Below are 57671 nucleotides of genomic sequence, written 5' to 3' on the forward strand. Positions count from 1 at the left end.
AACCATTCAGACGGAAGAATGAACAATCACCGACGAAAAATACTCACACCCCGAACATCAGAACCGAAACCCGAAGGCCCGGAACATCATTCGACATGTGAAGTACCAAATAATTTTGGCACTGACATTCATCGACACACTGTTGAGTTCTCAAAGAACACGCGCACACCATCACCGCGACCTTCAGGCCACTCGCTCCGGGGCAACTTTTCCAGCCTATCCGATTCTCCGCACCGGCGCAAACCGGGCTGATCTTCATCAACTAACTGGAGTGTTCGCCAGGCACTTCGTACAACCTCGTGTCACTCACCCTCGCAGGTGGGAGTCGGTGTCCGTGTCGCTCTGACCTGGAATAAGTTACGCGAAGATCAACACAACACCAAATCGCCTGGTCACAGCGCTGCGCTTTGTAAACTTCAGGGAACCCAGTACCTCTGCGCCAGTTCTTCGATGATCGGATCTCCCTCTTGCGCCAATTCGAGGGCTTCGAGGTCGTCCGACACCGACAACAATCGGGAATCGTCACCTTCTGCATCGTGAATCGGGCGTCGGCCATCCTCGGAGAGTTGGCGCAACAACTTCTCGCGCACGCGGGCCTTCAACGAATCAGCCATACCGCCAGCATGTGCCTCAGACCAGACGATGTCGAGTACTTACTCGTCATCCTTCTTGCCGAAGACCCGTCTGGCTGTCGGGATCAAGACGATCAGTGCACCGAGAAGCACGATCAGTGAGAAAACCTGCATTGCCATTTCGACCTCACTCAAATTCAGGCCGGCGCTAGCCAGCTACCCCAAGGGGTGTTCCGCACAACCGTAAAGGCAACAAGCGTTCCGAGCACCGCGATTGTCATTGCCGGCGCAAGCACGATCATCCGATCGGTCAACCCGTTCCATCTGCGCACAACCCACCGCCCCCACGCGACAACCAGTACCGCGATCAACGGAACGATCAACACATTGCTCGACAACGACGCACCGATATCGAGATGCGTCAGGTCGTTGACTGCTCGAAGGCCACCACACGCCGGGCACCACAGACCTGTCACCGCATACATGGGACAGACCCCGTAGCTTCCGGAATTGTGCGGATCTCGGACGTGCAAAAGCACAAAAGCCGAGACCCCCACTGCAGCGACGCCGGCCGGAGCGCTCAGCGCCCGCCAGCCCCGCACTGCGGAGGTCTCGGTCTTCATACGATCCACTGTAGAAGCTGGTGGCCACCGACAGCTGCGGCCACGCGAACCCGTTCTATCTCGCTCGAATAACGACTGAGCGAACAATCATGTCGTGCCAGCACTGGCTCTTCGAATCCCAGAGCGGCCACAAGTAGTTGAGGAAGCACGCTCCGCCGAGGATCGCTTCCAGTATCCATCGCAGGAGAGCCATGGGTGGTCCCAGCGGAACACCGTCGGACTCTCGAACCACGGAGATGCCCAGCCACTTCTTCCCCAATGACTGGCCGGTATTGCCCTGACGGAAGACGTAGTTCCAGACCTCGATCAGGAGGGTCAGAACAATCCCGATCCCGATGACCAAGAGGCCGACCGAATTTGCACCTTCCGTAGTGACGGTTCCGTCGTCATACGTGGTGACCTCCGCTCCCGAGAACGCGATCACCGCGCCGATGATCGCGACGATCACGCCAGGTAGCGGCACGATGAGGTAATCGAGCAAATACGCGCCGACACGCGAAATCCAGGAGGCGTACGGGTAGGCAGGTTGCGGAGGCCCATATCCCTGCGACGACACGGGAGGCATCTGCCCGTACTGAGGTGGCTGTCCGTACTGCGGTTGCTGCCCGTACTGCGGTGGCTGGTTCGGCTGCTCGCCAGATCCCCAGTTCTGCTCCGACATGGCGATTCTCCCCTGCTCAGGCGCGTGTACGCAGGATCAGGATAAACGGGGCATCGAGTATTTACCGGTAAACGACAAGAGCCCCGCACCAGAATTTCCTGGGACGGGGCTCTTGGCCGAGCTGCCTGAGAGAATCGAACTCTCGACCTTTTCATTACGAGTGAAATGCTCTACCGACTGAGCTAAGGCAGCGTGCCTTTCGGCGATGGCGAGTCTAACTGGTCAACCCCCGGAACGCGAAAACGGGGGTCGGAAGGCTTCGCCGATACTCGCAACCATCGCGTCGAGAGCCCACTGCAACTTGACGTTGAAATCGACGGCTTCGCGACATGCAAGCACGGCTTCGATGCACTTCAGTAGACCTTCCGGTGACGTCCGCGATGCCAGATCGGAAGCCCGCTCGGCCATATCGGGATGAGTGGACGTGGACGACGACCCCAACGCGTACGACAAGGCGTCGCGGTACATGCCGGCAAGATCGATCAGCGTCCGGTCGAGAAGATCACGCTTGGCCCGCGTATCCCTCGATTTCTGCCGCGCTTCGAGTTCCTTGATCAATCCGGCAGACCCTCGGAGCGTGCCGGCTGTGCCCTTACCGGTTCCGCCGCCGCCGAGCGAGACCTTCAGTTCTTCGAGTTCACGTTCCTTGACGTCGGTGAAGAGTGTCTTGGTTTCGGACTCGATCGACTTCACCAGATTTTCGGCTGCTTTGTACGCCGTCGATGCGGACGCGGCATCAAAGGCAAGCCGGAGCGACCGCGCACGTTCGTCCCGCGCGACATCGTCGGTAGCCAAGCGTCGCGCTCGACCGACGTGACCACCGCTGATCGATGCGGCAAATCTTGCCTGGTCGGGAGCCAATCCGTCACGCCCGATCAACACCTGGGCGATCGACTCGACAGACGGCGTCACGAGAGCCAAGTGCCGACATCGCGAACGGAGTGTGACCGACATGTCCTCTGGGTCCGTGGTGGGAGCGCAGAGCAGGATCACCGTGCGGTCCGGCGGCTCCTCGACAACTTTCAGAAGCGCATTGGCCGCGCCCTCGGTCAATCGATCCGCGTCCTCGACGACGATGACCTGCCAACGACCGGTCGTTGGCCTGCGCGACGCGATATTGACGATCTCGCGCATGCCTTTGACGCTGATGCTCAATCCGTCGGGAATGATCCGTCGTACGTCACCATGGGTTCCCGCCATCGTGGTTGTGCACGCATGGCACTGCCCGCATCCCGGTTCGCCGTCGGACGTGCACTGCAGGGCTGCGGCAAAGCACAGCGCCGCCACGGACCGCCCGGATCCGGGAGGCCCCGTGAAGAGCCACGCATGGGTCATATCGGATCCGCTGGAGTCGCCTCTGGCGGACAGCGCGGCGGCTCGCAAACTCTGCTCGACGTCGTGTTGACCTACCAGCCGACCGAACACACCACGTTCGGTCACATCACTACTCATGCAAAAACCTTAACCGTCGGCACCGACGAGTCCGGCTCAGTCCTTCTTCGCCGGAGCCTTCTTGGCAGCCGCTTTCTTGGCCGGGGCCTTCTTGGCGGCGGTCTTCTTCGCAGCGGCCTTCTTCGCCGGGGCTTTCTTCGCAGCGGCCTTCTTCTTCACCGGTCCGCGGGCACGACGGTCAGCGAGCAACTCCGACGCACGAGCATCCGAGATGGATTCGACGGCATCGTCCTTGCGCAGGCTGGCGTTGGTCTCACCGTCGGTGACGTACGGACCGAAACGACCGTCCTTGATCACCATCGGCTTCTCACTGACCGGGTCGACACCCAGCTCACGCAGCGGCGGAGTAGCCGACGCCTGACGTCCACGTCGCTTGGGCTCTGCGTAGATCTTGAGCGCGTCGTCGAGGGTGACCGTGAACATCTGCTCTTCGTCGGCCAGGGAACGCGAGTCGGTGCCCTTCTTCAGATACGGACCGTATCGGCCGTTCTGAGCGGTGATCTCTTCCTTGCTCTCGGGATCGACACCCACGACGCGCGGAAGGGACAGCAACCGAAGTGCATCCTCCAAGGTGACCGTCGCCAAGTCCATGGACTTGAGCAGCGATCCGGTGCGCGGCTTGGGGCCCGCAACCTTCTTGGCAGCCTTCTTCGCGGGAGCCTTCTTGGCTGCGGCCTTCTTCACCGCAGTCTTGGTGGTTCCCGCGCTGACCTCTTCCGGTTCCGGAACCGGCACGATGTCCGGCTCCGGCTCGGCCGGCGGTTCGGGGAGAATCTCGGTCACGTAAGGACCGAAGCGGCCCTCCTTCGCGACAATCTCGTTTCCGGTCAGAGGATCGACGCCCAGCTTGCGACCTTCTTGAGGCGTCGCGAACAGCTTCTCGGCGTACTCGGGGGTGAGCTCGTCCGGCGGCAGGTCATCGGGAAGATTGGCCCGCTGCGAGATCAGATCGCCTTCGGGATCGTCCGGATTCTGAACCATGCGCTCGAGGTACGGACCGAATCGGCCGACACGTACGTGAACCTCACGACCCTCGGCGTCGTCGAACAGCCGGATGGAGTTGACCTCGCGGGCGTCGATCTCCTCGAGATTGACGCCGACCATCTTCTTGAGGCCGCCTTCGCGGGCGACCGAACCTTCGGCACCGTGCTCGCCACCGAAGTAGAAGCTGCTCAGCCAGTTACCGCGCTGCTCACGTCCACCGGCAATAGCGTCGAGGTCGTCTTCCATGCCTGCGGTGAAATCGAAGTCGACCAACCGGCCGAAGTGCGCCTCGAGCAGACCGACCACGGCGAAGGCAACCCACGCCGGAACCAGTGCGCTGCCCCGCTTGTAGACGTATCCGCGGTCGAGGATGGTCTTGATGATCGACGAATACGTCGACGGTCGGCCGATACCGAGCTCTTCCAGAGTCTTGATCAGGCTGGCTTCGGTGTACCGCGCCGGCGGGTTGGTGCTGTGACCGTCGGGATCGAGCTTGGTTGCCGTGACTTCCTGGCCCTTGACCAGTATCGGAAGCCTGGATTCGGCATCGTCGGACTGACCGCCTGCCTCTTCGTCGACGCTCTCGACGTAAGCCTTGAGGAAGCCCGCAAATACGATGGTGCGACCGGACGCGGAGAACGTGCAGTCCTCACCCGTGCCGGCCGTGCCGGAAATGCGAAGCGTCAGCGTGTTGCCCCGAGCGTCGGCCATCTGCGAAGCCACGGTGCGCTGCCAGATGAGTTCGTACAACTTGAACTCGTCGGCGTCGAGCTTGGAGTGCAACTGCCCCGGCGTCTGGAACACATCGCCGGCCGGACGGATTGCCTCGTGCGCTTCCTGCGCGTTCTTGACCTTGCGGGTGTACTGACGCGGCGTCGGATGGACGTACTCCGGGCCGTACAACTCGGTGGCCTGCGCACGAGCAGCAGCGATCGCCGACTCGGACAGCGTCGTCGAGTCGGTACGCATGTAGGTGATGTAGCCGTTTTCGTACAGACGCTGCGCGATACGCATGGCCCGCTCGGACGTGAAGCGAAGCTTGCGACCGGCCTCCTGCTGCAGCGTCGACGTCATGAACGGCGGATACGGCTTACGGGTGTACGGCTTGTCTTCTGCAGACGAAACCGTGAGGTCGACGCCGTGCAAAGCCTCGGCCAGTCGACGCGCGTACGCCTCGTCCAGCACAGTGACCGCACTGCCCTTGAGCTTTCCGTCCGGTCCGAAATCGCGACCGGAAGCAACGCGGGAACCGTCGACCGAGACAAGACGCGCACCGAAACTGCGGGGGCTGGCGTCGGCGCCGGCATCAAGCGTGGCGGAGATGTCCCAGTACGAAGCCGACTTGAACGCCATGCGCTCACGCTCACGCTGGACGATGACACGGGTAGCAACCGACTGGACGCGGCCCGCCGAGAGCCTCGGCATGACCTTCTTCCAGAGCACCGGGCTGACCTCGTAACCATAGAGACGGTCGAGGATACGGCGGGTTTCCTGAGCGTCGACGAGGTCGATGTCGAGCTCGCGGGTGTCTTCGGCAGCAGCACGAATTGCCGGTTCGGTGATCTCGTGGAAGACCATTCGACGAACCGGAATCTTGGGCTTCAGGGTCTCGAGGAGATGCCACGCAATGGCCTCACCCTCGCGGTCGGGGTCAGTTGCGAGGAAGAGTTCGTCAGCGTCCTTCAAGAGTGACTTGAGTTCGGCGACCTTGCCCTTCTTCTCCGGGCTGACGACGTAGAGCGGCTCGAAGTCGTGATCGACGTTGACGCCGAGACGGGCCCACGGCTCGCCCTTGTACTTGGCCGGAACATCCGCTGCGCCGCGCGGCAGGTCGCGAATGTGACCGACCGATGCCTCGACTACGTAGTCCTTACCGAGGTAAGGAGCGATTTTGCGCGCCTTGGTCGGTGACTCGACGATCACGAGGCGACGAGGGTTACCGGACGCTCCCTGACCGCTGCCGTTGTCCGCTTTAGCCACCTGCTGCCCGAACCTTCCTTTGGACGATCACTGCCGTCGGCAGTTCTTCAGAACTAGACGTGTGGAGCAAGTTATACCCCGTGTCTCTCTTTACAGAGTGACATACCCGCACGACATTCGTGCAGATCAGTACAGTATGGACACGGTCAGATCTGTGGCCAGGCCGCTTCGAGGTCCACGTGACGGGGTGCCTCGCCCAGGTATTCGACGAGCTTGGTCAGTCGCTTCTTGCCGGCGATACGAAGCCCTGGACCGGGCGTCCGGTTGCCCAGCTGAGTAGGTGCGATACCCACTCGCATCAAGGCTTGCGCCAACGGCGCGTGAGTCTGAGTCGCGTGCGGATCGAGGCCGAAAACGAAGCGTTCGCCGTCCTCTTCCATCCTGCCGGACGAGACTGCCCAGACCCGGAGCTGGCGGGGATTCGGAACCCATCCAGCCGGGACGGACTTCACGGCACCTTTGGTCCACTGCACGGACAGGGGCAGCAGGGCCGGCGTCGCCTGAGTTCGGACGAGCGGGCTTCCTTCATCACTACGCGTCACTTCCGCGCCGAGTCCGCATTGCGCAATCAGCTCGGCAATGGCCTGGGCCCGCCAGTCTCGATCTACGACGATCGAGATCCGAGCACGATCTTCGTTTGTCACCACCTGACCGTGTCCAGCCAGCATGCCGGCCAGGTCTGTCACGGCAGGGGGAATCGACTCGGCGGAGAAAAAGGACAGTTGGCTCACAGAGTGCAACGTAGGGCACGAGGACCGTTGCGGCATAAATAATGGGACCTATTACGAAAAGGTCTGTCCCCCATTGCGGCGAGGCAACGAGGGACAGACCGTGTCCAGCTCGGAAGAATCAGACCGCGCGAACGCCTGTCGCCTGGGGCCCCTTGTTGCCCTGCCCTACCTCGAACTCCACACGCTGGTTCTCCTCGAGGGTACGGAAACCGTTGCCCTGAATCTCGGAGTAATGAACGAAGACGTCTGCGGAACCGTCTTCGGGAGCGATGAAGCCGAAGCCCTTTTCAGCGTTGAACCACTTCACAGTGCCCTGTGCCATGCTTTTCCTTCTCTTTCTAACACCGGATTCGATGAACTGCGCTTATTCAATCCATCGGGCCCGTTCCGGCCGCAGTACCAGCTGATTTCCCCCCAGGCTTGCATCCTCGCAGGAAAGGGCAAGAGCACCACGTCCGCAACAAAAGATCCTGCGAGCGTGCACTTTCTCAAGCCTACGAACACAGAAGCTGCGACCGGTTGTCAGTCAACCATGTTCTGCGCGTGCACAACAGTCGAAATACGTTAAGAATTTGCTACCGAATATCACCGGCTTCGACCCGCCGCAGTCGGCCGCCACCCCGTGCCGCCACTTCCGCCAGCCGATGCGTATCATCAAAACTGCAGGTAACGGCAGTTTCGAACTGTCGGGACACCCGAACGCCGATCCCGGAGAGTCACGTGAACGCAGCCTCCCGCATTCCTGATCCCGACGCGGCGCCGAGCGAAACCTACGGACAGATGCTCCTCGGTCGCGTCGTCGCCGGCGTGAGCGGGAACGAAGATCCACTGACGTTCACCGCTCAACTACCCGCTCGCAGCGCCCGGTTCACCGAATGGCCGGAGTGGTTGCACCCCAGCCTGGTCCGTTCCCTGAACGAGCACAGTGTGACCGCTCCGTGGATCCACCAGCGCACAGCCGCAGACCTTGCACACAGCGGAAACCATGTTGTGGTCGCCACCGGCACCGCCTCGGGAAAGTCACTGGCATACCAACTCCCCGTCCTGACCGCGATGGCTTCGGACCCTCTTGCCACCGCGCTCTACCTCTCCCCCACCAAAGCTCTCGGCAGCGACCAACTACGGGCAGTGCTGTCCCTCACCGACTTCGACGCCGAACTGCGGGGAACCAATCCGAGCGCGTACGACGGGGACACGTCACAGGAACTGCGCACATGGGCGCGCGAAAACTCCCGTTGGCTGTTCACGAACCCCGACATGCTGCACATCTCACTGCTCCGCACCCATCAACGCTGGGCGCATTTCTTCCGCAATCTGAAATACGTGATCGTCGACGAATGTCACTCCTACCGTGGTGTCTTCGGATCGAATGTCGCCCTCATCATTCGCCGACTCCGACGCATCGCGGCCCGATACGGCGCCGAGCCCACGTTCATCCTGGCCAGCGCCACCACCGCAGACCCCGGAACAGCGGCTTCCCGGTTGATCGGGGCGCATTGCACCGAGGTCACCGACGACGGATCACCCCACGGGCCGCGAACCGTCGCACTCTGGGAGCCTCCACTCGTGCCGGCACTCACCGGCGAGAACGGCAGTCCAGTCCGTCGCCCCGCCGGCGCCGAGGCCGCCCGGATCATGGCGGATCTGATGATCGAAGGCGCACGCACCCTCACCTTCGTACGCTCACGCCGCGGCGCGGAACTGACCGCCATGACCACCAAACGGCTACTCGCAGAAGTCGACACCGATCTGGCCGAACGAGTCGCCTCGTACCGCGCGGGATACCTCGCCGAAGACCGCCGCGAACTGGAAGCAGCACTTGCGGACGGCACTCTGCTTGGTGCGGCAACAACCAACGCGCTCGAACTGGGCGTGGACATTGCAGGGCTCGATGCCGTTGTCGTAGCTGGTTTCCCGGGGACCGTTGCCTCGTTCTGGCAACAGGCCGGACGCTCCGGTCGACGCGGCGAGGGGTCGCTGGTGGTCCTGATCGCCCGAGACGATCCCCTCGACACCTACCTTGTTCACCATCCTTCGGCCATCCTCGAGAAACCCGTCGAGGCAACCGTGACGGACCCCGGAAATCCCTACATCCTGGGACCACAATTGCTCTGCGCAGCAATGGAACTCCCGCTCTCCGACGCCGAGGTCGACTCGTTCGGAGCCATCGACGTCCTCACCAAGCTCGCCGAAGAAGGCAAGATCCGGCGGCGCACCCACGGTTGGTTCATCACGGCAGACGCCAACCCCCACGGCTCACTGGACATCCGCGGCGGCATCGGCACCCAGGTAGCAATTGTCGACGGCGAATCCGGGCGGATGCTGGGAACCGTCGACACCGGACGGGCACCCGCCACCGTCCACCCCGGTGCGGTCCACATTCACCAGGGCGATGCGTACGTGGTGGACGAACTCGACCTCGAAGTCGGTCTGGCACTGGTCCATGCGGAAAATCCGGACTGGACCACCTCGGCGCGCGAAACCACCGAGATCATCATCACCGAACAACTCGAACACAAGAATTACGGCGACATCACCGTCGCACTCGTGCGCGTCGAAGTGACCCATCAGGTTGTGGGGTACCTCCGACGCCTCAACTCCGGCGAAGTCCTCGATTCCATCGAATTGGATATGCCCGCACATACGCTCGAGACCAGGGCCGTGATGTACACGGTCACACCGGAACTGCTCGAATCCGTCGGCGTCTCGCCCGAGCGGTTCCCCGGGGCGCTGCATGCGGCAGAGCATGCAGCGATCGGCCTCCTGCCACTGGTCGCCATCTGCGACCGAGGCGACATCGGCGGAGTGTCGACGGCAATCCACGCCGACACCGGTCTGCCCACCGTGTTCGTCTACGACGGCCACGCCGGTGGCGCGGGATTTGCCGACCGGGGGCACAGTGAACTCTCACGCTGGCTTTCCGCAACCCGCGACGCAATTACCTCGTGCGAGTGCGCACACGGTTGCCCATCGTGCGTCTACTCCCCCAAGTGCGGCAACGGAAACGATCCACTCGACAAGGACGGCGCCGTGAAGATCCTGACGGCCGTCATCGACACCATCAGCTGACTAGTCGACAGGGCCAGCGCGCGCCGATGCCTCCGCATCGCCGATACCGAAGCGGGACAACAATACCGGCGCCCGCACCTGAACAATGACATCCCAGTCCTCGACAGTGCACTCCGCAAGTACTGTTCGCATCCGCGTCGCAACGTCGATTGCCGCGGCGCAGCCTGCCTCCGCGCCGCGCTCGAGCGCTCCGGCCCCCGCCAAGGCCGAGAGATCCGCAGACGACTGGGCGGTGTGACGAGCGGTGACCGCCGAACCCACGTGCAGCAGCCCACCCGTCACCGCGACGATCCCGGCCAGCGCAATACACGAAAACACTGTTGCGATACCGTCGTCCGCCTGCAGAGTCATCAGTCCGCTCCGGGTTCCACAGCTGCGACTGCTTCTGCGGTGATGTCCAACATCGGTAGCAAAACGCTGTCGGCGCTCACCACCGCCACGGCAAATCCGTCCACGATCTGCACGGAAATCCGGGCGTCGGAGGGTGCGATTCGGCGCGACGTGGTGACCGCGTTGTCCCCATCACCGCGGGCAGTCAATCTCGCAGCCTCACGAGCAGCATCCACACACCGAACCTGCATCGTCACCGCCAGTACCGCGCCGACGCACAGCACCACCACAGTGATCATCGAGGCGAGTGCAATTGCTGCCTCGACCGTGACTGCACCGTCATCAGCCTCGCGGATGCTCCTCGTGGACAACATCACACAGCTGTCTTGAGCGCTTTGTCGATGATCCCGGTGAGCGCCGTGACAATGGAATCGCCGGTGACCACCGAATAGAGAACCGCTCCGAATGCCGCGGCGGCAATGGTCCCGATTGCATATTCTGCCGTGGACATTCCGTCATCCTCGGCGACGAGCAACGTCAACCTCGCTGACAACTTTCCCATCATTCCGAACATCGTTTTCCCCCTCCTGTAAGACCACGACAGTTGTTCTGCCGCGGAAGAATCGCGGTTCTACTCAGATAAGCCCGTCGCCGAGTACCGACGACGCCAATCCGATCACCACCGGCACTATCCCCAGCGCGAGAAACGCAGGCAGGAAACAGAGTCCGAGCGGACCACTGATCAGCACGCCCGCGCGTTCGGCGGACGCGGCAGCAACATCCTCCGCGTCATCTCGACGGCGTTCTGCAAGTTCCGTCATCGAGACGGACAGCGACGTCCCCGACCGTGACGACCGGCGCGCCAGTCGGGCAAGTGATTCGGTGTCGGGATCCAACGCAGCTTCACCCCAGGCCACATCCGGATCGGCGCCAAGGGTGAGCAGATCCGATACACGCCGCAAAGCGGCGTCCATCGGCGCCGGCGCCGTAGCGGCAACAGCCCCCACTGCTTCCGCAACCGGTAAACCGCCACGAAGGCATGCAGCTAGAAGGTCGAAACTTGCTGCGACTGCCAGAGGATCGCCGACCGGTGGCTCGTCCGGCCGAATTGGGTCCACAGAACCTCGGTGGAGCATTGTTGTCATGCGCGGCAGTGACATTCGCGTGTCCGGAACTATCCATAACGACATCGCGATCGTCACTACTCCCAGCCAGATCACGAGGTCACCTTCGACGTGATCTTGTCGGTCCACAGGAGGCCGAGAGCTACCAACCCCGTTCCGACTACCAGCATCACTCCGCCGGCGCCACCCCCGAACAGCACCTGCAACGGAGCAGCCCCCATCAGCTCACCCAATCCGATGCCGAGGACCGGCAACCCTGCAAGCACCGTCGCGGTAGCTCGCGCGCCGGCCAGGCCGGCTTCGGTGCGCTGACGGAAACGGTTGCGACCCAACATATCCGTCCGCACAGCTCCTAGAAGTTCGGCCAGCGCCAGACCGTATCGTTCAGCGACAGACCACGCTGACGCAACACGCACCAACTCCCTGTCGACGAGCGAACCACCGGATCGGAATGCATCGGCTGCACTGCCACCCAACCGAGCTCGCGCCGAACCGCGACGGAATACTTCCCCCACAGCGCCCGAGCACTCCTCACCGGCAATGGAACACGCGGACGCCGGGTGCGCACCGATCCGCAACTCTGCAATCAGGACCTCCAATCCGGCAAGCAGCAACGCCAGTTCCGACTCCCTTGCCAACGATGCCTTCGTCCGCCGAGCACGAAAGAGCACAGTTCCCACTGCAATCGCGGCGGCGACCAATGCAGAGATACCTCCGAACAACGCACCCAGTACCAGTGGCAGTGCAGCGACAATCAACGTCCACGGCACGGTGAATGATGCCTTCCCCCGCGAATCTGCGAATTCGAGGAGCCTGGAACGCGAATTCACCGTCGGAGCAACCATCACCGACAGCGCGCACAGCAGCAACGTGGCGCTCATGCCGGCAGCCCGTCCCGATCACTGCGCCCATCCCGATCACGGAGGCGCAGCATTCTTTCGAGTTGATCGCGCCCCGGACCCGCAGCCGGCCATGCCTGGTTGATGTGTACGAATCCGTCTGCGCCGCGGTTGATGACCCCGATCTGCTCGAGTCGCCGAGAACCGTCGGCGGAGCGGTGCACGTGCAGAACCACCTGGACGGCGGCTGCAAGTTGACTGTGCAACGCATGTCGATCCATTCCGCCCAACGCGGCCAACGCCTCCAACCGCGCCGGCACTTCCTCGGGTGAATTCGCGTGGATGGTGCCTGCCCCGCCGTCATGGCCCGTATTCAGGGCCGTCAGAAGGTCGATGACCTCGGCTCCCCGTACTTCGCCCACGACAATGCGGTCGGGTCGCATGCGCAACGCCTGTCGCACGAGATCACGTACCGCTACCTCGCCGACGCCCTCCACGTTCGGCGCGCGTGCGACCAGACGAACCACATGCGGATGTGGCGGCGCCAGCTCGGCCGCATCCTCGACGCAGATGATCCGTTCCCTGGGGTCGACGGCACCGAGCGCAGCCGACAGCAATGTCGTTTTCCCCGCACCGGTGCCACCGATCACCAGAAAAGCCAAACGGCACATGATGATTCGATCAAGCAGCGCACGTGCCTCCGGTTCGATCGCTCCGCGAGCGCACAATGCGTCAAGACCTTGCGTTGCAGGTCTGAGCACCCGTAGCGACAAGCAGGTTCCCCCTTGTGCGACCGGTGCGAGAACAGCGTGCAACCTGACACCGAAATGCCCGTCGCCGACTCCGCGTAACCGGCCGTCGACCCACGGCTGTGCGTCGTCAAGTCGTCTTCCGGACGACAAGGCCAAACGCGCAGCAAGGCGTCGCACCGCTGCCTCGTCCGCAAATTTCACGCTCGTTCGTTCCAGTCCCACCCCACGATCGACCCACACCTGGTCCGGAGCAGTCACCAGGACATCCGCGACTCCTGGTTCATGCAACAAAGACTCGAGCGGCCCGGCGCCGGTCAGCTCGGTCTGGAGAATTCGCACGACCTCGAGCAGATCTGTATCACCGAGCACTCCGGCGGACTCAGCCCGAACGGCGTCGGCGACCGTCGCCGCTGTCGGCTCAGCGGCCGTCGACGCCGCCAACCGATCACGGACCCGATCGAGCAGTTCCGCCGTGACCAGACCACTCATGCTGCAGCACTCCAGGAACGTGATCCCGCCGCGAGTCCGTCCAGCACCGCGTCCGCTCCGAGGGTCAGCGCGCACTTGCGTCGTAATTCCAGCCCGCCGCGTTCGAGCATCGACCCGAGCGAGCGGTGTCCCCGGACAACTGCGATCAACGGCAACCCGAGCATGGTCGCAACATCGGCCCCGCGCAGACCACCCGGAGCCGGTCCGCGCACCAACAACCCGACATTCGAATTATGTTGCGCCGCCCACATTCCCACCTTCTCCGCAGCGACGCAGGCTGCCACCGTCGCCGGAACAACCATCACGACGGCATCCGAACCCTCCAATACGGCCTCACCCTCCAGTCCTCGACAACCGGAAACATCGCACACGACAAGACCGCCGGATCGTCGGCCGGCGTCGAGCACCGCCCCGAGCGCAGTGACCGAAGGACCACCGATCTCCCCGCGGCTGCACGAGAGCACCCGCAGGTGCTGCCCGCGAGCGGGCAGAGCATCACGAAGCGCATCCGCCGACAAACGCCCACCCTCAACCGTCAACGCCGCCCATCGCAACCCTGGAACATTTTCGACACCGAGCACGACGTCCGCGCCGCAACCAAGTGCGTCGACGTCGACAAGCATCGTCGGGATGCGACGGGCGGCGGACGCCAAGGCGATCGCCGCGGCGCTTACCGAGGCACCAGCTCCACCACACGCGCCGACAACGGCGACAACTGTGCCCTCGCCACGGCTCACCAAGTGCTCGGCTAACACTGCAACCAGCGCATTCTCGTCCGCCGGCAGTGTGAATACCGCCTGGGCGCCGATCGAGGTCGCGTATTTCCACTCGTCGAGCGTCGGTTCGGACTCACCGACAAGGAAGACGCGTGAACGCCTCGGGTTGCGGCTCGAGCACGCCTTCGCGTGTGCAATGTCCAGCACCACCGCGGATGCCCTGTTCCATTGTTGGCGCGACACCGGTTGTGGCCCCTCGTCCGCCGACTGATCAACGGCAGCCACGACGCGCCGCACGCTGGCAAGAACCAGCGGATCTTCGACCAACACAAGGACATCCGCGTCGGCATGCCCTGATTCCCCTGAAGCATTCGAGTTCATGAGCACGAGCCTGAGCGTTGTCGCCGGTAAAGAACAGATACCCGAATCGAGCTGTGGACAACTCGGGTTCTGTGGATAACTCTCAGTTGACGAAGCCGAGTTGATGTACCCGAGAAAGTGGACAACCCCCGCCTGGGGGGAGGCGGGGGTTGTCTTGTCTGTTCAGCCCCGGGGGGTTGGGCTGAACACAGTCCGAGCAAGTCGAACTGCCGTAATCCTACACTGCAAATGTCCGGGAAATGCAAGCCTGAACAGCAGCGATTCGTAAGTGTCGCCGTTCATTTCCCGGTTGTGGTGACGCAACCGAACCGACTGTCGGACTATCCTCGGTAGCTGTGACCGACAAGCTTGGGAATGGACTGACAACCGGGCGGACTGCCGCTTTCTTCGACCTCGACAAAACCGTCATAGCCAAATCCAGCACGTTGGCTTTCAGCAGACCGTTCTTTGCGCAAGGATTGATCAACCGGCGCTCGGTTCTCAAGAGCAGCTACGCGCAGTTCCTGTTCCTGCTCTCGGGCGCCGATCACGATCAGATGGAGCGCTTGCGCGCACACATCACCGCGATGTGTGCCGGCTGGGATGTGGAACAGGTCAAGTCGATCGTCGCGGAGACTCTGCACGACATTGTCGACCCCCTCGTCTACGCCGAGGCCGCCGACTTGATTGCCGACCACAAGGTGCGCGGCCACGATGTCATCGTGGTGTCCGCGTCGGGCGAGGAGATCGTCGCTCCGATCGCCCGCGCACTGGGAGCAACACACTCGGTCGCGACGTCGATGAAGGAAGAGGACGGGCACTACACGGGCGAGGTCGACTTCTACTGCTACGGCCCCGGCAAAGTGGAAGCCATGGAAAAACTCGCAGCCGAGTACGGATACGACCTCTCCGCGAGTTACGCCTATTCCGACTCGATCACCGACTTGCCGATGCTCGAGGCCGTCGGACATCCGAGCGCCGTCAACCCCGACCGCGCGCTTCGCAAGGCAGCAGCCGGAAATGGTTGGCCCATACTGACTTTCTCGAATCCGGTCTCGCTTCGCGCTCGGCTGTCAGCACAGTCGGGCACCGCTGTGGCGACTACTGCAGCGCTCGGAATCGGAGCTGTGACAGCCGGTGTTGTGACGTTTGCACTACTTCGCCGAAAACGGTGAAACTTCAAGCACACAAACAAAAATTGATACTTGCTGTGAGCCGCAACACAGGGTACAAAGGAGTTACGGAAGAACGGAAGGCCAGGAACGGCTCAGAAGAGAAGGACCGTTTCCCCAACCCGGATTCCCAGCACGGGCACTAGGGCACCCACGCGGAGCACAAGCCACTATAAGGGCAGAAGTGTTGTGGGCCTGCGAGATTCGTTCAATTTGAGCGAGGACTCCGCACAAGTTGCGGGGACGACCTCAAAATGGCGATCCCTCGCCGAGGCCATCCACACAACCCACCGAGCACGCTTGGTAACGAGTAGTCCGTGCTAACGGGCGGCGAAGTCGATAATCGGCAGCGCCGCCCGTTTTGTGTGTGGAACGAGCCCCATGTGGAACGAGCCCCATGTGGAACGAGCCCGATGTGGAACCAGCCCGATGTGGGTTAGCTCGGACTCGCGGCGTCGGCAATCGACGTTGCCTCGCGAGCACCAGCTTCAAGCGCGCCGCAACACAGAATTACCCAACTCCCGACGCCTTCCGGACGACCGGAAGCAAATCCCGCGGCTCCATCGGCGTACGCCTGCGGCCTACGCAGCCAACTGACCTCAGGGACGCCGAGGTTGTGGGGATCCAAACCGGACGAGACTGCGACGAGTCGGGACGCGGCGCGCGCCACAATGCCGTCGGCGGTACCGAACGGACTCAGTGCCAACAATTCGCCGTGCACGACTGCCGCAAGAACCGGAGCCGGCGCCGACGTTCCACCCGTCACCAGTTGGGCGAGAGCGTCGAGACGCTCGCCGACGCCCGGATCCATGCGAGGTCGTCCCAGTTCGTCAGGATCCTCGACCAGATCTGCCGCCGCCAGTAGGTGCAACCTGGCCAAAGCCTGCAGCGGCGCCCGTTTCCACGTGGACTCCATCAGTGGCAGACCGTCACCGTCCAGCGCCTGCGCAACCCGCAGGGCGCCGGCAAGAATCGGATCACCGGCCATCCCCTCTGCCGGCAGCTCCGTCGACCCTCCCGCCAAAGACGCCGATGCCCGAGCGGCGCGGACTGCAGCTTCGGCAGCCGTCGTCGGCCATCCGCGGCGGTTGGTTTTGTGCCGATGCACCTCACCGAGTGCGTCGCGCGCGTGATCAGCGGCGGCGCGTACGCCTGGAAGATCGACGAGGGGCTGCAAGGGGTCCGTCACGATCAACGACGGTACCCTTGCAGCCCCTCTGTGGACTTGCCTACCTACCTGTTGCGTCAGCTTCCCAGCTTGATGGACCCACCGGGAATCGCGTCGAGCAACTTGCGTGTGTAGTCCTGCTGCGGATTGCCGAACACGTCGTCGATCGGCGCCGATTCGACGATCGAGCCACGCGACATCACCAACACGTTGTCCGCGATCTGACGGACCACGGCCAGGTCGTGCGTGATGAAGAGGTACGTCAACCCGAACTCTGCCTGCAGGTCGTTGAGCAGGGTCAAGATCTGATCCTGTACGAGCACGTCGAGAGCGGACACCGCCTCGTCGCAGATCACGACCTCCGGCTGCAAGGCCAACGCTCGCGCAATTGCGACGCGCTGACGCTGTCCACCGGACAGCTCGTTCGGGAACCGTCGCATGACCGACTGGGGCAGACCGACCTTGTCGAGAAGTTCGCGGACGCGAGCCTCACGCTCGGCTTTGGTCCCGACCTTGTGGGTACGCAGCGGCTCTTCGATCGTGCGGTAGATCGAGTACATCGGGTCGAGCGTGCCGTAAGGGTTCTGGAAGATCGGCTGCACTCGGCGACGGAACGCAAAAGTTTCCTTCGCACCGAGTTCGGACACGTCCTGACCGTCGAAGACCACGTTGCCTGCAGTGGGCTCGAGCAAACCGAGAACCATCTGCGCGACCGTCGACTTACCGGAACCCGATTCGCCGACGATCGCCGTGGTGGTTCCGCGGCGGACCTTGAAGGACACGTCGTTCACAGCTGTGAAGTCGGTGGTCTTGCGGAAACCCTTGCGCAGCTTGAACACCTTGGTCAGATGATCGACAACAAGAACGTCGTCGGTCGCCTTGCCGAAGGACTCTGCCGTACTTTCCTCGGCCTTGACCGCTTCGGCGACCTCTTCCGCCTGTTCCCGAATCTCGGCGCGGGCCACCGACGAACTGAGCCGCTTCGACGCCAACGACGGCGCAGCAGCGACCAGCTTCTGCGTGTACGGGTGTTGCGGTCGCTTCAGAATCTCCAGTGCCGGACCGGATTCGACGATGCGACCCTTGCTCATCACGATCAGGTGCTCGGCACGCTCGGCGGCCAACCCCAGATCGTGGGTGATGAGCAGAACGGCGGTGCCGAGTTCCGTTGTCAGACCGTCGAGGTGGTCGAGAATCTGACGCTGAACCGTGACGTCGAGCGCCGACGTCGGCTCGTCCGCGATCAGGAGTTTCGGACGAGCTGACAATCCGATCGCGATGAGCGCACGCTGACGCATACCGCCCGAGAACTCGTGGGGGTACTGCCCCAGCCGGCTCTCGGCGTCAGCGAGACCTGCCTCCTCGAGCAACTCCGCGGCGCGAACCTTGGCTGCCTTGCCCTTGGCGATCCCGTTGGCGACCAGTGCTTCCTCGATCTGGAAGCCCACTTTCCACACCGGGTTCAGATTCGACATCGGGTCCTGCGGAACCAAACCGATCTGGCTGCCCCGGATGTGGACGAAGTCCTTCTCCGAGACCTTCGAGATGTCCTTGCCGTCGAAGATGATCTCGCCTGCCGTCACCTTGCCGGTGCCGGGAAGCAGATTGATGATCGAGTGCGCGGTAGTGGACTTACCCGAACCCGATTCGCCGACGATGGCGACCGTCTGACCCGGATAGACAGTCAGGCTGACGCCTCGAACTGCCGGAACCGGACCGGAATTGGACTGGAACGACACCTCGAGATCACGAATCTCGAGCAGCGGAGTTTCCTCCGAGGTGAGAGTTTCCTTGGTGGTCATCGTGCTCACCGCTTCCGCGACTTGGGATCGAGGGCGTCGCGCAGCGCGTCACCCATCATGATGAATCCGAGGACGGTGATCGCCAAAGCCGTTGCCGGGTAGAACAGAATGGTCGATCCCTGACGCAGCGTCACCTGAGCGTTGCTGATGTCACCGCCCCACGAAACCTCGGTGGACGGGAGCCCGATACCGAGGAAGGACAGCGTCGCCTCGGCAACGATGTACGTGCCGAGCGAGATGGTGGCCACCACGATGATGGGAGCCAACGAGTTCGGGATGACGTGGCGAATCAGGGTCTTGAGCTTCGAGACACCCAACGCTTCCGAAGCCATGACGTAATCGTTGTTCTTCGCCGAAATCACCGCACCACGAGCAATTCTTGCCATCTGCGGCCAGCCGAAGAGCGCCAGGACGCCGACGACGGTCCAGATGGTGCGATCGGTGAACAGCTGCATCAGAACGATGGCAGCGAGGATCAGCGGGATACCGAAGAAGATGTCGGCGACACGGGAGAGAATCGAATCGGTCCAGCCCCCGTAGAACCCGGACAGTGCACCGAAGATCACTCCGATCACCAGCACCGACGCCGTGACGCCGACGCCCACGAGTACGGATGCGCGAGCACCGTAGATGGTGCGCGAGTAGACGTCACAGCCCTGACGATCGAAACCGAACCAGTGCCCTGAGGTCGGCCCCTGCATGCTGTAGGTCAGATCGCAGAACCGCGGATCGGTGCTCGTGAACAAGCTCGGAAACGCTGCGATGACGATGACCGCGAGGATGATGATCGTCGAGATGATGAACAGGGGACGCTTGCGCAGATCGCGCCACGCGTCGGTCCACATGCTTGTCGGCGCCTGATCGAGCTTGACGGCGTCCGTCTCCCCCGGTGCCGCAACTTCGGGCGGTGCCACGAAATGACTTTGCCGGACTGCACGTCCGGTCTTCACGGTCTCAGACATAGCGGATCCTCGGATCGAGCGCGGCGTACAAGAGGTCGACGAGCAGATTCGCGATCAGGTAGATCACGATCAGGATGGTGACAAACGAAACCACCGTCGGCGCTTCACCTCTGGTCACCGCCTGGTAGATCGTGCCGCCGACGCCGTTGATGTTGAAGATGCCCTCGGTGACGATGGCGCCGCCCATCAACGTCGCGAGGTCGGCACCCAGGAAGGTGACCACGGGGATCAGCGAGTTGCGCAACACGTGCACGCGAACCACTCGTCCGCGGGAAAGTCCCTTGGCGGTGGCTGTTCGCACGTAGTCGGCACTCAGGTTCTCCGCCACGGACGTTCGGGTAAGTCGCAGTACGTAGGCAAACGAGACCGAACCCAGAACCAGGGCGGGGAGCAGGAGATTCTTGAAGCTGGTGTTGCCACCGACCGTCGGCGGGACGATGCCCCATTTGACGCCGATGAAGAACTGAGCCAGGAAGCCGATCACGAAGATCGGGATGGCGATGAGAACGAGGCTGAACAGCAGGACGGTGCTGTCGAAGAATCCGCCCTTACGCAGGCCGGCGATGAGGCCGAAGCCGACACCGAAGACCGTCTCGACGATCAGTGCCATGAAGGCAAGTTTCATCGTGATCGGAAATGCCTGTGCCAGAACTTCACTGACAGGCCGTCCGGAGAACGACGTGCCGAAGTCCAGCGTGAAGATGCCCTTCAAGTACAGCAGGTACTGCTGATAGAAGGGGAGATCGAGGTGGTAGCGCTCCCGAAGCTGCTGTGCAACAGCCGGACTGAGCGCCTTGTCGCCCGCCAACGCGGCAATCGGATCACCGGGAAGCAAGAAGACCATGGCGTAGATCAGAAGAGTGGCCCCGAGAAAAACCGGGATCATTTGAAGCACTCGGCGACCGATGTACCAGAGCATCGGATCACCTCCTTGTCGATGATCGTGTCCGTCAGCGGACAATCCGACGTGAACACGAGTTCGGGGCGGCAGGCAGAGCGCCTGCCACCCCGAACTCACGTTTCAGATGCGAATCGTTCTACGCGTCAGTTCTTTTCGATGTCTTCGTAGACCGGAATACCATTCCAGCTGATGGTGACGTTGGAGACGTTCTCCGACCATCCACTGGCTGCGTTGCGGTACCACGTCGGAACTGCAGGCAGGTCCTTGAGCAGGACTTCCTGAGCCTGGTCGAGCAGTTCCTGAGCCTTCGCCTGATCGGTCTGGCCGGCCGATTCGCGCAGGAGGCGGTCGAACTCGGGGTTGGAGTAGTCACCGTCGTTGGAGCTGCCACCGGTCTGGTAGTTCTGCGCCAGGAAGCCGTACTGCTGCGGGTAGTCACCCTGCCAGCCGGCACGGAATGCACTCTGGATGGTGCGGTTGGTGGCTTCGGTACGGATCTGAGCAAAGGTGGGGTACTGCTTGCCCTTTGCGTCGATGCCGAGGGTGTTGCGGATGCTGTTCGACGTGGCGTCGACCCATTCCTGGTGTCCACCATCGGAGTTGTACGCGATCTCGAAGCTGCCCGACCACGGAGCAATTGCATCGGCCTTCGCCCAAGCAGCCTTGGCTGCCTCGGGATCGAACTTCACGTTGCCGTTTCCGGTCAGCGAGTCGTTCCAACCCTCGATTGCGGGACTGGTGAAGTCGAGCGCAGGCGTCCTGGTCTTGTTGTAGATCTGCTGCGTGATCTGATCGCGGTTGATCGCCATCGAGATCGCCTGACGGCGGAGCATGCCCTCTTCGCCGCTGAAGTGCGGCAGGCGCCCCGGGATCGTGACCAATTCGATGGTTGCCGACGGCTGGTTGACCGTGCGTCCGGGCAGGTCCGACTCGAAGGTCGTGACCGCGCTCGGCGGAACCTGGTCGAGAACATCGACATTGTTGGCCAGGAGATCGGTGTACGCCGTGTCGAGGCTGTTGTACATGATGAAGTCGACGCCGGCGTTCTTCGGCTTGCGGTTGCCGTTGTAATCCGGGTTCACGACCGTGTCGATACGGACGTTGTGCTGCCACGCACCCGTTCCGTCGAGCTTGTACGGACCGTTACCGATCGGATTCTCACCGAACGCGGTCATGTCCTGGTAAGCGACCTCAGGCAGCGGGTAGTACGCCGAGTGGCCGAGGCGGTCGGGGAACGCCGATTCGGGCTGCTTGAGTTCGATCGTGAAGGTGGAGTCGTCCACTACCTTCAGACCCGACATCGTCTGCGCCGTCGGGACCTCGGCTGCAACTTCGTCGAAGCCCTTGATCGGATCGAAGAACGAAGCCTGAATCTGAGCATTGGTGGAGAGAGCGCCGTAGTTCCACGCGTCGACGAACGACTTCGCGGTGACCGGGGTGCCGTCGGTGAAGGTCCAGCCCTCCTTGAGCTTGACGGTGAAGTTCTGACCATCCGTACTGTCGATGGACTCGGCCACCTCGTTCTCCGTGCCACCAGCGGCGGTGTACGAAACGAGGCCGGCAAATACGGCGTCGACGACGCGGCCGCCCATGTTCTCGCCCGTGTTCGTAGGGATCAACGGGTTCTGGGGCTCGCCCGCCCAGGCGTTGACGACCCCGCTGGACGATCCGCCCGACGAATCGTCGGACGAACATGCCGTGATCAGCACTGCCGTCATTCCGAGCGCGACCGCACCGGTCGCTATGCGTGAGATACGCAAAGGAGTTCCTTCCACATCTAATAGACCCCGAGCATGCTCGTGGCCTGCCGACAGCCGTAACTGCCGGCGTCGTGTCGCCTACAACTGAAGATGAACGTAACTTCGAGTTGCGGTCGAATAATGGTTTGACAATAGACACATCAACCTCGAAGTGCGCACCGCACCCATTGTTGGAAATTTGGGGGTAATTCAATTCGGACACATTCATTCGTCGTCGGAAGCGACCACCCGTCGCATCGATTCGACCGATCGTCGCAGGACAACGAGTTGCAACGTGATGCAACGGTGCGTTTGCGCGAGCTTGTGACTACCCTCACACGGAGTCAGAAAAGTGTCGATCAATATGGAAAGAAGGCCGTCAGCCATGACAAGCGCAGCCGAAACGGACGTCCCCCAGGCATATCCGCCGAGCGCAGAGTTCGCTGCGGCCGCCAACGCGGGACCGGAACTGCAGGCTGCCGCAGATACCGACCGCCTTGCTTTTTGGGCGAATCAGGCTGAGCGCCTTCACTGGCACCAGAAATGGACCGACGTCCTCGACTGGACCGACGCCCCCGTCGCCAAGTGGTTCGTCGGCGGACAGTTGAATGTCGCCTACAACTGCGTCGACCGCCACGTCCTCGCCGGCAACGGTGACCGCGTCGCCATTCACTTCGAAGGCGAACCGGGCGATTCCCGCGATCTGACCTACAACGACCTTCTCGCCGAAGTCAGCCGCGCCGCAAACACTTTCACCGACCTCGGCCTCGTCGCCGGCGACCGCGTCGCCATCTACATGCCGATGATCCCCGAAGCGATCGTCACCATGCTCGCGTGCGCCCGCCTCGGCCTGACCCATTCGGTCGTCTTCGCCGGATTCTCCGCCACCGCGCTGCGCTCACGCATCGACGATGCGCAAGCCAAACTTGTTGTCACCGTGGACGGTCAGTGGCGACGCGGCGCCGCAGCACCCATCAAAACAGCGGTCGACGAGTCCGTCGCCGGAGCCGACTCCGTACAGAACGTGTTGGTAGTCAACCGAACCGGCATCGACGTCGAGTGGACGCCCGGTCGCGACCTGTGGTGGCACGAGACCGTCGCCCAGGCTTCACCCGAGCACGAGGCACAGCCGTTCGACGCCGAACATCCCCTGTTCATCCTCTACACGTCCGGCACCACCGGTAAGCCCAAGGGCATCATCCACACCTCCGGCGGCTACCTCACCCAAGCCTCCTACACCCACCACAACGTCTTCGATCACAAGCCCGGCAAGGACGTGTACTGGTGCACCGCCGACATCGGCTGGGTCACCGGACACTCCTACATCGTCTACGGACCCCTCTCCAACGGTGTCACCCAGGTCGTCTACGAAGGCACCCCCAACTCCCCGAACGAGCACCGCCACTTCGACATCATCGAGAAGTACGGCGTCTCCATCTACTACACCGCACCCACCCTCGTGCGCACCTTCATGAAGTGGGGGCGCGAGATCCCCGACGCCCACGACCTGTCCTCCATCCGCCTCCTCGGCTCCGTCGGCGAACCGATCAACCCCGAAGCGTGGCGCTGGTTCCGCGACGTCATCGGCGGCAACAAGGCCCCCATCGTCGACACCTGGTGGCAGACCGAGACCGGCGCGATCATGATCTCCCCGCTGCCCGGTATCACCGCCACCAAACCCGGATCCGCGATGGCGCCGCTACCGGGTATCTCCGCGAAGATCGTCGACGACGACGCCAAGCCCCTCGGCCCCGGCGGCAACGGCTACCTCGTCCTCGACGAGCCGTGGCCGGCGATGCTCCGCGGCATCTGGGGCGACATGGAGCGTTACCGCGACACCTACTGGTCCCGCTACGCCGAAGAAGGCTGGTACTTCGCCGGTGACGGCGCCAAGTACGACGAGGACGGCGCCCTGTGGGTCCTCGGCCGCGTCGACGACGTCATGAACGTCTCCGGCCACCGCATCTCCACCTCCGAAGTGGAATCGGCACTGGTCAACCATCACGGCGTCGCCGAAGCCGCCGTCGTCGGCGCCGCGGACGAGACCACCGGACAGGGCATCGTCGCGTTCGTCATCCTGCGCGAAGGCGTCGAAAACACCGGCGACATCCTCATCGCAGAGTTGAAGGCTCAGGTCTCCACCGACATCAGCCCCATCGCCAAGCCCCGTCAGATCACGATCGTGCCGGAACTGCCGAAGACCCGATCCGGCAAGATCATGCGCCGCCTCCTGCGCGACGTCGCCGAAGGCCGCGACCTCGGAGACACCTCAACCCTGGTCGACCCCAAGGTATTCGACGCAATCCGCGGTAAGTAGGGCCTGCGGCCCCCGTGCGCCTTTCTGGTAGTCCCCACTACCGGAAAGGCGCACAGGGGCTACGCCCCTACATCATCGAGCGATTCGTCCTTCGTCTCACGCATGACGAGCAATGCAACAAACGTCAGAGCCGACGCGACGAGTAGGTAGATCCCGACCCAGCCGACGCCGTAGTGGTCGACCAGGTAGACCGCGATGAACGGCGCTACTGCCGCACCGAGGATGCTTGCGGTGTTGTAGGCGATACCGGAGCCCGTGTACCGGACGTTGGTCGGGAACAGTTCCGGGAGAACAGCACTCATCGGTCCGAAGGTCAGGCCCATGAGGATCATGCCCACAACCAGGAAGGCCAGCATGCGACCGTCACTCATACCGTCGGTGTGCAGGAAGAGTCCGAATGTGAGGCCGAACAGCATCATTGTCGCGGTGATGACGAGCAGCGTGATCCGTCGACCGTAGCGGTCGGCCAGCCACCCGGACACCGGGACCGCAGCTGCGAAGAACACGACCGCAATGAGCTGCAGGACAAGGAAATCGGTGTACTTGAAGCCCGCTCCCGTACCGCCGTCCGCAGCGGTTTTGCCGATTCCGTAGCTCAGGACCCACGTGGTCATGAGGTAGAACAGCGTGTAGGTGGCGAGCATGACGAATGTGCCGATGATCAGCTGACGCCAGCTTGTCTTGAATACCTCGGCGAGGGGTGTCTTGACCTTCTCGCCGCGCTCGACGGCGCGCGCGAACACCGGCGTTTCTTCGAGCCGCAGACGCACGTACAGACCGATCATCACCATGATTGCGCTGAGCAGGAACGGAATTCGCCAGCCCCACGAGAGGAACGCGCCATCGAGGTCCGGGTTGGCGCTGTCGTGGTCCATCATCAACGAGATGGTCAGGAACAGTCCGTTGGCAAGGAAGAAGCCGATGGGTGCACCCAACTGTGGCCACATGGCCGCCCAGGCCCGTTTGCCTTCCTTTGCGGTTTCGGTGGCGAGCAGCGCTGCTCCGGACCATTCACCGCCGAGGCCGAGGCCCTGACAGAAGCGCATCAGCGCGAGTAGCGCAGGCGCGAGCAGCCCGACTTGTGAATAGGTCGGCAGGAGGCCGATGAGGAAGGTTGCGACGCCCATCGTCAGGAGCGAGCCGACGAGGGTCGCTTTACGTCCGACCCGGTCGCCGAAGTGACCGAACAGAATCGACCCGAGCGGACGCGCCACGAATGCCAGACCGAATGTCGCCAGCGACGCGAGGAGCGCGGTGGTGTCGTTGCCTTTGGGGAAGAACAGAAGCGGGAAGACCGACACCGCTGCCGTTGCGTAGATGTAGAAATCGTAGAACTCGATCGACGTGCCGATCATGCTCGCGACAACGATTCGACGGCGAGGTACGCCGCCGACGGTTTCGCCGCCGGCCGGCGTCGGCGGGTTCTTACTCAGTGACGTGCTCACTCGTGGTGCTCCTGCAGCTGTACGAACATTGCGCTATACGAACATTGCCCAATTGGTGGGATGAATCTCAGTCAGTAGGAATTGAACACCCTGCGCGTTTTCTCGCGCAAATTCGGGTTCTGGACCGAATCCGCGATAAAATTCCGTAAAGGTGAGCCGGGAAGTCTGGTCGGCACGTGATTCGTCGCGTCCACATGTCTGCAAACCGAACAAAGGCGTTGCTCCCGCGTGATCTCCACAATGCGTTCCGAACTGTCCCGATACCTACGCACCGAAACCGTTGGCGGCTCTATCCTGCTGATCGCCGCTGCCATTGCTCTGATCTGGGTGAATTCACCACTCGGCGACAGTTACATCGCGCTGCGCGACTTCCAGATCGGACCGTCGGCGCTGCACCTGAACCTCAGTCTCGGCACCTGGGCGCAGGACGGTCTGCTGGCCATTTTCTTCTTCGTGGCCGGCCTCGAGCTCAAGCGCGAACTGGTTGTCGGAGAGCTCTCCGATCGCAAAGCTGCAGCGCTTCCGATCATCGCGGCATGTGGCGGAGTTCTCGTTCCCGCGCTCATCGCGGCGTCGATCGGCTTCGGCACTCCTGGGATGGACAAGGGTTGGGCGATCCCCGTTGCCACCGACATCGCGTTTGCCCTCGGCATCCTCGCCCTGACCGGTTCCCGGATACCGGCCAGCGCCCGCGTGTTCCTACTCAGTCTTGCGGTAGTCGACGACCTCCTGGCCATCATCTTGATCGCGGTGCTCTTTACCGCGTCGATCGCGATGTTGTGGCTGCTCACCGCCGCTGCGGCGCTTGCGGTGTACGCCTACGCCCAACACAAACGCATCACGACGCCGTTCCTCTACGTGCCACTTGCCCTGCTCACCTGGTACTCGATGCACGAGGCCGGTATCCACGCCACGCTCGCCGGCGTCGCGCTCGGCCTGCTCACCCGAGTTGTCCGCGACAAGGACGAGGAATACGCCCCCGGCACCCGACTCGAACATCGCATCCAGCCGTACTCTGCCGGCTTCTGCGTTCCGGTCTTCGCACTGTTCGCGTCCGGCGTTCCCATCAACGCCGAGGTACTCGGCGACATCTTCACCGACCCCGTCGGGCAATCGGTCTTTGTCGGCCTCCTCGTCGGAAAAACTGTGGGAATCTTCGGAATTTCCCTGCTCGCGATCAAATTGGGCATAGCCACGAAGCCCAAGACACTCGAACGCAGAGACATGTTTGCCCTCTCAGTGCTCGGCGGCATCGGGTTCACCGTTAGCCTGCTTGTAGCAGACCTCGCACTGGACGGGGTCGGCGATGGCAGCGAGGCCGAAATAGCGAAGGCCGCAGTTCTCGTGACATCGTTGATAGCGTCGCTGATCGGATCAGCGCTGCTGTGGCGACGTGGACGGGTTCATGCGGCGCGAGCTGAAGCCAATGCCATAGCCACAGACGCGAGAGAACTACCTGGAGAGGTCGACAAGTGAGCGTGACCAACGGAGAGAGCCAACGCTTCACCGGAGATGGGGTGCCGAACACGGTGTCGTCCATTCCTCTCACCGACGTAGACGCCCGAACACCGGCTGAAGCCTCGATCGGTGCACTGGTCAGGGATGCGACGGCTCAGGTTTCGACACTGGTGCGTGCCGAAGTCGAGCTTGCCAAGGCCGAAGTCACCGGTGAGGTCAAGAAGGGGCTGCAGGGCAGCGTCTTCTTCATTCTGGCCTTCACTGTTCTGCTGTTCAGTTCATTCTTCTTCTTCTTTTTCCTGGCGGAATTGCTCAGCGTGTGGCTCGAGCGTTGGGCCGCTTTCCTGATCGTGTTCCTGATCATGGTGCTGACCACCGCAGTACTCGCACTTCTCGGTTATCTGCGGGTTCGCAAGTTGCGGGCTCCCGAGAAGACGATCGAATCGCTCAGAGCCGCAAAGAGCGTCATTCCCGGCAGCCACGACGACACAAAGCCGTCGGTCGACTTCAACGCGCGCAGGTAACGAAGCAGCTGTGTCAGCCCCAGATCCATCCACCGTCAGATTCGACGGCCCCTGGATTCACCGGGACATTCATGCCAACGGCATCCGGTTTCACGTCGTCGAGGTCGGCGACGCTGATCCGGATGCCCCGTTGGTGGTTCTCCTGCACGGTTTTGCCGACTTCTGGTGGTCATGGCGCCACCAGTTGACGGCACTGTCCACGCAGGGTTTCCGAGTGGTTGCCATTGATCTACGCGGCTACGGTGACTCCGACAAACCGCCCCGCGGATACGACGGTTGGACGCTGGCCGGCGACGTGGCCGGACTGATCCGGGCGATGGGATTCGGCAAGGCCACGCTGATCGGTCACGCCGACGGCGGCCTGGTGTGCTGGGCAACCGCGATCCTGCACCCGCGACTGGTGCGGTCGATCGCTCTGGTGTCGTCGCCGCATCCGCATGCGCTCAAACAATCCGTCCTCCGCGACCGCTACCAGCGCAAGGCACTCTTCCCGTCGTTCCTGGCGAACCAGCTTCCGTTCCGCCCGGAACGGCGTCTGACTGCCGACAACGGCGCCGAAGTGGAGCGTCTGGTGCGCTCCCGCTCGGGTCCTGCGTGGCCCGAGCAGGCCGAGTTCGGTGACGTTGTCTCCAAGTTACGTTCAGCGATCCGCATTCCGGGGGTCGCTCATTCGACGCTGGAGTACCAGCGGTGGGCGTTCCGAAGTCAGCTTCGCACCGAGGGGCGCCGGTTCATGCGTCTGATGGATCAGACACTGCACATTCCGATCCTGCAGATACACGGCGAACTCGACCCGTACATTCTCACGCGGACAATACGACGCGGTCGGCGTTGGGCGCCCGGCGAACAGTTGCACCCCGTCTCCGGAGTCGGTCATTACGCCCATTGGGAAGCCCCACAGCGCGTCAACGACGCGCTCCGGGACTTCCTGGCAGCCGACTAGCTACTCAGAGAATGCAGACGCCGGTGGAGACCGGCGTCGACGCGCTTTCCGCCATGGCGAGTTGGCGCGACACCTCATTGGCAGTGAGGACGAACCCGGTGTCGGTGTCGTCGATGGCGGCACCGAACACGACACCGAGCACCTCACCCTGATCGTTGACCATGGGCCCACCGGAATTGCCCTGTCGAATCGATCCACGAACGGTGTACACCTCACGCTGTGTGGTGCCGGCTTTGTAGATGTCAGGACCGTTGAGGTTCAGGATTTCGCGAACACGAGCCGCGCTGGCCGTGTACGGACCTCCACCCGGATATCCGAGCACCAGTGCGTTGTCCCCCGTTTGAGCGGGCTGAGCGGCAAACGGCAGAACCGGCGCCTCGAGTCCGGGCACCGCGAGGATCGCGATGTCGACGGCCGAGTCGAAGAGCACAACCTGGGCGGGTAGTGCACCTTGCATCGTGTCGACGGTGATGCTCTCGGTACCCGCCACGACGTGTGCGTTGGTCATGACACGCTCAGGCGCGACGATGAACCCGGAACCTTCGAGCGCGCGCTGGCAACTCGGCGCGACGCCGTTGATGCGCAGAACGCTCGGACGCAACTGCGCGGCCAGCGGGCTCGCCAGAACACTCGCGTCCGGCGCTTCCACTTCGGTGATGGGTGTGCGGCCGAACGGACCGATGACATCGGGCAATCCCGAGGTGTCGAGCAGCGCCGAGAATTCCGTCGGAATCTGCCGCAACCATTGCGGCGCGAGGTCGTCGACACCGGCCAACACGTTCGACCCTCGGACTGCTGCTGCGACGTTGGGCTGAGACGACGACGTCAGCGGAATTGCCAAAAGCCACGCGGCAACCACCACGGCCACTGCTTGAAGCCCTGCACCGATCACGCTGTCCACTGATCTTGCGGCCGGAGAATGCATACCGCTGCGCGCGGCTCGGCCCAGAACCATGCCGGCAACTTCGCCGATGATCACCAACACGACGATCAGTGAGATGCCGGCGAGGATGCGCAGCTTGCCCTCGGTCACATGCACCAGAACATGCGGTGCCAGCAGAATTCCGGCGACAGCACCCAGAATCACACCGACAAAAGCCAACGCCGACGCTACCGCGCCCTGACGCCATCCCGATGTCGCGGCGATGAGAGCCACCACCACGATCGCAAGATCGACCCACCGCGAACCTGTCATCGGGGAACCGCCGAATCTTCGATGTCTTCGCCCAGTTCTGCGAGCGCTGTGTCCAGATCACGCACGTCGTGATGATCCCAGGGGATTTCCCAACCGGACACCTCGAAGAGTCCGGCCAGTATTCCGGCAGTGAAGCCCCACACGAGCATGCCGTCGGCCAAAAACGCCGGACCTTGGTATCCGGCCTGGTGACGCACCTGGAAGCGGTTGTCGGGGTCGAGCAGAGTGCGCAGCGGAACCCGCGCGACACGGCCGACCTCGCCGGAATCCTGGATGCCCACCGAGACCGGGTCTTCCCAATAAGCGATCACCGGGGTCACGTCGAATCCGGACGGTGGAATGAAGATTTCGGGCAACGTCGCCAGCGGGAGCACACCGCGCGGGTCGAGACCTGTTTCTTCGTGCGCCTCGCGCAGCGCTGTGCCGATCGGACCGTCGTCACCGTCGTCGGCGGCACCGCCGGGGAAAGCGACCTGTCCACTGTGCTGGCGCATAGTCGACGCGCGTTGTGTCAGTAGTACGTCAGCGTCGTCCGGCATCCCACCGAGGCACATGGGATCAGCCTCTCGGGATCCTCCGAAGAGGACGAGCACCGCGGCTGGCCTGGTGGTCGTCCCGCGCGGCGGGCGACGGTCGAGCACGGGGTTGAGTCGATGTGGATCAGTGGGTTGGGTGCTGGCTACAGCACGTAACCATTCGGGAACGGATGAGCTCATACGACAACTCCCAAATACTGCGCCGTGGCGGCAGCTATCTCATCCGCACTGCGGAACGGTTGAGGCAACACCTTCGCGACGGTTCCGTCGGGACGAATGAGCACAGAGACCGGCAGCACAGGTGGCGCGCCGACGGCAATCTGCACCTTGCTCGAACCGTCCTGAACTCCGGGTAGTCGAACGGAATAGTCGATCAGTCGGGTCAAAGCGTTTTCCTGGTTCGGATCGGAATGCACGGTCAGCACAGTGATACTGTCCCCCGCGCGATCCGCAAATTCCTGCAAATGCGGCAGTTCTTCGGCGCATGGCGCGCACCAGTACGCCCACAAATTCAGCAGCGCGGGCTTACCTCCCAGCGCGGCAGCAAGATCGACCGAGCTTCCGTCTGCAACACAGTCGAGCGTGATCCCAGCGAGTGCGGCGCCGGCCGGAGCTTCGGTGGTAGGCGTCGGGCACGCTGTCAGTCCGGCTTGCCCACGAAGCTGATCGAGCGATTCGGTCGACGGGGTGAACGTCGGCGGCCGATAGGCGGACGTCGAGGAACCGCCAGCCGAAACCGGGGTGTCATCTCCCCCGCGCGGCCAGATCGCAACAGCGAGCGCAACGACAACCGCAAGCACAACAAGGGACCACCGAGCAGCATTGGACATCTGGGTCACAACCCGGCCAGAGCAAGCAGATGCTCCGTCTCCGGGCCCTTCACCAGCGCAGCAGCTTCAGTTTTGTCGGTAGGACCAAGGCCGTAGGACGGGCAGTCCTTGGCCAGAACGCACACTCCGCACGCCGGCTTACGCGCGTGACAGACGCGTCGTCCGTGGAAGATCACACGATGTGACAGCAGGGTCCATTCCTTACGTTCGATCAAAGCCCCGACAGCATGTTCGACCTTGACGGCATCTTCTTCGTCCGTCCACTTCCACCGACGTACCAAACGCCCGAAGTGGGTGTCGACGGTGATTCCCGGGACGTCGAACGCATTCCCCAGAACCACGTTGGCTGTCTTGCGACCGACTCCCGGCAACGTCACGAGGTCTGCAAGTTTGTTCGGCACTTCGCCGTCGTAACGCTCGAGCAGCGCCTGACCCAATCCGATCAGCGAGTTGGCCTTGTTCCGGTAGAAGCCCGTTGACCGGATGTACTCCTCGAGCTCGGTCCGGTCGGCTTCGGCGTAAGCCTTGGCGTCGGGATAACGGGCGAACAACGCCGGGGTGACCATATTGACGCGGACGTCGGTGCACTGTGCCGACAGAATGGTCGCCACCGTCAGCTCGAGGGGCGTCGTGAAGTCCAGTTCGCAGTACACATGTGGGAAGGCAACGGCTAGTTTCCGGTTCATCCGACGCGCGCGACGGACCAGCGCGAGATGGGATTCCTCGTCGCGAGCGCCGGCAGACCGGCGGGTCGCTGAGCGCTCGGTCGGGGTGGTCTGCACTCAGACAACTGTACGGATACTCCCCGACATGACATTTGGTCGTGTCGATTCCGAGATGTTGGCCGTGTTTACTCTCCTCTATGCAAGGACTCGCCGTGATTCTCTTCCCAGTGCTGTTGATGCTTTTCGCGCTGGCCATGGAACGGGTCGAACGGAGACTGCGTCGACTCTCGGTCAGGGAGAACGAGGTGGCGGAGTTCCTCGACCAGGCTGGTCCCGACGACGTCGCGTCGCTGGCGACCGATGGGTTCCCGCATGCGTTTGCCCGCTTCCACCTGCGCCGGAAGGGTCGACCGGCCATCGCTCCGCGGCAATCGGGCGCAGAAGAACTGCCCACTCGCTAAGGCGATCGAAGAGGCATACAAGGTAGTCAATTTTATTCGCCATCAGGATAATTTCGACGCTTTCGTGGCATCAATCACTCGTGCCGAGCGCGTGGGACGTAGACTTCGATGCCGTACCTGTTGTATTCAACACGGACTGTGTCTGACGCAGCGTCTCGCTCGCACGAGTGAAGGCCTGCGTCTGGGCGGTTCGTGCGTACAAACCAAGCACAACCGGGTACAAAGTTAGATAGCGCAAAAAATGACACCACAAACGAACAAATCCCAACAAGGAGCGCACGTGGACGACGTCCTGGCAAGAGCCGGCATCTTCCAAGGAGTCGAGCCCTCAGCGGTAGCGGCGCTGACCAAGCAGCTGCAACCCGTCGACTTCCCCCGTGGACATGTCATCTTCAACGAGGGTGAACCCGGTGACCGCCTGTACATCATCGTGTCCGGCAAGGTGAAGATCGGTCGACGCTCACCTGACGGTCGCGAGAACCTGCTGACGATCATGGGTCCGTCCGACATGTTCGGCGAACTGTCCATCTTCGACCCGGGTCCCCGCACCTCGACGGCCACCACCGTCACCGAGGTTCGTGCCGTGAGCATGGACCGCGACGCTCTCAAGGCTTGGATCCAGCAGCGCCCCGAAATCGCCGAGCAGCTGCTCCGCGTTCTCGCACGTCGCCTGCGTCGTACCAACAACACGCTCGCCGACCTGATCTTCACGGACGTTCCCGGCCGTGTCGCCAAGGCACTGCTGCAGCTCGCACAGCGCTTCGGCACCCAGGAAGGTGGCGCGCTGCGCGTCACTCACGACCTCACCCAGGAAGAGATCGCCCAGCTGGTCGGCGCTTCCCGTGAGACCGTCAACAAGGCCCTGGCCGACTTCGCTCATCGCGGATGGCTGCGCCTCGAAGGCAAGAGCGTCCTGATTTCGGATTCCGAGCGTCTCGCGCGTCTCGCACGCTAGTTCTACCGTCTCGACTCTTTCGGCCGCTCCCACATCGGTGGGGGCGGCCGAAGTCGTTTCCGACGCTCGGCGCGACGGGTATAGCGCGCAACCACATAGGCATTTGTGTCACGTGCGAGCGCTGGCATGCTCGTTGGAACAGCCACGACTCCAAGGGGATGCATGTCCGAGATAATCGCTTCCGCTGCTGCGGGGAAGTTCCGCGGCATCCGACGCGACGGTTCGTTGTATTTCGGCGCGATCCGCTACGCAACCGCGGCCAGATTCCAACGGCCCGAACCTGCCGCGTCTCATACCGGCATTCTCGACGCCACCATGCCAGGCACCGTGTTTCCTCAACCACCGTCGCGACTCGAGCGTGTCATGGGGGCGCCGCACCCCGAGCCTGAGCAGAGTGAGGACAGTTTCACCGTCACAGTCACGACGCCCTCGTTGTCCGGTAGCCGGCCCGTCATGGTGTGGCTGCACGGCGGTGGATACTCCAGCGGCGGAGGTTCACTGGCGTGGTACGACGGCGGCGCGTTGTCGGCCGAAGGCGATGTCGTGGTCGTATCGGTCAACTATCGCGTAGGCGTACTCGGCTATCTCCTCCTCGAGGGCGTCAGCGAGGGCAACCTCGGCGTCCACGATCAGATCGCGGCCCTCGAGTGGGTACGCGAGAACATCGCGGGATTCGGTGGTGATCCCAATTCGATCACCGTGTTCGGCCAGTCCGCCGGCGCTCATTCCATCGTGAACCTGTTGAACAGTAATAACTCTCGGCCTTTGTTCCACCGAGCAATTCTGCAAAGCACCCCGCGGCTGGACCTCAACTTAACCAGGACCGCTGCGATCGAGAACGGCGAGACCTTTGCCCGACTGCTCGACGGCGATCCGAATACCGCTCCCCTCCCCCTAATCCTGGACGCCTTCCGCGCCACAGCCGTCGAGTTCGGCAGACGGTCTGAAAATGTTGTTCAGCCACCCTTTGCCCCGATATCCGACGTTGCACCACTTACCGGAAGCGCCGACAGTGGCGTGACAGAAGTAGTCATCGGATATACCCACGACGAGGGATCTGCCTTCGTTCGCGGGCTCCCCGGCGGCTCCATGGCCGACGAAACCACGTTGACGCAGAACATGTTTGCCGAGACGGTCGCAGAACTGGCCGATACCTTCACTCAGGCGGGTACCTCGGTCTACACCTACCGATTCGACTGGACACCTCCCGAGAACATCTTCGGTGCTACGCATTGCATCGAACTTCCGTTCATCCTCGGCACCGAAAAGTCTTGGCACGGTTCACCCATGCTGGGCATAGCCGACTGGACCACCGTCGACGAAATGGGTAGACGCATCCGCACGCTCTGGACTTCGTTTGCACATAACGGAAGTCCGGACAACGAGAACACCTGGAAGAAGTTCTCGCCCGACGAACCGATCGGAATCACCTTCACCTGAGCAACTTCGGGCGGCAATCCCCGCTAGGATTGCAGATATGGACATGCCCAAGCTCCTCGACGGGCGACTCAAACTTCGCCACCTGCTTCTGGTCGACGCCCTGAGCCGTCAGGGCAGCGTGGTCGGCGCCGCTGCCGCACTGCACATCACACAACCTGTGGCAACCCGCAGCCTCCACGACATAGAGTCCATCCTCGGCGTCTCCCTGTTCGATCGCGGACCACGCGGCATCACCCCGACAATATTCGGCGAGGCCTTCACCACCCACGCTCGGGCGGTTATCGCTCAGCTCACCGAAGCGGGCCGACACGTCGTCGAATTGGCCGACGCACACCGCGGAACCGTCATCGTGGGAACACATCTCGCCGGTTCCAACGTCTTGCTGCCCGGCGCCATTGCGCGGCTGAAAGTTCAGCATCCGCTACTGACCGTGATCGTCCGCGAAGGCACTCCGGAGCAGTTACTCACCGACTTGGAGGCCGGTCGTATCGACCTCATCGTCGGCCGACTCACAGCACCGACAGACGACCGCGCCGTCAGACGCAATCTCTACGCCGAGTCAGTTGAACTTGTTACCCGCGTGGATCATCCACTGACCAACCGTGACGAGGTGCAGCTCGACGAACTCCGCGAGTTCCCCTGGATCCTGCCCGGCGTCGAAACGGTGCTCCGACGCGAACTCGAGGAGTTCTTCGCCAGGAACGGTCTCCCCTTACCCGAGAACCGGGTAGAGGCAACGTCTTTCCTCACGGTGCGACAGCTCTTGCTGGAAACCGACATGATCGCTGTCCTTCCGAGTCTGATTCATCGCGACGACACCCGCTTGACCACACTCCCGATCACCCTGGATCCCATCGGTCACAGCGTCGGTCTCACATCGTCGGCGACGAGGACGTCCAGTCCGTCGGCACAGGCACTTATCGCGTCGTTGCGCAGTTTCGCGGAAGAACTCATGAACCAGTAAACGTTCGAAAGCCCGCTCCCGGAGCGGGAGCGGGCTTCGAATATCGTTACACGTCAGGCGTTTTCTGCCACCCGCTGCTCTTCGTGCTGCAATCCCCGCGATGAGTCGGGCACCACCTTGAACAGCGCTATCGCGCCAACCAGACTGATCGAGCAGATCGACGCCAGGTACCACGTCACGCCCACAGATGATCCCGTGGCGTCCAGCAGAGCCGTCGCAATCATCGGAGCCAATCCGCCGCCCAGAATTGCACCACTCTGCAGAATCAACGACGAACCCGAGTATCGAACCTTGGCCGGGAACGTGTCGGCAATGATGCTTCCCTGGACACAATGAGTCACCGGAATGATCAGTCCCATTCCCAGGAACGCCACAACTGCAACGACCTTGTTCTCGGTGTTCAGCAGCGGGAAGAACGCGATGCACCACAACAGGATTGCGGCGGATCCTCCGATGAACATGTGCCGTCGACCGTACTTGTCGGCCACCTTGGTCCAGATCGGGATGGAAAGGAACCACAGGACCGCTGCCGCGGTGACACTGAGCACCAGGAATTGTTTGTCGTAGCCCAGATGCTGAGTTCCGTACGACAGAGTGAACACCATGAAGGCATATGCCACGGCGGAGTTCGCCAAACACGCGGCCAGCGTCAGTGACAACCGGGGGAACCCGACCTTGAGCGACTCACGCAGCGGGAACCGGACTATCTCGCCCTTCTCCATGATCCCGGCAAACGAGGGCGATTCGGTAACCCGCAACCGGATCACCAGACCGATCGCCACCAGAACGAAGCTGAGCAGGAACGGTATGCGCCAACCCCACGATTGGAAGGCCGAGTCCGACATCAATGCACTGGTGGTCAGGAAGATGCCATTGGCCAGAACAAGTCCGGCGGGGGTGCCCATCTGCGGGAAACCCGCATACAGGTTCTTCTGCCCGGCTGGTGCGTGCTCCATCGACATCAGCGTGGCACCGGCGCCCTCACCGCCGAGGCCGATACCCTGGACAACTCTCATCGCCACCAGAAGTACCGGCGCCCAGAAACCGATGGAATCGTAATTCGGAATGAGTCCGATCAGTGTGGACCCGACTCCCATCATCACCAGAGACACCACAAGCGTCGCCTTGCGACCGATCCGGTCACCGAAGTGCCCGAACACCAAGCCGCCGACGGGCCTGGCGATGAACCCGACCGCAAAGGTGCTGAAGGCTGCGAGGGTGCCGGCGGTCGGACTCAGACTCGGGAAGAACTGCTTGTTGAAGATCAGCGCTGCGGCTGTTCCGTAAAGAAAGAAGTCGTACCATTCGAGGGTTGTGCCGGCGAGGGTTGCCATGGCAACCCGGCTGCGGGCAGCTTTCTCCGGCAACGGCTTTCCGTCACTGGTTACGCTTGTGGTCATCGCGGATACCTATCGATTGGATGAGTGGCAGTACGGTACGGTGAAATCTGTTTTTGCCGAGCATGTTTCAAAGGTTGCCTGAATTATGCTCATTAGAGACATGACTCACAAATGCCGAAATCACCGTGCGGCATACCGGAAATGGTATAGCTGAAGGATCAGCCGATCCCCAAGAAGCGTTCCGCATTTCCCCGCGAGATCAGTTGGCGTGCAGTCTCGTCCAAGAACTCACTCTTGCGCACCACCTCACCCACCGGTCGCTCGCCGAGGGGATACGGGTAATCGCTTCCCACCATCACCCGGTCAACGCCCACTGTGTCGACCAGTAGTCGCAATGCGCGTTCGTCGAAGACGACAGAATCCACGTAGAACCGGCCCAGATAGTGCGACGGCGGGAATTCCGATGTACCGATAATGTCGTTGCGGCCGTGCCAGGCGTTTTCCATCCGGCCGAGCCAGAACGCGAAGGATCCGCCGCCGTGGGCAAATCCGATCTTGAGTCGGTCGTCGATCTTGTCGAACACGCCGCCGAGAATCAGCGCGAGTATCGACAGATGCGTTTCTGCGGGCATTGCGGTGAGCCACTGCGCCATCCACCGATCCAGGCGCGGTGAGGACGCCATGTCCCACGGGTGCACGAAGACCGGAACATCCAGTGACGCGCAGTGCTGCAGGAATGTCACGACTCCTTCGCTGTCGAGATCGAGGTCGCCGACGTGATTGCCGATCTCGACGCCTCGGTGCCCGTTGGCGATGCATCGTTCGAGTTCGCGGCACGCAGCATCGGTGTCCTGCAACGGAACCTGACAGAACGGGATAAGTCGATCTTTTGCCGGTTCGACGATCTCGAGCGCCAGGTCGTTGAAGATCCGAGAGATACGACTGGCCTGCTCGCCTGTTCGGCCGTAGTTGAAGAATGCCGGTGTCGGCGAGACGACCTGGGTATGGATACCGTCGGCATCCATGTCACGCAGGCGCACCTCGGCGTCCCAGGCGTCGGACTGGATCCGTCGGAACTCCTTGGTGCCCATCATGATCATGGCTTCGGTTTCCGACTCCACTTTCAGCCACGGCGCATCCGGGCCGGCATCAGCCGTGAGATCGGGCCACCCGTTGGGCACGTAGTGGGTGTGGATGTCGATCATGTTGCTCATCGCTCAGCCCTTGCCGGGATGGAGCGTGCCGCACTTGTCACACGTGCGGGCGTCTTCACTCTCGTAGAACGTGACAAAGACGGGCGGAAGGTCGGCCACGATGTCGCGCACCTGAAGTTCGACTTCGTAGATCTTGTGATTGCACTCCAGGCAGTACCACTGGAAGTGCTCCAATGTTCCTTCCTGTCTCACTCTTTCGATCACCAGGCCGATCGATCCCGAGGTGGGGCGCTGCGGTGAATGCGGCAGGTTTCCCGGCAGCAACCAGCTCTCGCCCTCGCGGATGTCGACCCGCACCGGTCCGTCTTCGGTCATGACGTTGACGTGGATGTCGCCCTCGACCTGGTAGAACCACTCCTCGTACGGGTCGAGGTGGTAGTCGGTCCGCTGGTTGGGCCCACCGACAACCTGCACGATGAAGTCGTCTCCGAGTGCCATCGTCTGGTTGTTGACCGGTGGCTGCAGCAGGTGGCGGTTGTCGTCGATCCATTTCTTGAAGTCGATGACGGGAGGAATAGTGGTCATGATGGGTTCTCCGTGTTCTCGATTGACAGCCGTCGGGCGGCGGGGTTCTCGATTGACAGCCGTCGGGAGGCAGGCACGTAGGCCACACCGGAAATCTCGATGAGCAAGTGCGGGTGGGGCAATTGGTGAACTGCCACTGTGGTTCTCGTCGGACCGTTTTCATCGAATAGTTCGGCGTAGACCTCGTTGTATCCGCCGAAGTCGTTCATCGACACCAGGTATGACGTGACCTGAACCAGATCACGCAGTTCACCACCCACCTCGGCGAGGATCGCCGCGATGTTCTCGATGACGGCACGTGTCTGCGCGCGAATGTCGAGCGCCGTGGTGCCCATCTCGTCGACCTCCACGCCCACAAACGTATTGTCGGGCCGACGTGAACTGGTACCGGAGACGTAGACGAAGTCACCTACCACCTTGACGTGCGGGAACTTTCCGCGCGGCTTTGCCATCTTCTCGATGACCTGCGCCCCACTCATCGCCGTACACCATTCACCGAGACGGTACCCAGTCCGTCGATGCTGCACTGTGCGACTCCCTCGTCGAGTCGCACGGCAGCAGTCGCTGCGCCGGCCAGAATCACGTAGCCGGCCCGGAGCGGAATGTGCCGACGGCGGGCGATATCCACCAGGGCATGCAACGCGTGCACGGGATCTCCGAGGATTGCTGCCGTGGAACCGGTTACCGTTTCGCTTCCTACCTCCATGCGCACCACCAAGTTCGCGGCACTGCGCATCGACTGCCACGGGCCGATGACATATCCGGCGGCACTGGTGTTGTCGGCGACAACGTCGGTGTAGGTGAAGCGGAAGTCGCGGTAGCGCGAATCGATGATCTCCATCGCCGGAGCAACCGCGTCGACGCAGGATTCGATGTCCACGCTCGGGTCGTCGAGATCGACGTCCTTCGACAGCCGGTACGCGACTTCGGGTTCGATCTTGGGGTGGATGAACGTCGATAGTTCCAGGTCACCGCCGTCCGTCACCGCCATCGCGTCGGTCAACTGCCCGACGATCACTTCGGAGACACCCATCTGCGCCATCTTCGCTTGGCTGGTGAAGCCGAGCTTGATGCCCACCACCGATTCGCCACGGGCAGTGCGTCGTTCGATGAGTTCGTTCTGAATCCGGTAGGCGTCGTCGATATCGATAGTGTGATCGTCGGCGAGGCTCGGAGTGTCGGTGCGACTCTGCGCAGCGTCGTCGAGGCGACGCGCGAGCGCGGATACGGTGTCTTCTGGGGCTGTCATCACGCCTCGCTCATTTCTCTGGAACTTCCTGCGGTTTCGATGTTCACAGTTGCACACACACATTTGTCGGTTCGGTGTAGAAGTGCAGCGAGGACTCGCCACCCTCACGCCCGATGCCGGACAGGCCCATGCCGCCGAAGGGAGACCGCAGTTCACGGGTGAACCACGTGTTGACCCAGGAGATTCCGACGTTCATCTTCTGGGCGACGCGGTGTCCGCGACGCAGGTCGTTGGTCCACACGGAGGCCGCCAAGCCGTACTCGGTGTCGTTTGCCAAGGCGATCGCTTCTGCCTCGGTATCGAACGGGATGAGTGCTGCGACGGGTCCGAAGATCTCCTCGCGCACTACGCGATTCTTGTTGGTCAAGCCAGTCCACAGGGTGGGTTCGATCCACGATCCACCGGACAAATCCTGCCCGAGATCCGGAATTCCGCCACCGGTAAGAACTTTCGCGCCCTCCTGCTCGGCGATCTCGAAGTAGTCGAGAACCTTCTTCCGGTGCGCCTGCGAGATGAGCGGGCCTGTCGTCGTCGCAGTGAGCGTCGGGTCACCCAGACGCAATCCTGCTGCCCGCTCGACAAGTCCACCGGCGATGTCGTCGAAAATGCTGCGGTGCACGTACACCCGTTCGGTGCACAGGCAGACCTGGCCTGTGTTGGTGAACACCGATTTGGTCAGACCCGTCAACGCTTCGTCGATGTCGACGTCGTCGAACACGATCGCGGCGTTCTTGCCGCCAAGCTCGAACGAGACCGGACGCACCCGTGGTGCAACGGTTTTCATCACGTGCGAGCCGGTTACCGAAGATCCGGTGAAGGTGACACCGTCGATACCGGGGTGGGTGGTGAGGAACTCGCCCGCAGAATTCGCACCGAATCCGTGCACGACGTTGTAGACGCCGGCAGGCAGGCCGACTTCTTCGAGCACCTCGGCCAGCAACGACGCCGTCGCCGGCGTCTCTTCGGAAGGCTTGACCACCACGGAGTTTCCGCACGCCAGAGCGGGCGCCACCTTCCAGGTCAGGAGAAGCAGCGGCAGGTTCCACGGCACGATGACCGCAACCACACCGAGCGGCTTGCGGATCGCGTAGTTCAGCGCCTGCTTGCCGCCGGCCAGATCCGTGACAAACGATTCCTGCCCCGCTGCGGCGACGATGTCGGCAAACGTACGGAAGTTCGTCAGGGCGCGAGCAACGTCGAGTTCGCGCGCCTGCGTGATCGGCTTGCCCGTATCCGCCATCTCCGCGGCGACAAATTCCTCGAACCGCTCCTCGATCCGATCCGCGGCGCGTCGTAGCAGCGCCGTCCGCTCACGGACCGGCGTATCGGCCCAACCGTTGTCCAGAGCACGTCTGGCCGAGGTCACAGCCCGATCGACCAGGGCCTTGTCGGCCTCATGGACCTTGGCAAGAACACGGCCGGTTGCGGGGTCCACCTGGTCGAAGCTCGACGACGCGTCGGGTTCGACATAGGAGCCATCCACGTAGTTGCGGATCCATCCGTCGCATTGTGAGGTCATGGACTAACTATTGGCCCCGAACCCATATCAAACAAATGCAAAAACTGCCGCCAGCTATACCTCAATTGGCATAACGGGCACATCCCCGTCGCTTCGCTCGCCCCGGCGGCAGTTCCGCAACACAGTTCAACGACGCAGATACGCCAACTGCACATTGACCGATTTTTCTGCCACCGGCCAGAGTTTCGGATCGACATCCGAATAGACGTGCTCGACCACGTCGCGTACCGACGCGGAATCGCCGAGCGAGACCAATGCCGCTCGCACCTGATCGAGCCGTTCTTCGCGATGCGCGAGGTAGTGCTTCGAAATCTCCTGCAGGTCAGGCAATTCCGGGCCATGCCCAGGAAGAACGGTTCGCCCGTCACCGAGTTCGATGAGCGCACGCAGCGATGCGAGGTAGTCCCCCAGATCGCCGTCCGAATCATCGAGAACCGTTGTGCCACGGCCGAGTATCGTGTCACCGGTCAGCACACTGCCCTCGTTCTCGATGACGATCGAGACGGAGTCCGCGGTATGACCAGGAGTTGCCACGATACGCAGGCGCAGCCCGGCAACCTCGATGAGTTCACCGTCGACAAGCGTCGTACCGCTGCCGCGCAGAAACTCGGGAGAAACGGAACGCACTGGCGCCGAGGTCAATTCGTGAAAACGGCTCACTCCGCCGGTGTGATCGAAGTGCCGATGCGTGATCAGGACCAACGCCACCGCGCCGACTCCGGCCACTCGCTGCAGATGTTCTTCGTCGTTGTCACCGGGATCGACAACTACAAACTCGTCACTGCCCGGCGCTCGCAGAATCCAGGTGTTGGTGCCGTCGAGCGTCATCATGCCCGGGTTGTTCTCGAGCATGACCGACGCGATGTCGGTGACGCGGCGAAACTGCGCGTATGCGGGATGAACCGTTGTCATCAGCGAACTTCTACGATCAGTTCCACCTCGACAGCGGAGCCGAGGGGAAGTTCTGCAACACCGACAGCGGAGCGAGCGTGAATGCCTGCGTCGCCGAAGACCTCGACGAGGAATTCGGACGCGCCGTTGATCACGCCGGGCTGACCGGTGAAGCCTTGCGCGGAGGCGACAAATCCGACGACCTTGACCACCCGAACCAGGTTGTCGATGCCAACCAGGGCGTTGATCGCGGCAAGAGCGTTGAGCGCGCAGACACGCGCGGCGGCCTTTGCGTCAGCATCCGACGCGTCCGCGCCTAGCTTGCCCGTCAGCGACAGCTTTCCGTCGACAAAAGGCAACTGGCCCGAGGTGTAGACGTGATCGCCACTACGAACCGCAGGGACATAGGCAGCGACCGGCGCCGCAACCGCGGGCAGTTCGATGCCGAGTTCCGCGAGACGCGCTGACCAGGTCTGTGTTGTTTCGGTCATGCGCCTGCAACCTTCGGACGCTTGAGGTATGCGACGTGCTGTTCGCCCGACGCGCTCGGAAGAACCGTCACCAGCTCCCAACCGTCGACGCCCCAATTGTCGAGGATGGCCTTCGGGTTGTGGACCAGCAACGGAGTAACGGTGTATTCCCAGGAAGTCAATTCACTCATGTGGTGAGCCTATCCCGCGCACATCTTCGGCCCCAGACTTATAGGCTCGCGGTGTGGTTGCATCCCAAGATGAGCTGAGCAAGAGCTGGCCGGAGTCCGCATCGAAGGCCCGCCTGCATTTTGTGTCGGGAAAAGGCGGGACCGGTAAGTCGACGGTAGCCGCCGCCTTGGCGCTCGCGTTAGCCGAAGGCGGCCGACGCGTTCTGCTGGTGGAAGTGGAGGGCCGCCAGGGAATTGCGCAGCTCTTCGACGTGCCACCGCTACCCCCACAGGAAACGAAAGTCGCAGCTGCCGAGGGTGGCGGTGAGGTGATGGCGTTGGCCGTCGATATCGAGACGGCTTTCCTCGAGTATTTGGAGATGTTCTACAACCTGGGCTTCGCGGGCCGCGCGATGCGCAAGTTCGGCGCCATCGAGTTCGCCACGACCATTGCACCTGGCCTGCGTGACGTACTGCTCACCGGCAAGATCAAGGAGTGCGTCATCCGCACTGATCGGACCGGGAAACGGGTGTACGACGCCGTTGTCGTCGACGCCCCGCCGACGGGCCGGATCGGCAGTTTCCTCGACGTCACGAAGGCTATGGCCGATCTCGCCAAAGGTGGGCCGGTGCATTCGCAGAGTGAGGGCGTCGTGCGACTGCTGCACTCGCCGGAAACAGTGGTGCATCTGGTGGCGCTACTCGAGGCTCTGCCCGTGCAGGAAACCGCGGATGCCGCCTTGGAATTGGCGCGCGACGAGCTCAATCTCGGCGCGATCATCGTCAACCGCACCAGCCCGAAGTTCTTGCCGGAGGGCACTCTGGCGGGTGCTGCGGCCGGAGAGATCGATGCCGCGTCCATTCGATCCACGCTCACGGATGTCGGCCTCGAACTGTCGGACGACGACTTCGCCGGACTGCTGACCGAAACCATCGAGCACGCGTCTGTTCTCGAAGCGCAGGAATCCAGTTCGGAGAAACTGCAGGAGATCGACGGCGCCCGACTGCACTTGCCGGCTCTGGCCGACGGCGTCGATCTGGGTGGCCTCTACGAACTGGCCGAATACCTCATGGAACAGGGTGTCCGATGACCGAAACCACCGAAAACGCGGTCCCTGACAATGTCATGGTCGGCAGTTCCAGAACCGGCCGCCGCAGTGCTCCGGTACTCGACATCTCGGCGATCATCAACGATCCGACCGCACGAATTGTGGTGTGTTGCGGCGCGGGCGGCGTCGGCAAGACCACCACGGCGGCATCGCTGGCGTTGCGGGCGGCCGAGCAGGGCCGACGCGTCGTCGTTCTCACGATCGATCCGGCGAGGCGGCTGGCTCAGGCTCTGGGCGTCGCGGAACTCGACAACACACCACAACCGGTGAAACTCGGTCCGGAAGCAACGGGCGAGTTGCACGCGATGATGCTCAACATGCGGCGCACGTTCGACGAGATGGTGCTCGAGCACTCCAGCCCCGAGAAGGCTCAGCAGATCCTCGCGAACCCCTTCTACCAAACCGTTGCCACATCGTTCTCCGGAACTCAGGAATACATGGCGATGGAGAAGCTGGGACAGCTTGCGTCGAACGACAAGTGGGACCTGGTGATCGTGGATACGCCGCCGTCCCGGAACGCACTCGATTTCCTGGACGCTCCGCAGCGACTGGGAACCTTCCTCGACGGCCGGATGATCCGGTTGCTCTCAGCTCCGGGGCGAGGTTTGACCAAGCTTGTTGCCGGCGCGATGGGATTGGCGCTGAAGGGTGTGTCGACGATCGTCGGAAGCGCGATGCTCGCTGACGCATCGGCGTTTGTTCAGTCGCTCGATTCGATGTTCGGTGGCTTCCGCGAGCGCGCAACCAAGACGTACGAACTCCTGCGTCAGCCAGGCACCCATTTTCTGGTGATCGCTGCTGCGGAACCTGACGCGTTGCGGGAAGCGGCGTTTTTCGTGGACCGCCTGGCCGGAGATTCGATGCCGCTGGCCGGGTTGGTGTTGAACCGAACACATCCGACTCTGACCGCGCTGCCGGCTGATCACGCGGCAACGGCTGCGGACAAACTCTCAGCCAAGGAGAATCCGACCGACGCCGAGGCGCTGACGGAGGCGGTACTTCGCATTCATGCTCACCGCGCAGCAATCGCCAAACGTGAAGTGGCGCTGCTGAGCCGGTTTACCGCAGCTCATCCGAGGGTGCCGCTGATCGGCGTTCCGTCACTGCCGTTCGAGGTATCGGACCTCGAGGCACTGCGCGCTGTGGGCGACCAGCTCACTCGGAAGGGCTAGATCAGGAAAGGCTAGACCAGAAAAAGCTAGGTCAGACAGCAGTTGACTGCTGGTGGCGTCGGTCCTCGAAGAATTCGGACCACGAGTCGACGTCGGGGTGCTGCTTGAGGAGAGCGCGTCGCTGGCGTTCGGTCATACCGCCCCACACTCCGAATTCGACGCGGTTGTCGAGAGCGTCGGCGCCGCACTGCATCAGGACCGGGCAGTGTCGGCAGATTGTTGCTGCCTTACGTTGCGCGGCACCTCGAACGAAAAGCTGATCCGGATCTACTTCGCGGCAGCGCGCCTGTGTTACCCAGGCGATGCGAGCCTCTGCTTGTTCGACATCCAAACGGCTACTCGGGGTGGCTGTGTACATTCTCTGGTCCCCTCTACAAAGTATGTCCGTCGCCTCGAGGGCGAGCAGCACAACATCTCTGCTTCCGTCGCGGGATATCACGACGAAAGCTGAGACACATTCGTGATCGAGTGTTATGTCAATCACACCGTTCACACAATTTAGGTAAAGAAACGCCCAGACGCAAGACGGGCGTCCACCTTTTTTGGTACGGCAGTACAAACCGGGTGTTCAGGACGTTTTATTCGGCACGAATTCTTCGCGTGCCACGTCCATGGGGTGCGCACACGTACTCTGTAGATCGTGTCGATTGCAAAAACAGTGGCGAAGCTCGCCGGAAGCTCTGCCTTGGCCGGTGTCCTCGTTGCCGGAGTGATGTTTCCGCTGGCAGGCGGACTCGGATTCGCATCCAATCGAGCCGCGGACACGGTCGACAACGTTTCAGCGGAGTTGGTCGACGGCACGGTCCCCGCGGTATCGACGATGGTCGATTCGGCGGGCAATCCCATCGCCTGGCTGTACGAGCAGCGCCGGTTCGAAGTCCCGAGCGACCAGATCTCGAACAACATGAAGTTGGCGATCGTCTCCATCGAGGACCGTCGATTCCCCGATCACAAGGGAGTGGACTGGCAGGGAACGCTGCGCGCCTTCCTGACCAACACCACCTCCGGTGAGGTCCAGCAGGGTGCGTCGACGCTCGATCAGCAGTACGTGAAGAACTACCAACTGTTGGTCGTCGCAAAAACCGATGCCGAGCGCCGCGCCGCGATCGAGACCACTCCGGCTCGCAAGATCCGCGAAATCCGGATGGCGCTCACCCTGGACAAGGAACTCACGAAGGACGAGATCCTCACCCGCTACCTGAACCTGGTGCCGTTCGGTAACGGTTCCTTCGGAATCCAGGATGCCGCTCAGACGTACTTCGGCATCGACGCCAAAGACTTGAGCGTTCCGCAGTCCGCGATGCTCGCCGGCATGGTTCAGTCGAGTTCGGCCTTGAACCCGTACACCAACGTCGAAGGTGTCACCGAGCGCCGCAACACCGTGCTCGACACCATGATCACCAACATTTCCGACCGGGCCAACGAGTTCCGGGCGGCCAAAGACGAACCGTTGGGTGTTCTACCCACCCCAAATACGCTCCCGCGCGGATGCATCGCGGCCGGTGACCGCGGATTCTTCTGCGACTACGCACTCAAATACCTCTCGGACGCCGGGATCAGTCGCGAACAGATCAATGAGGGCGGCTACCTCATCAAAACCACGCTCGACCCGGCGGTGCAGGCATCCACCAAGGCTGGTCTCAATGCAAACGCCAAGGCGGACCTCGACGGCATCGCCAACGTCATGAGCGTGATTCGGCCCGGCCAGGACTCGCACAAGGTCGTGGCGATGGCCAGCAGCCGCACGTACGGTCTCGACGCCGACGCCAGCGAAACCGTCCTGGCTCAGCCGTATTCACTGTCCGGTGACGGTGCAGGCTCGGTGTTCAAGGTCTTCACGACCGCCGCCGCCATGGAGAAGGGCCTCGGCATCGACGCGATGCTCGAGGTTCCCCGCCGCTTCGACGCAAAGGGCTTCGGTAGTGGCGGCGCGGCGGGATGTCCGGTGTCCACGTACTGCGTCGAGAACGTCGGTAACTATCCGGCGACGATGTCGGTGACGGATGCTCTCGCGCAGTCGCCCAACACCGCGTTCGTGAAGCTCATCGCAGCAACCGGTGTGACGCCGACAGTCGATATGGCCGTGCGTCTCGGCCTGCGTTCGTATGCCGAGCCCAATACATCGGGCTTCGACGATCGCAGCATGGCCGACTTCCAGAAGGAACAGAATCTCGGCTCGTTCACGCTCGGCCCGACCTGGATCAATCCGCTCGAACTGTCGAACGTCGCGGCAACATTGGCGTCGCACGGCAAGTGGTGCCCGCCCAGTCCGATCGATTCCGTCGTCGACCGCAACGGCAAGCCGGTGACGGTCACGGAACAGGGCTGCGAGCAGGTAGTCGAGCCCGGATTGGCCGATACCCTCGCCAATGCGCTCAGCCGCGACGACGTGGGTGCAGGTACATCTGCGGGTGCCGCAGGCAGCGCTGGATGGTCTCTGCCGATGTCCGGTAAGACCGGTACCACGGAGACCCACAAGTCTTCGGCGTTCCTCGGCTTCACGAACAATCTGGCCGCCGCCGTCTACATCTTCGGCGACTCCCCGACTCCGGGTGAGATCTGCTCGACTCCGCTTCGCCCGTGCTACAGCGGAAACCTGTACGGCGGTACCGAACCGGCTCGGAGCTGGTTCGCCGCGATGATGCCGGTTGCCAACAATTTCGGTCCGACGGCGCTTCCGCCGATCGATCAGAAGTATGCACGTGGCTCGCAGAACGGACAGGTTCCCGAGGTTGTCGGATTGAGCCAGTCCGCTGCCACGTCCCGCCTGCAGGAGTCGGGATTCACCGTCAACGCGGTGACGTCCGCATCGGGCGCGCGTGCCGGAACTGTCACCGGCGCATCTCCGTCCGGCTCGGCGATACCGGGTTCCACCATCACGATCTACATCAGTGACGGGTCGGTACGCGCACCGGCGGCACCGGCGGCACCGGACGGCTCACCTGCTCCGGCCTCACCGGCACCCGATTCGCCGGCACCCGGAGCGCCACAACCGCGCTAGCATCCACACGAAAGAACGGCCGCACCCTCACACGAGGTTGCGGCCGTTCTCTTTTGTCGGTGGAGCTGACAAGCGCTGTCGGTGGAGCTGACAAGCGCTGTCGGTGACGCCTACAGGCGAGACTTCACGGCAGCGGAGATACGCGCGCCGTCAGCCTTACCCTTGGCCAAAGCACTGGCGGCCTTGATGACCTGACCCATCTGACGCATACCCGGACGCTCGCCGAGCTCCTCGGCTACCTGCGCCATCGCCGTGTCGACGACGTCGACAAGTTCTGCGTCGGTCAACGGCGTCGGCAGGTACTCGTCGATGATCTGCGCTTCGGCGCGCTCTTTCGCGGCAAGTTCACCACGGCCGTTCTCGGTGTAGATTTCGGCGGATTCCCCGCGCTTCTTCGATTCCTTGGCAAGAACCTTGATGATTTCTTCGTCGGTGAGGACTCGCGCTTCCTTACCGGCAACCTCTTCGGTCTGAACTGCTGCGATGAGCATCCGGAGGGTGCCGGTGCGAAGCGGATCCTTGGCCTTCATGGATGCGACCATGTCGGAACGGAGTTTGTCTTTGAGCGTTGCTGTCGTGTCGGACATGGGGGAAACGCTACGCGCACGCCCCGCCTCCCGTCCCCTTAGTTATATCCTTGACTGGTGTCTGACCAGTTCCGCACCAACCTGACCCGCACCGCACTTGGTGCCGCGGGCGTCGCTGCACTCGGAATCGGGTACGCATCCGGCATCGAACGCAATGCTTTTACGTTGCGCGAGGTGACGATGCCCGTACTCGAGCCGGGGTCGTCGTCGTTGCGGGTTCTCCACCTCAGCGATCTGCATATGATGCCTAACCAGCGATTGAAGCAGAACTGGTTGCGTGAGCTCGAAAGCCTCGACCCGGATCTCGTGGTGAACACCGGCGACAACCTGTCGCACCAGCGCAGTGTCCCCGCAGTTGTCCAGGCACTGGGCGACCTGCTCGCACGCCCCGGTCTATTCGTGTTCGGCAGCAACGACTACTTCGCTCCGAAGCCGAAGAACCCGTTGAGCTACCTCTTCGACAAGAAGAAGCGCATCACGGGCGATCCGCTGCCGTGGGGAGACCTGCGGGCTGCATTTACCGAGCGTGGTTGGCTCGACGTGACGCATGTACGACGCGAACTCGAGGTGTCTGGCATCAAGATCGCGACGGCCGGCGTCGACGATCCGCATCTCAAGCGCGATCGTTACGACACCATCGCGGGCCCGCCCAATCCCCTGGCTCAGCTCAAGCTCGGTTTGACGCACTCCCCCGAACCCCGGGTGTTGGATCGGTTCGCCGAGGACGGCTACGACCTTGTTCTCGCCGGCCATACACACGGCGGGCAGCTGTGCCTGCCGTTCTACGGCGCGCTTGTCACCAACTGCGAGTTGGACCGCTCCCGCGTGAAGGGCCCGTCCAAGTGGGGTGCTCACACACAGCTTCACGTGTCTGCCGGCATCGGAACCTCGCCGTGGGCTCCGGTACGTTTCTGCTGCCGCCCCGAGGCAACCCTGTTGACGTTGGTGCCGTCTACCGGCCGCGAACCGGAGCACTCCACCGAGCGCGGTTCCGCTCACTCAGCTGCGCCGGTTTTACGCAACTGACCTGCGGATTTAATGCCTGCCGACTTCGTGCTGTAAGCTAACCGAGGTTCGACACGGGGTGTGGCGCAGCTTGGTAGCGCGCTTCGTTCGGGACGAAGAGGTCGTGGGTTCAAATCCCGCCACCCCGACAGTGAAGAACTTGAAGAAGGCACTTTTTCCTCGCGGAGAAGGTGCCTTCTTTTGTTGTACCGTGCTCTCCAGGAGGTGGTTACCCATGGGCAAGAACGAGGACTTCGCGCACAACGACATCGCCAGTCGCAGTCGACATGAGAAGGCGGTGGGTCTGGCCAAGTTCGCATGGAATCGTGGGATCACCGCCGCCGAACTACTCGACATGCCCGACGATCGACTGCGCAAACTCGCGCGTGCCGCCGACGCGAATCCCCCGAGCACCCGGGAGACCTGGACCATCGCAGCCGGTCTCATCGACGAGAAGGATCAGTGGGCAGCGGCGCATCCTGATCGCGCTGAGGCGCAGCGCACGCACGCCGACGAGAAGATCATGTGGGTGAAGAAGCCTATCGAGCCGTGGCTTTAGTACTTCGTTCCTCGAGGCACGCCAGGACGCGGGCCGCGTTCTTCTCCAGGACAGCCGCGTAGATATCGATGTCACCGCTGTCCGGGGTTCCGCTGAGTACCGAGATCGCAAGCACGTCACCCACCGAGTAGATCCCGTGATTGAACGGGCTCCGCGGCGACACGTACGGAAATGACGTGGTCGAAACGATTCTTGAATCGCCGAGAGTCATGACGGCCGGTCCACGATTGACGCTGCTCGCTACAGTTCCCAGTTTCGGATCCGATGACAATTCAGGTTTGACCGCAATAGCCGGAAGTTCGTATTGCAGCGCACGTACGGCCCGGTATGCGTCAGGATATTCCGCTTTGCCGTGGTTGTTGTTTGTGGTGATCGCGGCAAGTCGTTCCGCAATATCTTGTTTATCCATCGCCAGATCGACGTGATAGCAACCCATGTGATTTTGTCCGCGCACCTCTGCCCCTACGGGGGCGCCGGACATCACCTGCATCGAGCGTGGACTCTTGTCACCAAAATGTTCTTCCAGTGATAACGAGATGATCGTCTGGGCGATAGCCGTCACTGTCACGCCTGGCCACATTTTCTTGGCTTCTCGAATCGCCACCAGATCGAGCATGATGGCGGCAGCCGACCGCTTGCCCGTAAAGGTCACGGCACCACCGCCGGAATCCGGTGCGTCGTATTTCCGGGTTTCCGGCAGAGCACGAAATGCGCGGACATACCGGCGCGGAGTTCCGAGGAGTCCTTTGACGGACGACCACCACGGGTTCGGCGCCGTGAGTTCCGGAATGAAGTCGGGTAAATGCTTCGACGAGAACAGGTCGTGAACAATCGCGTTGTACACATGCCCGTCACCTAATGCATGCGAGCCCTTGAGGATCACCACCGTTGCTTCACCCTGCACCCCTGGGGCATCACGAACACCTCGAACAACGTGCAACCGCCACAGACATTCGTAGGGATCGACGATCCGTGCGGCAATGTCGGCGAAGTATTCGAAAACACCTTTCCACGAGGATATTTCGACATTGTCTTCGACATGCTTGGTGATATCGAAGGGTGCGGAGTCGATCCAATAGGGAAACCCGAACCCGCCGGGAACTGTGGTCACGGTCCACCGCAATTGTGGGATCCTCGACGCGCGTGCACCGAGGAACTCGAGTAGTTCCTTCTTGTCGAGCGGAGTCGAGTCACCCGAATCGAACAGGAAAATCGTCAGGACATCAGTGGAGCGGGTTTCCATATTTGCGGGAATCAATTCGAAATCCACTGAGGTCAGTTGTTTGGCAGGCACGACAAATCTCCGATCCAGCCTAATCGAGACAAAGCGGGCATGAAAAGGGTAAACAACCACTACCCGCTTCGCGAAATGTTCGCCCGATCGTTTACACCCCGGCGACGACGCATAGGCCGCGTTTCCGCACCCAACCTGTGCAGCGTCGCTTCCAGAACTCCCCATCGTTCGCGACTTGATTCCGGCAGAGAACGAACGATCTTGGCAACTTCGCGCAAGGAATCTGCAAGTGCGATCTCTTCACCATCGAGCAACCCGCTGTAGTTCACATCCAAGAGATACGGCGTGTCGACGGTTGTCAGAATTGCAAGGTTGTCGAGAAATATCTCGAGATCGCGAGCGGCAGCAGAGTCGTTATCTGCTTCCGACGCCGCGACATAGTCGAAGTCATTCTTCCATAATTCAGTTCGCAGATTGTCTTGGCGCAGAGTTATCACTGTTCCGATCTTTCTCTGTCGACCGTTATGTTCGTCGAGAGCGAGCACCTCGTGAGCAAGCCTGAGCACGTTGTCATCGGTCATTGAAGCCCCGACAACAACCAGGTGACCAGTAGCCATGAGGGACTGAACAATTGATCCCAGCGGGCGCCGCTCTGCGTCGTATCTGACGAAATCTCGTCTGCTCAGCACGATACTGTCCGGGTCTCCGCTGTCGCCATGCATCTTGAGTATCCAGGGGCGGCTTGCGGTTGCTTCCTCCCTTGGGAGCACCGCTATCGAACCTCGGCCGTGAGCAGATTCGAAAGCTTTCTCGTAGAGCGAGTCGTAGTTGGTGGTGACCACTTTGGTCACGCCCAGTGAAGCAAGTAGGCAATGAGACAGCGTCGGCTTGGCGCCACCCCCGGTCAACTCGACAACGCTGGCGCCCAATCCTTGAGGATGCAATGCCTTGGACAGCAGTTGTGCGCGATCCAAAACTCCGAGACCGGAGAACAATTCGGCATCGATAGACGGAAGCGCTTCGCTTCGAATCCGGTCAAGGAGACTGTCCCACGAAGGCAATCCGGCCGGAATACTGACTCCCGCACCCAACAACAACGAGACGTCACCGGCACGCAGTCGATCTGCTAGCTGCTGGACCTGCGGAGGTACTCCGGCGCTACACAGATGCCCACGCCGAACAGATTGGTAGGCAGCATAATCGGCGGCATTGGCAACGACAAATGCTATATCGAAGTCGTATTTGTCGGCGCACACTGCTGCGGCGTCGATCAGTGCCTTGATTACGTGGCCGCGTACTCCACCCTGGCCACCCAAGCCCACTCCGAACGTCGGCAACGCAACGAGCGGTTTGACTCGGCTACCGCCCGGCTGAATTCCAGTTCTGGCGATCACGTCAAGGACTTCGTAGACGCCCTCCACCAACCAGTCCACCGAAATCCGCGACGCGACATTCAACAGCCAAGCTGGACGCCCCTCCTTCGGAAAGGACCGAACCCGACCAGCGCCGGCCGGTGCGAAGTCCAACTGTGCAGTGAGTCCAAGCACAGGCCACCAGTGCTCGCGTGGTAGGAAACTACCGCTCGTCGAGACGACAGCTGCGTCCCAGTCAACCGATTCGAGCCGTCCGCGAACAACAAACACATGCCCTGCACCTGCATCGTTCCCAGCCACACACGACTCCCAGCGATCTCCAGCACAGGTGTCCGCAAACCGCTGCGCGGCGCTTACACCCCAGCGACGGTTTCCTTGGCCCAACGGTAATCCGCTTTTCCGCTCGGTGAGCGGAGGATCGCCGGTACAAGAACGATCGAACGGGGAATCTTGTACCCCGCCACATGAATCCGGCAGTGCTCGGACAGGGCATCTGGTTCCACATCTTCGAACCCAGGCCTGATCTGGACAACCGCAGCCACTTTCTCCCCGAACCGCGCGTCGGGTGCACCCGCCACGAGGGCGTCGAAAACCGCTGGGTGAGTCTTGAGCGCCTGTTCCACCTCTTCGGGATACACCTTCTCTCCGCCCGAGTTGATGCACATGGAACCGCGTCCGAGCAGCACGATCGTGCCGTCCACTTCCATCGTTCCCATATCGCCCAGGACTGCCATCCGTACACCGTCGACAACGGGGAACGTCGCGGCTGATTTCTCCGGATCGTCGAAGTAGGCCAGTGGCACATGCCCCGCTCGTGCGATGTAGCCGACGGTATCCGAGCCCGGTTCGATCCGACGGAATTCCTCGTCGACCAGAATCATGTTGGGGTTGGAGCGAATTCGCTTCGTTCCGTCCTCGCCGAATTCGACGACGCCGTCGTTACCGGATTCGGAGGCACCGAACGCATCTTTGATCACCAACCCGGGAATTCGAAACTTCAACTCTTCCTTGAGGTTCGGCGAGAACAGCGCGCCGCCGGATCCGATCAGTTTCAACGAGGAGATGTCGTACTTACCGTCGGCCGCGGCGATCGCATCGGCGATCGGACGGGCGATCGCGTCGCCGACAACAGTGATGCCGGTGATCTTCTCGGCCTCGACGAGCCTGAGCACGTCGAGGGGGTCGAAGCTCCGGGTCAGGACTCGCGGCGCTCCCATCAGAAAGGCAGTGAGCAGCGAGTAGATGGCAGCGCCATGCATGAGCGGTGGAATGAGCAGCAGCACAGTGGGATTGGTATTCGCAATCGCAGCGTCGACCACTTCTTCGAGACTACGACGCGGCGGCCCGCTGAGGTTGGCTCCGGACAGAGCAGCGAAGAAGAAGTCTTCGTGGCGCCAGACAACGCCTTTGGGCATACCCGTAGTTCCGCCGGTGTAGATGATGAAATGGTCATCGTCTGAGCGAGTCTCGAAATCCCGGACGTCGGACGCTGCGGCCAGTGCAGTTTCGTACTCGTCGCCGACGATGAGAACGTGGTCGATCTCGGGGCACTGCGGTACAACGCCCAATGCAATCTCCGCGAATTCATCCTCGACCAGTAATGCCACCATCTTCGAGTTGGTATAGACGTACGCAAGTTCGACGTCGGTGTAGCGGAAGTTGACGTTGATCGGAACGGCCCTGATCTTCATGCAGGCCAGTAGCGCTTCCACATATTCAACGCAGTTCCTCATGTGGATTCCGACGTGCTGCCCCGGTTTGACGCCGACGGACTGAAGGTGGTGCGCCAATCGGTTGGACCGTAGTTCGAGTTCCCGATAAGTGAGACGCCTTTCCTCGAGAATCAGCGGTGTTCGATCGGGAATCGCATCGGCAACGGCCTCGAACAGATCGGCAACGTTCAGGGTCATCGGGTTCCTCACGTGTCTTCGCTCACAATTGGCAGGTCTTTCGCGAAGCTAACACTTTTACCGAGTCGCCGAATGCAAAATGCGGAGTAGGTTCCGTTAGTCGGGATCAGCAATGTTCGCCCCGAGACCAGCTAAAAGTGCCCAATACCACAAGCGTAGCCTTGCCTAATGCTCACTCGTACTTCATTCCGGACCCGCACATCGGTCCGGATCGCCATGGTTGCGCTGGCGACAGTATTTGCAGCAACAGCCTGTGGAACTTCCGACGCCGGAAGTAACGCCAACGGAAACACCGACGTCGCGACCGGCGGCAAGCTGTTCAGCACCGCCGACACGGAAACCGCGAAGCTCGGTAGTGACTCCGCTCCCGGCGAGTTCCCGCGCACCGTCACACATGCACTGGGCGAGGTCACACTCGAGACCAAGCCGACCCGAGTCGTCGTCCTGGACAGCGGAGAGTTGGACGAAGTCCTCTCACTCGGCATCACCCCGGTCGGTATCGCCAGCCCGGAAAGCGCAGCCGGCCAGCCGTCGTACCTCGCCGACAAGTTGGTGGGCGTCCCCGATGTCGGCACCACCAACAATCTCAACCTCGAAGCCATCACTGCCCTGAAGCCCGATCTGATTCTGGGCAGCAAACTGCGCCAGGACAAGCTGTACCCGCAGCTGTCCGCGATCGCGCCGACGGTCTTCAGCATCCGTCCCGGATTCCCGTGGAAGGAGAACTTCCTCCTTGCCGGTGACGCACTGGGTGAAGAGACGAAAGCCGAGCAGATCCTCAACGACTACCAGGCCCATGCCGACGAGGTCCGCGCGTCGATCGACGGTTCCCCGACCATCTCGCTGGTCCGCTTCATGTCCGGCAAGCTGCGTCTGTACGGAAACCTGTCCTTCATCGGCGTCATCCTGAAGGACGTCGGACTCCCCCGTCCGGCAATCCAGGACATCGACGAACTGGCCGTCGAGGTTAGCCCGGAAACGATCACCCAAGCCGAGGGCGATCAGATCTTCTACTCCAGCTACGGAAGTCCCGCTGACACCGGTCAAACCACCGTCACCGCCGGCCCCTTGTGGGCAACGATGGACGCCGTCAAGGACGGTCGCGCCAGCGAAGTCAGCGACGAAACCTGGTTCCTGGGTCTCGGCCCGACAGGCGCCAACTTGGTTCTCGAGGACCTGCAGGCCAAGCTCGGAAAGTAGTTACGACAGAAGACGGCGAGGGGAATTGCTATTTCCCTCGCCGTTTTTTTTGATTCGGCCGATGGCTACAGTGTTCTCGTGCCTCTTCTCGGTCCAGAAGATCGCTTGCCCGGATGCCCAAAGCGCATTCTCGTAGCGGGAACATCCGGTTCCGTAAAAACGACCTTGGCCTCCCGAATTGGAACGCTTCTCGGCATCGAACACGTCGAGATCGACGGTCTCTATCACGGCCCGAACTGGACACCGCGAGAGCAATTCCTGTTCGACGTCACAACATTCAGTTCGGCGCCGCGGTGGGTGACGGAATGGCAGTACCGGTCCGTTCGCGATCTACTCGCCGATGAAGCGGATCTTCTTGTGTGGCTGGACCTGTCGCGCTGCACCGTGATGCGCCAGGTTATCGTTCGGACGGTACAGAGGCGGCTGGGGCGAAAAGTCTTGTGGAACGGCAATATCGAGCCACCACTACACACGTTCTTCTCCGACCGAGATCACATCGTTCGCTGGGCCTGGAACACGCACCGTACGAGTGCACTCCGGATCGCGGCACTGCGAGATCGGCGACCGGACCTCACGATTGTCTGCCTACGGACCCATGCCGACATCGAACGGTGGATCGCGGGACCGCTGCAAACTAGGGCGTGAACCGGTCGACTCTCCGGAGTCGAGCGGCATTTTTGTTCAGCGATTGTCTTGCTCGAGGTGTTCGTTCATCGTCGAGTGCAGGTCGACGAGAAATTCCTCGAATCGACTGAGCAGTTCAGGCGGGTATTTCTCCATCATGGCGTCGAGTCGTACGGCGAGTGGTCCGAAGAACTCGTCAGCCAGGTCCTGCACATGCGCACTGCTGTGCAGCGTGACCACTCGACGGTCTGCATTCTCGCGGGTCCGGACGATATGTCCCGCCTTTTCCAGGCGGTTGAGCAACGCGGTAGTGGCGCCCGACGTCAGTGAGATCCGCTCTCCAAGACGTGCGGGTGAGAG

At 61.9% G+C, this 57671-nt stretch carries 56 protein-coding genes and 2 tRNA genes (1 of these 58 running past the window's edge); 18 read left to right on the forward strand and 40 right to left on the reverse strand.

Annotated elements, in window-relative coordinates:
• Positions 1–416 precede the first annotated feature (416 nt).
• The 8 genes from RG2_RS27410 to cspE form a co-directional block, all read right to left on the reverse strand.
• On the reverse strand, positions 417–614 hold the full coding sequence (locus RG2_RS27410) for a hypothetical protein (protein ID WP_033235958.1): 198 nt from the start codon (positions 612–614) through the stop codon (positions 417–419).
• A gap of 155 nt (positions 615–769) precedes the next feature.
• Positions 770–1195, reverse strand: coding sequence for a DUF2752 domain-containing protein (locus RG2_RS27415; RefSeq protein WP_033235957.1), 426 nt, complete (start codon positions 1193–1195; stop codon positions 770–772).
• 55 nt (positions 1196–1250) lie between these two features.
• Entirely contained in the window at positions 1251–1856 is a 606-nt protein-coding gene (locus RG2_RS27420; protein WP_033235956.1) for an RDD family protein, read from the reverse strand.
• Between the two features lie 119 nt (positions 1857–1975).
• Positions 1976–2048 (reverse strand) — tRNA-Thr (locus RG2_RS27425).
• A gap of 30 nt (positions 2049–2078) precedes the next feature.
• Complete coding sequence (locus RG2_RS27430; RefSeq protein WP_033235955.1) at positions 2079–3308, reverse strand: DNA polymerase III subunit delta'; 1230 nt, start codon at positions 3306–3308, stop codon at positions 2079–2081.
• Between the two features lie 36 nt (positions 3309–3344).
• The gene (gene topA, locus RG2_RS27435) at positions 3345–6272 is read right to left on the reverse strand and encodes a type I DNA topoisomerase (protein WP_033235954.1); all 2928 of its coding nucleotides are present in this window, start codon (positions 6270–6272) and stop codon (positions 3345–3347) included.
• 146 nt (positions 6273–6418) lie between these two features.
• On the reverse strand, positions 6419–7003 hold the full coding sequence (locus tag RG2_RS27440) for a hypothetical protein (protein ID WP_033235981.1): 585 nt from the start codon (positions 7001–7003) through the stop codon (positions 6419–6421).
• Between the two features lie 118 nt (positions 7004–7121).
• Entirely contained in the window at positions 7122–7325 is a 204-nt protein-coding gene (gene cspE, locus RG2_RS27445; protein WP_033235953.1) for a transcription antiterminator/RNA stability regulator CspE, read from the reverse strand.
• Positions 7326–7783: 458 nt separating this feature from the next.
• Here cspE and RG2_RS27450 point away from each other — a divergent pair, with 458 nt between their 5' ends.
• Positions 7784–10072, forward strand: a complete 2289-nt coding sequence (locus tag RG2_RS27450; protein WP_051730660.1) for a DEAD/DEAH box helicase — start codon at positions 7784–7786, stop codon at positions 10070–10072.
• On the opposite strand, the gene RG2_RS27455 is transcribed toward RG2_RS27450, so the two are convergent.
• The 7 genes from RG2_RS27455 to ssd all read right to left on the reverse strand — a co-directional run bounded on the left by RG2_RS27455 (position 10073) and on the right by ssd (position 14703).
• Positions 10073–10423 (reverse strand): Rv3654c family TadE-like protein, encoded by a 351-nt coding sequence (locus tag RG2_RS27455; protein WP_033235952.1) that lies wholly within the window; start codon positions 10421–10423, stop codon positions 10073–10075.
• Entirely contained in the window at positions 10423–10776 is a 354-nt protein-coding gene (locus RG2_RS27460) for a TadE family type IV pilus minor pilin (protein WP_033235951.1), read from the reverse strand. Before RG2_RS27460 ends, RG2_RS27455 begins: the two co-directional genes overlap by 1 nt.
• Positions 10776–10976, reverse strand: a complete 201-nt coding sequence (locus RG2_RS27465) for a DUF4244 domain-containing protein (RefSeq protein WP_033235950.1) — start codon at positions 10974–10976, stop codon at positions 10776–10778. The genes RG2_RS27460 and RG2_RS27465 overlap by 1 nt, the downstream gene beginning before the upstream one ends.
• 61 nt (positions 10977–11037) lie before the next feature.
• Positions 11038–11547, reverse strand: coding sequence for a type II secretion system F family protein (locus RG2_RS27470; protein WP_371851349.1), 510 nt, complete (start codon positions 11545–11547; stop codon positions 11038–11040).
• Between the two features lie 71 nt (positions 11548–11618).
• On the reverse strand, positions 11619–12407 hold the full coding sequence (locus RG2_RS27475; RefSeq protein WP_033235949.1) for a type II secretion system F family protein: 789 nt from the start codon (positions 12405–12407) through the stop codon (positions 11619–11621).
• Entirely contained in the window at positions 12404–13606 is a 1203-nt protein-coding gene (locus RG2_RS27480) for a TadA family conjugal transfer-associated ATPase (protein ID WP_033235948.1), read from the reverse strand. The genes RG2_RS27475 and RG2_RS27480 overlap by 4 nt, the downstream gene beginning before the upstream one ends.
• Positions 13603–14703, reverse strand: a complete 1101-nt coding sequence (gene ssd / locus RG2_RS27485) for a septum site-determining protein Ssd (protein ID WP_033235978.1) — start codon at positions 14701–14703, stop codon at positions 13603–13605. The genes RG2_RS27480 and ssd overlap by 4 nt, the downstream gene beginning before the upstream one ends.
• Before the next feature lie 335 nt (positions 14704–15038).
• Here ssd and RG2_RS27490 point away from each other — a divergent pair, with 335 nt between their 5' ends.
• Positions 15039–15857 (forward strand): HAD-IB family hydrolase, encoded by an 819-nt coding sequence (locus tag RG2_RS27490; RefSeq protein WP_033235947.1) that lies wholly within the window; start codon positions 15039–15041, stop codon positions 15855–15857.
• Between the two features lie 433 nt (positions 15858–16290).
• Here the strand turns inward: RG2_RS27490 and RG2_RS27495 are convergent, their stop codons facing one another.
• The 5 genes from RG2_RS27495 to RG2_RS27515 form a co-directional block, all read right to left on the reverse strand.
• The gene (locus tag RG2_RS27495) at positions 16291–17043 is read right to left on the reverse strand and encodes a Fic family protein (RefSeq protein WP_033235946.1); all 753 of its coding nucleotides are present in this window, start codon (positions 17041–17043) and stop codon (positions 16291–16293) included.
• Positions 17044–17099: 56 nt separating this feature from the next.
• Complete coding sequence (locus RG2_RS27500; RefSeq protein ID WP_116538813.1) at positions 17100–18824, reverse strand: dipeptide ABC transporter ATP-binding protein; 1725 nt, start codon at positions 18822–18824, stop codon at positions 17100–17102.
• Between the two features lie 5 nt (positions 18825–18829).
• A complete protein-coding gene (locus RG2_RS27505) occupies positions 18830–19786 on the reverse strand; it encodes an ABC transporter permease (RefSeq protein ID WP_019746638.1) in 957 nt (318 codons plus the stop codon).
• Positions 19779–20705 carry an ABC transporter permease gene (locus RG2_RS27510; RefSeq protein ID WP_033235977.1) on the reverse strand — a complete coding sequence of 309 codons (927 nt, stop codon included), beginning with the start codon at positions 20703–20705 and terminating at the stop codon, positions 19779–19781. The genes RG2_RS27505 and RG2_RS27510 overlap by 8 nt, the downstream gene beginning before the upstream one ends.
• A 125-nt stretch (positions 20706–20830) precedes the next feature.
• A complete protein-coding gene (locus RG2_RS27515; protein ID WP_033235976.1) occupies positions 20831–22447 on the reverse strand; it encodes a peptide ABC transporter substrate-binding protein in 1617 nt (538 codons plus the stop codon).
• A gap of 364 nt (positions 22448–22811) precedes the next feature.
• On the opposite strand from RG2_RS27515, the gene acs reads away from it, so the two are divergent.
• The gene (gene acs / locus RG2_RS27520; RefSeq protein ID WP_033235944.1) at positions 22812–24743 is read left to right on the forward strand and encodes an acetate--CoA ligase; all 1932 of its coding nucleotides are present in this window, start codon (positions 22812–22814) and stop codon (positions 24741–24743) included.
• A gap of 59 nt (positions 24744–24802) precedes the next feature.
• Here acs and RG2_RS27525 read toward each other — a convergent pair whose 3' ends face one another.
• Positions 24803–26188, reverse strand: coding sequence for an MFS transporter (locus RG2_RS27525; protein ID WP_033235943.1), 1386 nt, complete (start codon positions 26186–26188; stop codon positions 24803–24805).
• A 240-nt stretch (positions 26189–26428) separates the two neighbouring features.
• Here RG2_RS27525 and nhaA point away from each other — a divergent pair, with 240 nt between their 5' ends.
• From nhaA to RG2_RS27545, 3 genes are read left to right on the forward strand one after another with little or no spacing between them, the layout of a single operon-like run.
• Complete coding sequence (gene nhaA, locus RG2_RS27535) at positions 26429–27664, forward strand: Na+/H+ antiporter NhaA (protein WP_033235942.1); 1236 nt, start codon at positions 26429–26431, stop codon at positions 27662–27664.
• Positions 27661–28170 (forward strand): phage holin family protein, encoded by a 510-nt coding sequence (locus tag RG2_RS27540; RefSeq protein WP_033235941.1) that lies wholly within the window; start codon positions 27661–27663, stop codon positions 28168–28170. Before nhaA ends, RG2_RS27540 begins: the two co-directional genes overlap by 4 nt.
• Positions 28171–28180: 10 nt before the next feature.
• Positions 28181–29113, forward strand: a complete 933-nt coding sequence (locus tag RG2_RS27545) for an alpha/beta fold hydrolase (protein WP_033235940.1) — start codon at positions 28181–28183, stop codon at positions 29111–29113.
• Between the two features lie 4 nt (positions 29114–29117).
• Here RG2_RS27545 and marP read toward each other — a convergent pair whose 3' ends face one another.
• The 4 genes from marP to nth are packed head-to-tail and all read right to left on the reverse strand — an operon-like array spanning position 29118 to position 32456.
• Entirely contained in the window at positions 29118–30308 is a 1191-nt protein-coding gene (gene marP / locus RG2_RS27550; protein WP_033235939.1) for an acid resistance serine protease MarP, read from the reverse strand.
• On the reverse strand, positions 30305–31024 hold the full coding sequence (locus RG2_RS27555; RefSeq protein WP_033235938.1) for an NUDIX hydrolase: 720 nt from the start codon (positions 31022–31024) through the stop codon (positions 30305–30307). The genes marP and RG2_RS27555 overlap by 4 nt, the downstream gene beginning before the upstream one ends.
• Positions 31021–31674, reverse strand: a complete 654-nt coding sequence (locus RG2_RS27560; RefSeq protein ID WP_033235975.1) for a TlpA family protein disulfide reductase — start codon at positions 31672–31674, stop codon at positions 31021–31023. The genes RG2_RS27555 and RG2_RS27560 overlap by 4 nt, the downstream gene beginning before the upstream one ends.
• A 5-nt stretch (positions 31675–31679) precedes the next feature.
• Positions 31680–32456: an endonuclease III gene (gene nth / locus RG2_RS27565; protein ID WP_033235937.1), complete on the reverse strand. Its 777-nt coding sequence runs from the start codon at positions 32454–32456 to the stop codon at positions 31680–31682.
• 80 nt (positions 32457–32536) lie between these two features.
• Between nth and RG2_RS27570 the strand changes: the two genes are divergently transcribed.
• From RG2_RS27570 to RG2_RS27585, 4 genes are all read left to right on the forward strand, one after another.
• Positions 32537–32800: a hypothetical protein gene (locus tag RG2_RS27570; protein ID WP_033235936.1), complete on the forward strand. Its 264-nt coding sequence runs from the start codon at positions 32537–32539 to the stop codon at positions 32798–32800.
• A 280-nt stretch (positions 32801–33080) separates the two neighbouring features.
• Positions 33081–33755, forward strand: coding sequence for a Crp/Fnr family transcriptional regulator (locus tag RG2_RS27575; protein ID WP_033235935.1), 675 nt, complete (start codon positions 33081–33083; stop codon positions 33753–33755).
• A 162-nt stretch (positions 33756–33917) separates the two neighbouring features.
• Positions 33918–35195 carry a carboxylesterase family protein gene (locus RG2_RS27580; RefSeq protein WP_033235934.1) on the forward strand — a complete coding sequence of 426 codons (1278 nt, stop codon included), beginning with the start codon at positions 33918–33920 and terminating at the stop codon, positions 35193–35195.
• 37 nt (positions 35196–35232) lie between these two features.
• Complete coding sequence (locus tag RG2_RS27585; RefSeq protein WP_033235933.1) at positions 35233–36159, forward strand: LysR substrate-binding domain-containing protein; 927 nt, start codon at positions 35233–35235, stop codon at positions 36157–36159.
• A 53-nt stretch (positions 36160–36212) separates the two neighbouring features.
• On the opposite strand, the gene RG2_RS27590 is transcribed toward RG2_RS27585, so the two are convergent.
• The 9 genes from RG2_RS27590 to sp36 form a co-directional block, all read right to left on the reverse strand.
• Positions 36213–37559 carry an MFS transporter gene (locus RG2_RS27590; protein ID WP_033235932.1) on the reverse strand — a complete coding sequence of 449 codons (1347 nt, stop codon included), beginning with the start codon at positions 37557–37559 and terminating at the stop codon, positions 36213–36215.
• 158 nt (positions 37560–37717) lie between these two features.
• Positions 37718–38713, reverse strand: coding sequence for an amidohydrolase family protein (locus RG2_RS27595; protein WP_033235931.1), 996 nt, complete (start codon positions 38711–38713; stop codon positions 37718–37720).
• Between the two features lie 3 nt (positions 38714–38716).
• On the reverse strand, positions 38717–39238 hold the full coding sequence (locus RG2_RS27600; protein WP_020909788.1) for a 3-hydroxyanthranilate 3,4-dioxygenase: 522 nt from the start codon (positions 39236–39238) through the stop codon (positions 38717–38719).
• Positions 39235–39717 carry a RidA family protein gene (locus RG2_RS27605; RefSeq protein WP_033235930.1) on the reverse strand — a complete coding sequence of 161 codons (483 nt, stop codon included), beginning with the start codon at positions 39715–39717 and terminating at the stop codon, positions 39235–39237. The genes RG2_RS27600 and RG2_RS27605 overlap by 4 nt, the downstream gene beginning before the upstream one ends.
• Entirely contained in the window at positions 39714–40487 is a 774-nt protein-coding gene (locus RG2_RS27610; protein ID WP_033235929.1) for a 2-keto-4-pentenoate hydratase, read from the reverse strand. The genes RG2_RS27605 and RG2_RS27610 overlap by 4 nt, the downstream gene beginning before the upstream one ends.
• A 43-nt stretch (positions 40488–40530) precedes the next feature.
• Positions 40531–42006 (reverse strand): 2-hydroxymuconic semialdehyde dehydrogenase, encoded by a 1476-nt coding sequence (locus tag RG2_RS27615; protein WP_033235928.1) that lies wholly within the window; start codon positions 42004–42006, stop codon positions 40531–40533.
• 126 nt (positions 42007–42132) lie between these two features.
• A complete protein-coding gene (locus RG2_RS27620) occupies positions 42133–42918 on the reverse strand; it encodes an MBL fold metallo-hydrolase (protein ID WP_033235927.1) in 786 nt (261 codons plus the stop codon).
• Positions 42918–43388: a RidA family protein gene (locus tag RG2_RS27625; RefSeq protein WP_033235926.1), complete on the reverse strand. Its 471-nt coding sequence runs from the start codon at positions 43386–43388 to the stop codon at positions 42918–42920. The genes RG2_RS27620 and RG2_RS27625 overlap by 1 nt, the downstream gene beginning before the upstream one ends.
• On the reverse strand, positions 43385–43558 hold the full coding sequence (gene sp36, locus RG2_RS31920; protein ID WP_092805866.1) for a Sp36 family protein: 174 nt from the start codon (positions 43556–43558) through the stop codon (positions 43385–43387). Before sp36 ends, RG2_RS27625 begins: the two co-directional genes overlap by 4 nt.
• A gap of 53 nt (positions 43559–43611) precedes the next feature.
• Here sp36 and bagA point away from each other — a divergent pair, with 53 nt between their 5' ends.
• Complete coding sequence (bagA, locus tag RG2_RS27630) at positions 43612–44628, forward strand: ATPase BagA (protein WP_033235925.1); 1017 nt, start codon at positions 43612–43614, stop codon at positions 44626–44628.
• A 35-nt stretch (positions 44629–44663) separates the two neighbouring features.
• Entirely contained in the window at positions 44664–45818 is a 1155-nt protein-coding gene (gene bagB / locus RG2_RS27635) for an ATPase BagB (RefSeq protein ID WP_051730659.1), read from the forward strand.
• Between the two features lie 31 nt (positions 45819–45849).
• Here the strand turns inward: bagB and RG2_RS27640 are convergent, their stop codons facing one another.
• Positions 45850–46176 carry a WhiB family transcriptional regulator gene (locus tag RG2_RS27640; protein WP_033235923.1) on the reverse strand — a complete coding sequence of 109 codons (327 nt, stop codon included), beginning with the start codon at positions 46174–46176 and terminating at the stop codon, positions 45850–45852.
• A gap of 300 nt (positions 46177–46476) precedes the next feature.
• On the opposite strand from RG2_RS27640, the gene RG2_RS27645 reads away from it, so the two are divergent.
• Positions 46477–48819, forward strand: a complete 2343-nt coding sequence (locus RG2_RS27645; RefSeq protein WP_033235922.1) for a penicillin-binding protein — start codon at positions 46477–46479, stop codon at positions 48817–48819.
• Positions 48820–48929: 110 nt separating this feature from the next.
• Here RG2_RS27645 and RG2_RS27650 read toward each other — a convergent pair whose 3' ends face one another.
• Positions 48930–49406 (reverse strand): GatB/YqeY domain-containing protein, encoded by a 477-nt coding sequence (locus RG2_RS27650; protein ID WP_033235921.1) that lies wholly within the window; start codon positions 49404–49406, stop codon positions 48930–48932.
• Between the two features lie 57 nt (positions 49407–49463).
• Here RG2_RS27650 and RG2_RS27655 point away from each other — a divergent pair, with 57 nt between their 5' ends.
• The 3 genes from RG2_RS27655 (at position 49464) to RG2_RS27665 (ending at position 50970) form a co-directional block, all read left to right on the forward strand.
• Positions 49464–50432, forward strand: coding sequence for a metallophosphoesterase (locus RG2_RS27655; RefSeq protein ID WP_033235920.1), 969 nt, complete (start codon positions 49464–49466; stop codon positions 50430–50432).
• 54 nt (positions 50433–50486) lie between these two features.
• Positions 50487–50560 (forward strand) — tRNA-Pro (locus tag RG2_RS27660).
• Between the two features lie 86 nt (positions 50561–50646).
• Positions 50647–50970: a hypothetical protein gene (locus tag RG2_RS27665; RefSeq protein ID WP_033235919.1), complete on the forward strand. Its 324-nt coding sequence runs from the start codon at positions 50647–50649 to the stop codon at positions 50968–50970.
• Here RG2_RS27665 and RG2_RS27670 read toward each other — a convergent pair.
• Genes RG2_RS27670 through RG2_RS27680 form a run of 3 tightly spaced genes read right to left on the reverse strand, consistent with a single transcriptional unit; the run spans position 50951 to position 55487 of the window.
• A complete protein-coding gene (locus RG2_RS27670) occupies positions 50951–52264 on the reverse strand; it encodes a wax ester/triacylglycerol synthase domain-containing protein (RefSeq protein ID WP_033235918.1) in 1314 nt (437 codons plus the stop codon). The two genes, RG2_RS27665 and RG2_RS27670, sit on opposite strands and share 20 nt — an antisense overlap.
• A 59-nt stretch (positions 52265–52323) precedes the next feature.
• Positions 52324–53877 carry an SIR2 family protein gene (locus RG2_RS27675; RefSeq protein ID WP_051730657.1) on the reverse strand — a complete coding sequence of 518 codons (1554 nt, stop codon included), beginning with the start codon at positions 53875–53877 and terminating at the stop codon, positions 52324–52326.
• Positions 53878–53930: 53 nt separating this feature from the next.
• Positions 53931–55487 carry an acyl-CoA synthetase gene (locus tag RG2_RS27680; RefSeq protein WP_033235917.1) on the reverse strand — a complete coding sequence of 519 codons (1557 nt, stop codon included), beginning with the start codon at positions 55485–55487 and terminating at the stop codon, positions 53931–53933.
• Positions 55488–55655: 168 nt separating this feature from the next.
• Between RG2_RS27680 and RG2_RS27685 the strand changes: the two genes are divergently transcribed.
• Positions 55656–56687 carry an ABC transporter substrate-binding protein gene (locus RG2_RS27685; protein ID WP_033235916.1) on the forward strand — a complete coding sequence of 344 codons (1032 nt, stop codon included), beginning with the start codon at positions 55656–55658 and terminating at the stop codon, positions 56685–56687.
• Positions 56688–56765: 78 nt separating this feature from the next.
• A complete protein-coding gene (locus tag RG2_RS27690) occupies positions 56766–57332 on the forward strand; it encodes a P-loop NTPase family protein (RefSeq protein ID WP_045066545.1) in 567 nt (188 codons plus the stop codon).
• 36 nt (positions 57333–57368) lie between these two features.
• Here the strand turns inward: RG2_RS27690 and RG2_RS27695 are convergent, their stop codons facing one another.
• A protein-coding gene (locus RG2_RS27695; protein WP_230590308.1) for a MarR family winged helix-turn-helix transcriptional regulator crosses the window boundary here: on the reverse strand, positions 57369–57671 show its 3' portion. Its footprint extends 132 nt past the window's final position; only the last 303 of its 435 coding nucleotides appear in the window; its start codon lies beyond the right edge, outside the window; the stop codon is at positions 57369–57371.

The sequence above is a fragment of the Rhodococcus globerulus NBRC 14531 genome (assembly GCF_001894805.1).
Lineage (GTDB): Bacteria > Actinomycetota > Actinomycetes > Mycobacteriales > Mycobacteriaceae > Rhodococcus_F > Rhodococcus_F globerula.

Excerpts from the sequence above, each read along its gene's own strand:
- RG2_RS27410 (WP_033235958.1), bottom strand. The coding sequence starts at position 614 with ATGGCTGATTCGTTGAAGGCCCGCGTGCGCGAGAAGTTGTTGCGCCAA.
- RG2_RS27415 (WP_033235957.1), bottom strand. The coding sequence starts at position 1,195 with ATGAAGACCGAGACCTCCGCAGTGCGGGGCTGGCGGGCGCTGAGCGCT.
- RG2_RS27420 (WP_033235956.1), bottom strand. The coding sequence starts at position 1,856 with ATGTCGGAGCAGAACTGGGGATCTGGCGAGCAGCCGAACCAGCCACCG.
- RG2_RS27430 (WP_033235955.1), bottom strand. The coding sequence starts at position 3,308 with ATGAGTAGTGATGTGACCGAACGTGGTGTGTTCGGTCGGCTGGTAGGT.
- cspE (WP_033235953.1), bottom strand. The coding sequence starts at position 7,325 with ATGGCACAGGGCACTGTGAAGTGGTTCAACGCTGAAAAGGGCTTCGGC.
- RG2_RS27450 (WP_051730660.1), top strand. The coding sequence starts at position 7,784 with ATGCTCCTCGGTCGCGTCGTCGCCGGCGTGAGCGGGAACGAAGATCCA.
- RG2_RS27455 (WP_033235952.1), bottom strand. The coding sequence starts at position 10,423 with ATGACTCTGCAGGCGGACGACGGTATCGCAACAGTGTTTTCGTGTATT.
- RG2_RS27460 (WP_033235951.1), bottom strand. The coding sequence starts at position 10,776 with ATGTTGTCCACGAGGAGCATCCGCGAGGCTGATGACGGTGCAGTCACG.
- RG2_RS27465 (WP_033235950.1), bottom strand. The coding sequence starts at position 10,976 with ATGTTCGGAATGATGGGAAAGTTGTCAGCGAGGTTGACGTTGCTCGTC.
- RG2_RS27470 (WP_371851349.1), bottom strand. The coding sequence starts at position 11,547 with ATGACAACAATGCTCCACCGAGGTTCTGTGGACCCAATTCGGCCGGAC.
- RG2_RS27475 (WP_033235949.1), bottom strand. The coding sequence starts at position 12,407 with ATGAGCGCCACGTTGCTGCTGTGCGCGCTGTCGGTGATGGTTGCTCCG.
- RG2_RS27480 (WP_033235948.1), bottom strand. The coding sequence starts at position 13,606 with ATGAGTGGTCTGGTCACGGCGGAACTGCTCGATCGGGTCCGTGATCGG.
- ssd (WP_033235978.1), bottom strand. The coding sequence starts at position 14,703 with ATGAACTCGAATGCTTCAGGGGAATCAGGGCATGCCGACGCGGATGTC.
- RG2_RS27500 (WP_116538813.1), bottom strand. The coding sequence starts at position 18,824 with ATGACCACCAAGGAAACTCTCACCTCGGAGGAAACTCCGCTGCTCGAG.
- RG2_RS27505 (WP_019746638.1), bottom strand. The coding sequence starts at position 19,786 with ATGTCTGAGACCGTGAAGACCGGACGTGCAGTCCGGCAAAGTCATTTC.
- RG2_RS27510 (WP_033235977.1), bottom strand. The coding sequence starts at position 20,705 with ATGCTCTGGTACATCGGTCGCCGAGTGCTTCAAATGATCCCGGTTTTT.
- acs (WP_033235944.1), top strand. The coding sequence starts at position 22,812 with ATGACAAGCGCAGCCGAAACGGACGTCCCCCAGGCATATCCGCCGAGC.
- nhaA (WP_033235942.1), top strand. The coding sequence starts at position 26,429 with ATGCGTTCCGAACTGTCCCGATACCTACGCACCGAAACCGTTGGCGGC.
- marP (WP_033235939.1), bottom strand. The coding sequence starts at position 30,308 with ATGACAGGTTCGCGGTGGGTCGATCTTGCGATCGTGGTGGTGGCTCTC.
- RG2_RS27555 (WP_033235938.1), bottom strand. The coding sequence starts at position 31,024 with ATGAGCTCATCCGTTCCCGAATGGTTACGTGCTGTAGCCAGCACCCAA.
- RG2_RS27560 (WP_033235975.1), bottom strand. The coding sequence starts at position 31,674 with ATGTCCAATGCTGCTCGGTGGTCCCTTGTTGTGCTTGCGGTTGTCGTT.
- RG2_RS27570 (WP_033235936.1), top strand. The coding sequence starts at position 32,537 with ATGCAAGGACTCGCCGTGATTCTCTTCCCAGTGCTGTTGATGCTTTTC.
- RG2_RS27580 (WP_033235934.1), top strand. The coding sequence starts at position 33,918 with ATGTCCGAGATAATCGCTTCCGCTGCTGCGGGGAAGTTCCGCGGCATC.
- RG2_RS27585 (WP_033235933.1), top strand. The coding sequence starts at position 35,233 with ATGGACATGCCCAAGCTCCTCGACGGGCGACTCAAACTTCGCCACCTG.
- RG2_RS27590 (WP_033235932.1), bottom strand. The coding sequence starts at position 37,559 with ATGACCACAAGCGTAACCAGTGACGGAAAGCCGTTGCCGGAGAAAGCT.
- RG2_RS27595 (WP_033235931.1), bottom strand. The coding sequence starts at position 38,713 with ATGAGCAACATGATCGACATCCACACCCACTACGTGCCCAACGGGTGG.
- RG2_RS27600 (WP_020909788.1), bottom strand. The coding sequence starts at position 39,238 with ATGACCACTATTCCTCCCGTCATCGACTTCAAGAAATGGATCGACGAC.
- RG2_RS27605 (WP_033235930.1), bottom strand. The coding sequence starts at position 39,717 with ATGAGTGGGGCGCAGGTCATCGAGAAGATGGCAAAGCCGCGCGGAAAG.
- RG2_RS27610 (WP_033235929.1), bottom strand. The coding sequence starts at position 40,487 with ATGACAGCCCCAGAAGACACCGTATCCGCGCTCGCGCGTCGCCTCGAC.
- RG2_RS27615 (WP_033235928.1), bottom strand. The coding sequence starts at position 42,006 with ATGACCTCACAATGCGACGGATGGATCCGCAACTACGTGGATGGCTCC.
- RG2_RS27620 (WP_033235927.1), bottom strand. The coding sequence starts at position 42,918 with ATGACAACGGTTCATCCCGCATACGCGCAGTTTCGCCGCGTCACCGAC.
- RG2_RS27625 (WP_033235926.1), bottom strand. The coding sequence starts at position 43,388 with ATGACCGAAACAACACAGACCTGGTCAGCGCGTCTCGCGGAACTCGGC.
- sp36 (WP_092805866.1), bottom strand. The coding sequence starts at position 43,558 with ATGAGTGAATTGACTTCCTGGGAATACACCGTTACTCCGTTGCTGGTC.
- bagB (WP_051730659.1), top strand. The coding sequence starts at position 44,664 with ATGGTCGGCAGTTCCAGAACCGGCCGCCGCAGTGCTCCGGTACTCGAC.
- RG2_RS27640 (WP_033235923.1), bottom strand. The coding sequence starts at position 46,176 with ATGTACACAGCCACCCCGAGTAGCCGTTTGGATGTCGAACAAGCAGAG.
- RG2_RS27650 (WP_033235921.1), bottom strand. The coding sequence starts at position 49,406 with ATGTCCGACACGACAGCAACGCTCAAAGACAAACTCCGTTCCGACATG.
- RG2_RS27665 (WP_033235919.1), top strand. The coding sequence starts at position 50,647 with ATGGGCAAGAACGAGGACTTCGCGCACAACGACATCGCCAGTCGCAGT.
- RG2_RS27680 (WP_033235917.1), bottom strand. The coding sequence starts at position 55,487 with ATGACCCTGAACGTTGCCGATCTGTTCGAGGCCGTTGCCGATGCGATT.
- RG2_RS27685 (WP_033235916.1), top strand. The coding sequence starts at position 55,656 with ATGCTCACTCGTACTTCATTCCGGACCCGCACATCGGTCCGGATCGCC.